This window comes from Paenibacillus sp. J45TS6, assembly GCF_018403285.1.
In the GTDB taxonomy this organism is placed as follows: Bacteria; Bacillota; Bacilli; order Paenibacillales; family Paenibacillaceae; genus Paenibacillus.
This window is the reverse complement of sequence record NZ_BOSJ01000005.1, coordinates 115,343-173,013: the sequence shown is the minus strand read 5'-3', so window position 1 is coordinate 173,013 and position 57,671 is coordinate 115,343. Positions and strand designations below refer to the sequence as shown.

At 40.0% G+C, this 57,671-nt stretch carries 51 protein-coding genes and 1 other annotated feature (2 of these 52 running past the window's edge); of the genes, 7 read left to right on the top strand and 44 right to left on the bottom strand.

The genetic code is table 11. The annotated features are described in order from the left end of the window. The 10 genes from KJS58_RS10005 to glpX all read right to left on the bottom strand — a co-directional run. Window positions 1-246 carry the 5' end (the start) of a MerR family transcriptional regulator gene (locus KJS58_RS10005; RefSeq protein ID WP_213532389.1) on the bottom strand. The gene continues 534 nt to the left of window position 1, outside the view, so 246 of the gene's 780 nt are visible here — the first part of the coding sequence; the start codon lies at window positions 244-246; its stop codon lies off the left edge, out of view. A 24-nt stretch (window positions 247-270) separates the two neighbouring features. Continuing rightward, entirely contained in the window at window positions 271-411 is a 141-nt protein-coding gene (locus KJS58_RS10000; RefSeq protein WP_191801494.1) for a hypothetical protein, read from the bottom strand. Between the two features lie 267 nt (window positions 412-678). Beyond that, window positions 679-2,652, bottom strand: coding sequence for an FUSC family protein (locus KJS58_RS09995; protein ID WP_213532388.1), 1,974 nt, complete (start codon window positions 2,650-2,652; stop codon window positions 679-681). A gap of 21 nt (window positions 2,653-2,673) precedes the next feature. Beyond that, entirely contained in the window at window positions 2,674-3,114 is a 441-nt protein-coding gene (locus KJS58_RS09990) for a MarR family winged helix-turn-helix transcriptional regulator (protein ID WP_213532387.1), read from the bottom strand. 224 nt (window positions 3,115-3,338) lie between these two features. Beyond that, window positions 3,339-4,565: a staphylopine family metallophore export MFS transporter CntE gene (gene cntE / locus KJS58_RS09985; RefSeq protein WP_249717132.1), complete on the bottom strand. Its 1,227-nt coding sequence runs from the start codon at window positions 4,563-4,565 to the stop codon at window positions 3,339-3,341. A gap of 309 nt (window positions 4,566-4,874) precedes the next feature. Beyond that, window positions 4,875-7,691: a glycoside hydrolase family 2 TIM barrel-domain containing protein gene (locus KJS58_RS09980; protein ID WP_213532386.1), complete on the bottom strand. Its 2,817-nt coding sequence runs from the start codon at window positions 7,689-7,691 to the stop codon at window positions 4,875-4,877. A gap of 277 nt (window positions 7,692-7,968) precedes the next feature. After that, entirely contained in the window at window positions 7,969-9,369 is a 1,401-nt protein-coding gene (locus KJS58_RS09975; RefSeq protein ID WP_213532385.1) for an outer membrane protein assembly factor BamB, read from the bottom strand. Between the two features lie 276 nt (window positions 9,370-9,645). Continuing rightward, window positions 9,646-9,879 carry a hypothetical protein gene (locus KJS58_RS09970; protein WP_213532384.1) on the bottom strand — a complete coding sequence of 78 codons (234 nt, stop codon included), beginning with the start codon at window positions 9,877-9,879 and terminating at the stop codon, window positions 9,646-9,648. Between the two features lie 36 nt (window positions 9,880-9,915). Continuing rightward, window positions 9,916-10,443, bottom strand: coding sequence for a hypothetical protein (locus KJS58_RS09965; RefSeq protein ID WP_213532383.1), 528 nt, complete (start codon window positions 10,441-10,443; stop codon window positions 9,916-9,918). A 184-nt stretch (window positions 10,444-10,627) separates the two neighbouring features. After that, entirely contained in the window at window positions 10,628-11,734 is a 1,107-nt protein-coding gene (glpX, locus tag KJS58_RS09960; protein ID WP_249717130.1) for a class II fructose-bisphosphatase, read from the bottom strand. Window positions 11,735-11,997: 263 nt separating this feature from the next. Here glpX and KJS58_RS09955 point away from each other — a divergent pair, with 263 nt between their 5' ends. Together KJS58_RS09955 and KJS58_RS09950 are read left to right on the top strand one after the other, a co-directional pair. Then, window positions 11,998-12,783 carry a glucose-1-dehydrogenase gene (locus KJS58_RS09955; protein ID WP_213532382.1) on the top strand — a complete coding sequence of 262 codons (786 nt, stop codon included), beginning with the start codon at window positions 11,998-12,000 and terminating at the stop codon, window positions 12,781-12,783. Window positions 12,784-13,261: 478 nt separating this feature from the next. Next, window positions 13,262-13,801 (top strand): hypothetical protein, encoded by a 540-nt coding sequence (locus tag KJS58_RS09950; protein ID WP_213532381.1) that lies wholly within the window; start codon window positions 13,262-13,264, stop codon window positions 13,799-13,801. Between the two features lie 120 nt (window positions 13,802-13,921). On the opposite strand, the gene KJS58_RS09945 is transcribed toward KJS58_RS09950, so the two are convergent. Continuing rightward, window positions 13,922-14,710, bottom strand: coding sequence for an AAC(3) family N-acetyltransferase (locus KJS58_RS09945; RefSeq protein WP_213532380.1), 789 nt, complete (start codon window positions 14,708-14,710; stop codon window positions 13,922-13,924). 55 nt (window positions 14,711-14,765) lie between these two features. Next, window positions 14,766-16,046 carry an SGNH/GDSL hydrolase family protein gene (locus KJS58_RS09940; RefSeq protein ID WP_213532379.1) on the bottom strand — a complete coding sequence of 427 codons (1,281 nt, stop codon included), beginning with the start codon at window positions 16,044-16,046 and terminating at the stop codon, window positions 14,766-14,768. A 389-nt stretch (window positions 16,047-16,435) separates the two neighbouring features. On the opposite strand from KJS58_RS09940, the gene KJS58_RS09935 reads away from it, so the two are divergent. Continuing rightward, the gene (locus KJS58_RS09935; protein WP_249717128.1) at window positions 16,436-18,124 is read left to right on the top strand and encodes an RICIN domain-containing protein; all 1,689 of its coding nucleotides are present in this window, start codon (window positions 16,436-16,438) and stop codon (window positions 18,122-18,124) included. A 151-nt stretch (window positions 18,125-18,275) separates the two neighbouring features. Here the strand turns inward: KJS58_RS09935 and KJS58_RS09930 are convergent, their stop codons facing one another. From KJS58_RS09930 to KJS58_RS09890, 9 genes are all read right to left on the bottom strand, one after another. Next, the gene (locus KJS58_RS09930) at window positions 18,276-20,339 is read right to left on the bottom strand and encodes a beta-galactosidase (protein WP_213532377.1); all 2,064 of its coding nucleotides are present in this window, start codon (window positions 20,337-20,339) and stop codon (window positions 18,276-18,278) included. Window positions 20,340-20,441: 102 nt separating this feature from the next. Beyond that, on the bottom strand, window positions 20,442-24,089 hold the full coding sequence (locus tag KJS58_RS09925) for a glycosyl hydrolase 115 family protein (protein ID WP_213532376.1): 3,648 nt from the start codon (window positions 24,087-24,089) through the stop codon (window positions 20,442-20,444). A gap of 304 nt (window positions 24,090-24,393) precedes the next feature. Beyond that, complete coding sequence (locus KJS58_RS09920) at window positions 24,394-25,374, bottom strand: linear amide C-N hydrolase (protein ID WP_213532375.1); 981 nt, start codon at window positions 25,372-25,374, stop codon at window positions 24,394-24,396. A 9-nt stretch (window positions 25,375-25,383) separates the two neighbouring features. Next, the gene (locus KJS58_RS09915) at window positions 25,384-25,875 is read right to left on the bottom strand and encodes a helix-turn-helix domain-containing protein (RefSeq protein WP_249717126.1); all 492 of its coding nucleotides are present in this window, start codon (window positions 25,873-25,875) and stop codon (window positions 25,384-25,386) included. A 253-nt stretch (window positions 25,876-26,128) separates the two neighbouring features. After that, window positions 26,129-26,554 (bottom strand): hypothetical protein, encoded by a 426-nt coding sequence (locus KJS58_RS09910; protein WP_213532374.1) that lies wholly within the window; start codon window positions 26,552-26,554, stop codon window positions 26,129-26,131. A gap of 43 nt (window positions 26,555-26,597) precedes the next feature. Beyond that, window positions 26,598-26,906 carry a hypothetical protein gene (locus KJS58_RS09905; protein ID WP_213532373.1) on the bottom strand — a complete coding sequence of 103 codons (309 nt, stop codon included), beginning with the start codon at window positions 26,904-26,906 and terminating at the stop codon, window positions 26,598-26,600. A 13-nt stretch (window positions 26,907-26,919) separates the two neighbouring features. Continuing rightward, window positions 26,920-27,336: a hypothetical protein gene (locus KJS58_RS09900; RefSeq protein ID WP_213532372.1), complete on the bottom strand. Its 417-nt coding sequence runs from the start codon at window positions 27,334-27,336 to the stop codon at window positions 26,920-26,922. A gap of 52 nt (window positions 27,337-27,388) precedes the next feature. Next, window positions 27,389-28,825: a stalk domain-containing protein gene (locus KJS58_RS09895; protein WP_213532371.1), complete on the bottom strand. Its 1,437-nt coding sequence runs from the start codon at window positions 28,823-28,825 to the stop codon at window positions 27,389-27,391. Between the two features lie 432 nt (window positions 28,826-29,257). Then, window positions 29,258-29,839, bottom strand: a complete 582-nt coding sequence (locus KJS58_RS09890) for an LOG family protein (RefSeq protein ID WP_213532370.1) — start codon at window positions 29,837-29,839, stop codon at window positions 29,258-29,260. 85 nt (window positions 29,840-29,924) lie between these two features. On the opposite strand from KJS58_RS09890, the gene KJS58_RS09885 reads away from it, so the two are divergent. Beyond that, window positions 29,925-30,242 carry a MazG nucleotide pyrophosphohydrolase domain-containing protein gene (locus tag KJS58_RS09885; protein ID WP_213532369.1) on the top strand — a complete coding sequence of 106 codons (318 nt, stop codon included), beginning with the start codon at window positions 29,925-29,927 and terminating at the stop codon, window positions 30,240-30,242. Window positions 30,243-30,339: 97 nt separating this feature from the next. Here KJS58_RS09885 and KJS58_RS25435 read toward each other — a convergent pair whose 3' ends face one another. The 18 genes from KJS58_RS25435 to KJS58_RS09795 all read right to left on the bottom strand — a co-directional run bounded on the left by KJS58_RS25435 (window position 30,340) and on the right by KJS58_RS09795 (window position 49,757). After that, complete coding sequence (locus KJS58_RS25435) at window positions 30,340-30,768, bottom strand: hypothetical protein (RefSeq protein WP_249717117.1); 429 nt, start codon at window positions 30,766-30,768, stop codon at window positions 30,340-30,342. Between the two features lie 259 nt (window positions 30,769-31,027). Beyond that, window positions 31,028-31,834, bottom strand: coding sequence for a polysaccharide deacetylase family protein (locus KJS58_RS09875; RefSeq protein WP_213532368.1), 807 nt, complete (start codon window positions 31,832-31,834; stop codon window positions 31,028-31,030). 54 nt (window positions 31,835-31,888) lie between these two features. Next, entirely contained in the window at window positions 31,889-32,407 is a 519-nt protein-coding gene (locus KJS58_RS09870; RefSeq protein WP_213532367.1) for a hypothetical protein, read from the bottom strand. A gap of 35 nt (window positions 32,408-32,442) precedes the next feature. Then, window positions 32,443-32,658 carry a hypothetical protein gene (locus tag KJS58_RS09865; RefSeq protein WP_213532366.1) on the bottom strand — a complete coding sequence of 72 codons (216 nt, stop codon included), beginning with the start codon at window positions 32,656-32,658 and terminating at the stop codon, window positions 32,443-32,445. A gap of 177 nt (window positions 32,659-32,835) precedes the next feature. Beyond that, window positions 32,836-33,009: a hypothetical protein gene (locus KJS58_RS09860; RefSeq protein WP_213532365.1), complete on the bottom strand. Its 174-nt coding sequence runs from the start codon at window positions 33,007-33,009 to the stop codon at window positions 32,836-32,838. 299 nt (window positions 33,010-33,308) lie between these two features. Next, window positions 33,309-33,540, bottom strand: a binding site (T-box leader). Between the two features lie 141 nt (window positions 33,541-33,681). After that, on the bottom strand, window positions 33,682-33,969 hold the full coding sequence (locus KJS58_RS09855; protein WP_213532364.1) for a hypothetical protein: 288 nt from the start codon (window positions 33,967-33,969) through the stop codon (window positions 33,682-33,684). Between the two features lie 74 nt (window positions 33,970-34,043). Beyond that, the gene (locus tag KJS58_RS09850; protein WP_213532363.1) at window positions 34,044-36,152 is read right to left on the bottom strand and encodes a GDSL-type esterase/lipase family protein; all 2,109 of its coding nucleotides are present in this window, start codon (window positions 36,150-36,152) and stop codon (window positions 34,044-34,046) included. A gap of 317 nt (window positions 36,153-36,469) precedes the next feature. Further along, window positions 36,470-38,245, bottom strand: coding sequence for a thiol reductant ABC exporter subunit CydC (gene cydC / locus KJS58_RS09845; RefSeq protein ID WP_213532362.1), 1,776 nt, complete (start codon window positions 38,243-38,245; stop codon window positions 36,470-36,472). A 1-nt stretch (window position 38,246) separates the two neighbouring features. Continuing rightward, window positions 38,247-40,016 carry a thiol reductant ABC exporter subunit CydD gene (gene cydD / locus KJS58_RS09840; RefSeq protein WP_213532361.1) on the bottom strand — a complete coding sequence of 590 codons (1,770 nt, stop codon included), beginning with the start codon at window positions 40,014-40,016 and terminating at the stop codon, window positions 38,247-38,249. Further along, window positions 40,016-41,029 (bottom strand): cytochrome d ubiquinol oxidase subunit II, encoded by a 1,014-nt coding sequence (gene cydB, locus KJS58_RS09835; RefSeq protein ID WP_213532360.1) that lies wholly within the window; start codon window positions 41,027-41,029, stop codon window positions 40,016-40,018. The genes cydD and cydB overlap by 1 nt, the downstream gene beginning before the upstream one ends. Further along, window positions 41,016-42,425: a cytochrome ubiquinol oxidase subunit I gene (locus tag KJS58_RS09830; RefSeq protein WP_213532359.1), complete on the bottom strand. Its 1,410-nt coding sequence runs from the start codon at window positions 42,423-42,425 to the stop codon at window positions 41,016-41,018. The genes cydB and KJS58_RS09830 overlap by 14 nt, the downstream gene beginning before the upstream one ends. A gap of 232 nt (window positions 42,426-42,657) precedes the next feature. Continuing rightward, window positions 42,658-43,299: a response regulator gene (locus KJS58_RS09825; protein WP_213532358.1), complete on the bottom strand. Its 642-nt coding sequence runs from the start codon at window positions 43,297-43,299 to the stop codon at window positions 42,658-42,660. Between the two features lie 160 nt (window positions 43,300-43,459). Beyond that, window positions 43,460-43,804, bottom strand: a complete 345-nt coding sequence (locus tag KJS58_RS09820) for a type II toxin-antitoxin system PemK/MazF family toxin (RefSeq protein WP_213532357.1) — start codon at window positions 43,802-43,804, stop codon at window positions 43,460-43,462. 208 nt (window positions 43,805-44,012) lie between these two features. After that, window positions 44,013-44,849, bottom strand: coding sequence for a formylglycine-generating enzyme family protein (locus KJS58_RS09815; protein ID WP_213532356.1), 837 nt, complete (start codon window positions 44,847-44,849; stop codon window positions 44,013-44,015). A 132-nt stretch (window positions 44,850-44,981) separates the two neighbouring features. Then, window positions 44,982-45,617, bottom strand: a complete 636-nt coding sequence (locus KJS58_RS09810; protein ID WP_213532355.1) for a glycoside hydrolase family 11 protein — start codon at window positions 45,615-45,617, stop codon at window positions 44,982-44,984. Between the two features lie 326 nt (window positions 45,618-45,943). Next, on the bottom strand, window positions 45,944-47,368 hold the full coding sequence (gene araA / locus KJS58_RS09805; RefSeq protein ID WP_213532354.1) for an L-arabinose isomerase: 1,425 nt from the start codon (window positions 47,366-47,368) through the stop codon (window positions 45,944-45,946). Between the two features lie 75 nt (window positions 47,369-47,443). Beyond that, window positions 47,444-48,139: an L-ribulose-5-phosphate 4-epimerase gene (locus KJS58_RS09800; protein WP_213532353.1), complete on the bottom strand. Its 696-nt coding sequence runs from the start codon at window positions 48,137-48,139 to the stop codon at window positions 47,444-47,446. A 16-nt stretch (window positions 48,140-48,155) separates the two neighbouring features. After that, window positions 48,156-49,757: a xylulokinase gene (locus KJS58_RS09795; RefSeq protein ID WP_213532352.1), complete on the bottom strand. Its 1,602-nt coding sequence runs from the start codon at window positions 49,755-49,757 to the stop codon at window positions 48,156-48,158. Window positions 49,758-50,100: 343 nt separating this feature from the next. Between KJS58_RS09795 and KJS58_RS09790 the strand changes: the two genes are divergently transcribed. Beyond that, on the top strand, window positions 50,101-51,183 hold the full coding sequence (locus tag KJS58_RS09790) for a GntR family transcriptional regulator (protein WP_213532351.1): 1,083 nt from the start codon (window positions 50,101-50,103) through the stop codon (window positions 51,181-51,183). A 74-nt stretch (window positions 51,184-51,257) separates the two neighbouring features. On the opposite strand, the gene KJS58_RS09785 is transcribed toward KJS58_RS09790, so the two are convergent. Then, complete coding sequence (locus KJS58_RS09785; RefSeq protein WP_213532350.1) at window positions 51,258-52,154, bottom strand: LysR family transcriptional regulator; 897 nt, start codon at window positions 52,152-52,154, stop codon at window positions 51,258-51,260. A 135-nt stretch (window positions 52,155-52,289) separates the two neighbouring features. Between KJS58_RS09785 and KJS58_RS09780 the strand changes: the two genes are divergently transcribed. Then, on the top strand, window positions 52,290-53,480 hold the full coding sequence (locus KJS58_RS09780) for a coenzyme F420-0:L-glutamate ligase (RefSeq protein WP_213532349.1): 1,191 nt from the start codon (window positions 52,290-52,292) through the stop codon (window positions 53,478-53,480). 175 nt (window positions 53,481-53,655) lie between these two features. On the opposite strand, the gene KJS58_RS09775 is transcribed toward KJS58_RS09780, so the two are convergent. The 3 genes from KJS58_RS09775 to KJS58_RS09765 all read right to left on the bottom strand — a co-directional run bounded on the left by KJS58_RS09775 (window position 53,656) and on the right by KJS58_RS09765 (window position 55,878). Beyond that, window positions 53,656-54,891: an erythromycin esterase family protein gene (locus KJS58_RS09775; RefSeq protein WP_213532348.1), complete on the bottom strand. Its 1,236-nt coding sequence runs from the start codon at window positions 54,889-54,891 to the stop codon at window positions 53,656-53,658. A 72-nt stretch (window positions 54,892-54,963) separates the two neighbouring features. After that, window positions 54,964-55,533, bottom strand: coding sequence for a hypothetical protein (locus tag KJS58_RS09770; RefSeq protein WP_213532347.1), 570 nt, complete (start codon window positions 55,531-55,533; stop codon window positions 54,964-54,966). Window positions 55,534-55,584: 51 nt separating this feature from the next. Continuing rightward, window positions 55,585-55,878: a putative periplasmic lipoprotein gene (locus KJS58_RS09765; protein ID WP_213532346.1), complete on the bottom strand. Its 294-nt coding sequence runs from the start codon at window positions 55,876-55,878 to the stop codon at window positions 55,585-55,587. Between the two features lie 267 nt (window positions 55,879-56,145). Between KJS58_RS09765 and pelA the strand changes: the two genes are divergently transcribed. After that, a complete protein-coding gene (pelA, locus tag KJS58_RS09760; protein WP_306433076.1) occupies window positions 56,146-57,117 on the top strand; it encodes a pectate lyase in 972 nt (323 codons plus the stop codon). 137 nt (window positions 57,118-57,254) lie between these two features. Here the strand turns inward: pelA and KJS58_RS09755 are convergent, their stop codons facing one another. Beyond that, window positions 57,255-57,671, bottom strand: the 3' end of a protein-coding gene (locus KJS58_RS09755) for a CHAP domain-containing protein (protein ID WP_249717116.1). It continues 672 nt past the right edge of the window; the window shows 417 of its 1,089 coding nt (coding positions 673-1,089); the start codon falls outside the window, past its right edge — the gene reads right to left on this strand; the stop codon is at window positions 57,255-57,257.

The window sequence follows — 57,671 nt, the reverse complement described above, 5'->3', positions numbered from 1 at the left end:
CTGATTGGCTAACCCATCACTCCAATTCCACTCAGGATCAGTTAACATCTCTTTAATATCTGAAAGTCGATACCCCATGTTTTTATAAAATTGAATTTGCTGAAGCTTTTGTAAATCTCCCTCTGTATATAGCCGATGTCCTCCTTCTGTTTTGGAGGAAGATACCAAAAGTCCAATTTGTTCATAGTAACGCAGCGTTCTCACTGTAATATTTGTTTGCTCTGCTAAGTTTTTTATATGTATCATTTTCTCATGCCTCCAAACTTCTGATTACTTCCTACTCATCATGAAATTGATTAGATAGCCTGCTCCAAGACCGATACATACCGCTGGCAGCGGGTGATCAATAAAAAGACCAATTCCTGCACCGATAATTACGCATCCATATATAATCATGTCTTCTTTCTTCATGTGCCCATCCCCTTTTATTAAGCGGTTTCTATTCAAAGATTATCAATAGTGCCATTATAATGAATGACGTTACGTAACTTTCAAGCCTTTATTTCGAATATAGTCGAAAGATAACCTATGAAAGAAAATGTTTTAACAATTAAGCCGTCGTTTGACTATTCCGGATAATTGGTTAAAATCTTTCGTCACATAAATAAAAAAAGCGCCTCAGGATTGATTTCCTGCGACGCTTCATATTCGGTATTCTTTTATATCATATGAGGAGAATTAAAATCTCGTGAAATTGAGTGAAGAGTCAAGGACTCGAAGTGAACGCTTAAGCTGCATAATGTCTTCATATATCGAAGGGAATTCAGGCAACTCAGGCATGTCCATAACTGGTTTTTTGTTATTTTCAATTGATTCCGCAAGCACTGCAAAACCATGTTGATACTTCTCAATTCGATCACTTGAAACATGACTAATATTGTTATCATTACGAGACGCAGCTAATAACATGTAGCCAAGATGTAAACTATCACCTACAGCAGGCCATAAAATGGTGGTACGTGCATTTCTTCTCATCGATTCAGCAAAAGCATTATCATACACGAGTCTCAGCTGAATGAGCGCATTTTGAAGCTTTTCTTCGATTGATTTTTTAACCTCAATACTTTCACAGTTTAAAATGGCAGCTAAAAGCTCACCTTCTCTTTCTACCGCCTCTTTAAAAACAGAAGGTAATCTTTTCGAAGCCGTTTTCCTCCATAACCAGGTAATGCCGACCATAGCTACCGCACTTCCTATGATAATATCAACGATCCGCGCAGAAATGAAATATTCGCTTGTCAATTCGGGCTGTAAAGTCGAACCGATTAACAAAGTGCTCGGTGTAATAAAGATAACAGCTATTGAATAATTCCGACCATAGATTAGCTCGACAACGAACTGCAGACTGGCTAGTATTAACGGAACCGCTACGTATTGAGGGTGCAGCCATAATAAGATGGCACCTACAATAATTCCGATGATGGTACCCAAAGAGCGCTGTATACCTCTATGAAGACTCGCCACATACGTTGCTCCGCCCATTACCGATGCGCTTGATAAAGGTACCCAGTAAGACCGGTCGAAATGAAATCCATATGCAATCGCAGCTGAAATAACAAGTATGATTCCGTATCGAAGCGCGATAAAAGGAGCATTTGACCCAGATGTAAAGACATTTTTCAATAGCACGCGAAATCCTGCTTTCGTTTTGTAGTCCTTAGGATCTGTTTTAGAATCAATTGCATTTTTTGAGTTTATCTCAACAGCCATGTTAATGTTAAGATACAGGTTTTTTATTGAATGATTTAATTCCTCTTCAAAGGTGGGCACTGCAAATCCTGATTCGTTTTCTTTTCCAAGTAACTGATCACCTATGATTTGTAAAGCATTGCTGAGTTGTTCTTCTACTTCATGTTTTGGCATTAGGGAGATATCAAGTATGGAAAGGAAAATCTCTCTTGCCTGTGTATTAAGAGCTCTTAATTTCTCTGTGTATGGTTTATCTTTCCGTCCGAACCACTTCGAATTCATCAAAGTACGATCCGCCTGTTGCATGAGAGAGGCCGTTTGGTGCTGCAGATCCGTAAACTGTGCAGTCCCCACGGCAGATAGTAGATTTGCCAGACTATAATATACAGCAGAACTTGCTTTACTCTCCGTACGGTGAGGATTCATAATAACCCCAGCCATACCTACCATCCAAGCAAACAATCCGCCAAGAAATAGAATGAGAGTATCTTGCAGAATGACATTTAGATTCGCTGTCATCGAAGTACCTACTGCATACGCAAGAACAAAGAACATTCCACTCGGTCCCGTGATCTGAAAAAGAGTAAACATAAGGGTAGATAATCCCCCTACGATACCGAACATAAGCACCGTTAACATTGTATTGTAAGAGCATAATGCTCCTAGCGCAAAGGAAAATGCCAATCCAAGAGCAACCCAAAATAATCGAACAGCACGCTGTGCATAGGTCTCATTAGACACATATAAAAAAGTGAATCCTCCTATAGAAGCCAAGATTCCTAAGGCAGGATTCCCCATTAATACGCCCAACAGGGCTGGTGTACCTACACTAATTGCAGAGCCTACTCCTCTAAACCAGTTCAAAGGAATAGGCTTAATTTGAAAAGCTTCTTTGTACATGGGTTTCTTTGGGAACGTGTGTTTAGCACGCCGCCGAGAGCTATAAGAAATATGATTATTCATCTTGTCTACCTCAATTCAAAACTAAATATCCGTATCGTTCATTGCATTTTTCTCAATCTGTTGAAGCACTTTAGTAAAGACCGTTAGTTCTTCATTTGATATTCCTTCTAGAACTTGTTCGAATAGGTGTTCCAATTGTCCAAAAACTTCATTTCTTAGATCTGTTCCTTTTTCAGTAATAAATATGAAGTAGGAGCGCCGATCTGTGTGATTCGTTTTGCGAATAATGAACTCGCCTCGTTCCAATATATCTAGGATCTTCGCCAACGTGGCGGGGTCTTTGTCTGCGATGGAGGCGAGTTCTCTTTGTTTAATACCATCATTTTCATAGACTCTTTTTAGTACGGTCCATTGCTCCGGTGTAATGGAATACCTTTTCAGATGAGCTGATAAAAAACGAAGTAAAGCTCTACTGGTTTTCGTTATGGAATACCCGTACATTTCTTCTGTGCTAAGATTCATGGGCAACCTCCCTTTCTAATTCGTATGTATACAAATAATATGTATGCTAATTAATTATAGTTAAAATATTAATAAAATTCAATCCTTCTGCCAACTTCTCCCCCCTTACTTAAGTCGTAACAAAAACATCCTTGCTCAAAAAAAACAAATTTAGCCCCCTTGAGCCTTCAAGGGAGCTAATCATTGTAAATATGAGTAATCAACTTTCATTACATAAGTTTTATTCAGTTTGACGCTGCTGATTGGGCCCTATTCCCTGCTTCCATCTGCTCTCTGAAAACCACTACCAAGATCAAGGCAATGACGGAAAGAAGCGTGCAGATCGTAAACATCGTGGAATACGAGCTGCTCTGTACAACCAAGCCCATTACGAGTCCGCCCAGAGAGAAGCCCAAATCATACGAGGACATAAAAATACCCATAAGCACATATCTGGATTCAGAGGGGAGTACAAAAGACAAATAAGTAGTTAATGTCGGGTATAGAAATGCCACGGCAAAACCGCTGAGTACCGCGGACAGGTAAACCAGTCCTCCTATCGTCTCCATCAGCGCAAGCAGCTCGGTTCCCAGAGCAGCACATAACAGCAGACCCGCCATTAGCCAGGTATTCCAGCTGCCGTCTGAGGGAATTTTTTTACGCAGAATGAATCTGCATAGAATTACAATGAGCCCCTGAATCGTTAGAAACACTCCGGCACTCGCTTCCCCGGTCGATACCATGTACAGCGGAAGAAAGGTCGCGGTTGCCCCAAATACACACGAGGCAAACAACATGACACTACTACTAATTAACAGTGGCGTGCTATGCCAGATACTACCGAATGAACGCACCATATCCCACAGCGTATATGATTTGTTTTGGACCGTACTCTGCGGTAAATCTACCTTGTGTCCAATGATAAGCGGGAAAATTGCGAGTCCAATCATCAGCACAGTAAACCAGATGTTGTTTGCATTTTCCCAAATTTGAATCGCAAGTATAGGGATGACCAAAGAAGGAACCATCGTAAACAAGGTGTACATCGACAGCCCCTGTGCCCGGTCTTTATCCTCCAGCTTTTCTACAATCCCTGCCTGCATCGTCATGGAGAAAAATGCCGTAGCCACACCCTGCAGTGCCCGCAGCGAAAGATACATTTCCACCCCAGAGACGATAAACAATAGCAGCGTTGAAGCATGTAAGAATAGCAGCCATTTCATCACACGAAGCGGCCCATACTTCCCTAGAAGCCCCGCCGCAAACGGTCTTAGGAGCATACATGTAAACATGTACGCCCCCATCATCAGACCAATTTCAGCCTGGTTTAATCCAGCAGCCTCACTCCGCAGGGGAAGAATAATAGTCAGCGCCGAATTCGCAGCGAAAAACAAAAAAGCTAACATATAAAACCGGATAAAAGAAAAAGATACCGGATTTAATTTTCCATTGGTAGTTACAGAAGAATTCAAAACATTGTCCCCACTTTCTTTATCTAGCAGTTAATCCACAGACATAACTGTGACTGGTTTTCACCGTTCATGGCAAACCAATCATCACTTCTGCTAGGATAGCATAATTTAACTACTTAAATGAATTGGAGGAAAATCCAGCGAACGTCCCATAATTATAAAATATACATTTTAGGATACTACCAGAAATTCGTCTTCGATTGTAAAAGCAAAAAATCCGCTGATCATTATAGCGAGATCAGCGGATTAATAATTCGAATATATTACATTATTCTTTCAGTTGTATTCCGTTGTAAGAGGATCATCGTTTCAGCTAAATAAACGCCGAAGCTCTCCTACTTCAAGACGGGTCACGGGCTGATAAGCTGGACTTTTCACATATTGAAGGAAGCTGTATAGCAGCTGTCTACCCTCTACTGTAGTCATCAGGTGCTCATGATGAAGTGCACCCATAAGAACTCTTCCATTCAAAACACGGCATTCCATCAGCAGACCAAGTTTATGGTTTCGTTCAAAATTATCAATGGTTTGAACCAGAGGATTCAAGTCTTTTTCTAAGTGATCTAGAATGATGGACGATGACTGGGAGACAATACTCCACCACGGATAAGTCGAATATTCGTCTGTGGCAAAGTGCTCAAATATAGGATGGTCTTTTTGAATTAGTAATCCCATCGTTCCAACGGGAACCTCTTTGTTCATACTCTCTGAGATGGAGCGAAACATCGGATAGCACCAAAAATCAGTACAATAGAACCCTTGAACCGCATTCTGTATGTGATCAGGTGACGGGAAAAGCATGATATCTTCTCCTTGCTCAAGCAGCTCCAAGGCTTTCTCTGAAATCTCGGTAAACAGGTGCACCCCTTGCCAGTCTACTTCCAGCTCATTCGGATAAATCCAAAGTTCATAGGTCTTATAGATATCGGTATCTGGAATAGACAGCCGCAGGATCACTTTTGTCATGACCGAGACACTTGGCATATGAATGCGAACATCCGTAATCGTGATATATTGCTGACCATTTAATGAAGGTATTTTTGAAATCCCCTCCGCTAGACTATTACCTTCGCATAGCAGCTCCCATTTAAGGTCACATCCATCTAAAGTCTTTTTCCTAAAGTAGCTCAGCTCTATCCGCGCCTCGAAGAGTTCCCCAGCTTCATAGTTATATTTAGAGAACCTCGCTAGAAGCACAGCGTCGGAACAAAATGTTCTCCACTCCTCAGGTGTAATCATTCCCTTTGAATCCATGAACGCATCTAGTATGCCTACTAACGCAGTTCCCTGGCCACTGAAATCCTGTAGATCAAGTAACTGGAACCCGGCGAGGTGTTTAGAACGAAAAGCTGCTTCCAGTTCTTCTTTGTAACAAACTGCAGCCAGTTTACCGGAAGCTGTAAAATACTTTGCAGCAAGATGTCCCAAACCCTTAGCTTCTAAACGCTCGCGGAATAACTCAAAGTTCTTCGCTTTTATAGAACCTGTGTACTTCTTAATCTCCTCAAAATTAGGGAACGTAGCATACTGACCTATTTCATGTGAAATGACAGGTACACGAGAAATAAGCTGCTCACTTCCAGCATCCGCGGTAACTGTTTTGGAACCTGTGCCATATTGAATCTGAATTTCTTGCCCTTCCATTTTACCGGAATTGTCCGAAGTGCTGTCTTGCTCTGGAAAAATATTTGAGTCATAGTCTTTCAAAGTGTTTGGTAAATCTGTTTGCACATGCCCAAGAGGGGCATCACACATCGCATACGAGCCTCTGAACAAGCGGTCTTTGGAAAATCGCACGCCGCAAAAAAATTCACTTTCCGTTAGAATGTCTGGAGCAAACTGAAAGTTATTGGATCCTTCTGTATATAAATGACGGCTGTCATACTCTTTATAAGCTTTTAATATCGAATTCAGTTTATCTTTACTTCCCCACAGTTCATTCCCCATAGACATCATTACAAACGAAGGATGGTTGCCAAAAGCCTGCAGCATTGCATATCCCTCACTAATCAAGTAGTCCTGCTCAGCTTTATTATGTGAATCAGAGGATTCATCAGTGATCGTTCCCCAAAACGGAAGCTCCGGTTCCATATAAATTCCGAGAAGGTCCGCAGCGATAAATGCAGCTTCGGGAGGACAACAGGTATGAAAACGGTAATGATTAATCCCATAGGATTTAGAGATGCCAAGAATACGAATCCATTCATCGACGTCTGTTGGTGCATAACCGGTAAGCGGAAAGATCAATCCATCATGCTTACCGCGAAGGAATGTTTTATGACCATTGATTGAAAACTTGTCACCTTCCGCTTTAAATTCTCGTAACCCTGTTATAACTTCTTCCGAATCGAGAGTCTTCCCACTCGAATCTTGTAAACAAATATGGAGTTTGTACACATTAGGTTCATCGTCACTCCATAACAGTGCGTCTTCACCCAGCTGATATGTAACATGCAGATCATTGGAATTGGCAAGGAATATCTGCTCTTTTGGCGTATGAACGTGACTCGTATTTAGGGTTTGAGACGAGACGACGACACGGATATCCTGACAGTCACCCACAAGTTCTGCCTTGATATCAAATGAGCGGTGAGCAAGATTAGGATATACTTGGACATTTTTTAGAAAAACACGTTCAAAAAATTGAAGTTCCATTTTCCCAGTAATCCCGTTCCAGTTGGTCTGTGTATCTTCTGATGTAAGGTGTCCACCCTTTGTTGGATAATTGGTATTGTCTACCCGAATCGTAATCCTGTGTGTTCCTGCGGTTAGTCCTGATGCAATTTCGTAACGATGAGGCGTATTCAAGCTGTTTTGTGTCCCCCATAGTGCTCCATCGATCCAGAGGGTTGTTACTCTTGTTCTTTCCAGATGAAGATAACAACGTTTACCAGCCAAGTGATCCGGAATAACAATTTCTCTTGAAAACCAAGCGTAACCCTCAAATAAATACTCGTCAGTTAAGGATCCGACTAAAACCGTTTCATTTTTTCGGCCTTTTTTTGCATGAGATGTTGTATTAGGCAAGGAAATGGTATCTGTGTATGTGGTTAAGAGCCCGTTATCGGACTTTTTTTCATCCAGATGTAAATTCCAGTTTCCCTCTAGATTCATTTTAGTTAGCATAATGCTGTCTCCTTTAAAGTTTATAGTTTATCTATGTAATCGCTTTCTAATTTAGGTAGCAATTTATACAACTCCTTCTATATTATAAACTTATCTCTCTTATAAAGCTTACTTTATTTGGGGGTTCACCGTGATTACACAAGTTGGGATCCGCCCAATCATCCCTCATTAAGAGTTCTATAGAATTGATTAAACTTTTATGTCAACAGAAATACCCTCTTAAGAATTCTTAAGAGGATACTCCATTTTAGAAAACTCTGATTTAGAGGAAACCTACTTATAAGCTGGCAGGTATCTTCACCCCGATAAGTTTGCCCTCAGCTTGGATAATGATCATCCCATCTGTCTTTAATGTTGCTTCGTGCAAATCTCCCCCCGTTTTCACTCTAAAAACGGGCCTAGTTGTCGTCAGGTTAATGCTGAGTAGTGTACCGTTCCGCTGTGCCCGGTATATCCCGTTTCCATAAACATCAATCTGTGCAACGGGTGCATCCCCGTTCCAGCCAATCTGCTGTCCATTGGTCATTTTGACACCTGTAATTTCACCAGTCGTTGTGTTTTTATAGACCAACCGCTCCTGAAGAATCTCTGCGAGCTCCCAGTTCTCACCATAAGGACGTTTGAAAGTCCGTAAAGGTTGTTGATCCGCCTTATAAGTATCAAAATTGTATTCCGCTACTTTATCGGCTTGTTCAATGTAAAGCTTGCTTTCTTTCAAAAGAATCTTTTTTTTGTCATACTCATATGGTGGCTCCCCCGGTACTTTCCATTTGTATTCCCGGCTACCCTTCAATTCTCCCGTCTTAAGGTTAAAGGCATTTACTATAAATTTGCGCTCAGGTAACGACTGAAAGTCAGACATTAAATCAGAATAATAATCTACTGAATATACAAGACCGTCTTTAATTTGAAGAGCTTCCCCCTGGCCAAAATCGCTCCATAGCTTTTTGCCCGTCTTTTTGTCAAAAGCACTCAGCTGGATGGAAGTGAGAGCCCCTTGTACATAAAATGTACGGAGGATGACCCCATCCGCCTCTTCAAGATAATCTGTGCCACTGCCTTCAGCCATCGGTTCGTTCGTCTTCCAGCGTAAATTCCCCGTTGTCTTATCAAATGCGAAGGTTGTGCTTCCATTAATTGCATAGAGTGTATCTTTCTCCGCTTTCAGTGCTTTCATATAATCCCGCGTATCAACAAATAAGGATGTGCTTGACTTCCATTTTAATTTTCCTGTTTTAGCGTTTAGTGCGTAAGGTTTCTGATCCTCTGACAGACCGTAAATGATGCCGTTGTCATAAACTATATAGGGATTTAAATGATTACCGTAACTCCATATCCGCTTTCCTGTTTTCGCATTCATGGCTACTAGCTTTTTTCCAGCAAACGTAAAGACTTTGCCCTCTTCCGCAATCGTCCGTACACCTGAATAGGTCACATCTTTATCAAAATAGCTGTCTGCCTGTGCTGTCCAGGTAGGTTTTAGTTCAGGAACAGAAATAACCGAAGAATTATACCAGTTTTGAATCGAAATATCTGCTGGTTCAGCAACTGCCAGGGATGGAAGAACACCGATTGCTCCCTGAACCGTAATGATTCCAGCTGTGATACTTATGAAGATGCGGCGTAATGCTAAACTGTTAATACGTTTACTAACTTGTTTATCTTTTGATGTGAACATGAATTAGCCCTTCCTTTCGTATCCTTTTTCTTATAGACGCACACTCTAGATGAAAAGTTTGAAAGGAAAGCTCTGTTTTAAAACAAGAAATCATTAAAGTTATAAGTAAAAAAGCCGCCATCAGCGACTTTATTATTGTATGTATTAAGAAATACAAGATTCTAAAACAATTATATAAATTTAAAAGAAGTATCATTTATCATTTCATATCTATTTTCATTGTTCTCCTCGATTATTTCCATTCCCTCTTCTTTTGGGTGTAAACATCAGGCATTTTCACCTGGTGTATCTTTCAACATCATCAGTATATGTGTTCCTCTTATATTGATCCATCCCGGAATTGACACTGTTCTTCACTTGTACGATCGCCCCCCAGCCCGAGATAACTAACAGAAGAACTCCCATTAGTGCATATGCGAGAGTGAAATAGTTCAAATAAAAATTCAATACAATACCGCCGATGACAAGGATAAAGCTGCTCCACATAATCCACTTCATGCTTTTCTTCATTACATTTCCTCCTATAAACACGATCTAATTCCGCATCTAATCACGCATTATTTCTACATTTATCACTGTGTCTTTATCGTCAAAATCAAACACAAGCCACTCACTATCAATAGAAATGAATCCACGCTCGTTGCCAAGATAATACACCGACCGATTAGGTGCTTGGAAATAGGCAGTTTCCGTTTCTTTGCCAAGTATAGATTCTAACGATAATGCATCCATACCAACAAAGTCGTATTCAGCTAACAGGTCGTCTACCATCCATACACGGTTTTCCGGCTCAGCTACCCAATTATCCATCGTAAAATGAGATTTTTGCTCATGCACCCATAATTGATACACAGCACCCGCAAAAATAGTTACACATATTACTAGTGCTACATGGGTGCCCCAACTAGCTACTTTCCGATTAACCATATATAACGCAATCAATAAGATAAAAGGCAGTACTATACCGGTAATACTAAACAGATTAAAACTGCTATGCATCAATTGAATCCAGCAATAATAACCCGCGAATAAGACAATGAATAAAAACACATATACTCTCCACATCATTTTCACAGTGAAGTCCACCTTTTTAATTTCAGATCTTCAAGCCAGGAAAAGTAGAAGCAGAGTGATCATACCATCGGGATGTTCTTATTTCCAAAATAGCGCTTATGGTCTTCTTATATAGAATGAAGGAATTCTAATGTTCGAAGACCACAAACGCATATTCTGCTCAATGCTCAAACAGATATGAACATCAGCCTTTTTTCAGTGATTCTTTCACCTGCTCTTGTACTGGTTCTTTCAATGACTCAGCGAGATTCTCCTCTTTTTGCACTTTCGCCTGCTGCTTAAGTCCACTCGCTTCCTCCGATTCCTCTGCCGCTTGTGCTTTTCTAACCTTATGAAGTACTTCCTTTCCTGGAAGGAAATGCTGTGTTCGTATGTAGCGGATTGTTTTGGTTTTGACTCTCATGACAATCGAATGTGTCTCCGCTCTGTCGTCAGCAAGGTATCTTACCCCACCAAGAATTTCACCTGGCGTGACTCCTGTAGCCGCAAAAATGACATCCTCTTTACCGATCATGTCCTCCATCGTAAGTACTCGATAAGGATCTGATATTCCCATCTTTAAACAGCGTTGAAACTCATCTGCATTAGCAGGCATGAGTCTTCCTTGGATTTCTCCACCAAGGCAAGATAACGCAGCTGCCGCAAGTACCCCCTCGGGTGCTCCTCCTGAACCTACGTAGATATCAATGCCTGCTTCGGGAAATGCGGGTGCCATGGCTCCTGCTACATCACCGTCACTCAAAAATTTAATTCGCACGCCCACCTTCCGCAATGTCTTAATAATACTTTCGTGACGATCCCGATCCAAGATCATCACGGTCAGGTCAGAAATATTCTTGTTTAACTCGGCAGCGGCTTTGCGAATGGTCACATCTATGGGATCCTCAATACTCACTTTTCCTACGAGTGCATGACCAACAGCGAGCTTTTCCATGTACATATCGGGCGCATGAAGCAGATTTCCTTTATTCGCAACTGCGATAACGGAGAGTGCGTTGTTAAGCCCCTTCGCTACAATTTCCGTTCCTTCCAGAGGATCGACTGCAACGTCCACTTCAGGTCCCTCATTGTTCCCAACCTCTTCGCCAATGTAAAGCATGGGCGCTTCGTCCATTTCACCTTCTCCAATGACTACGGTTCCCTTAATAGATACAGAATCGAACATGGCGCGCATCGCCAAAGTCGCTGCCTCATCCGCACTGTTCTTATCACCTCTGCCCATCCAAGGAGCAGAAGCCAATGCTGCAAGTTCTGTTACCCTAACGATCTCAAGCGCCAATTCACGTTCCACTTATCTACACACCCTTTCTCCCGTTTGAGACTTATGATAATAGAAGTAGAATTATAAATCTACCAATTGATTCCTTATTTTGTATTTAAATGGATGAATATTGGATGAATATTTCTTCATACTTATTTAACTACTTATCTATTTTTTAAAAGTTACGATACACCTTGACCATTAAAATCCAATTCCTAAACTGCTTACTTTTATGTAAATAGTTTAATAATAATATTAGATAGCTAAACTTATTAATTTTTCAGGAGGTTACTATGTATAAAGAATTGGAAGGCAAAACAGTCATCATTACAGGTGCATCTACAGGTTTAGGAAAAGCAATGGCACTAAGATTCGGCCGAGAGAAAGCAAATGTAGTCATTAATTATCACAGCAAAGAAGAAAACGTGAAAGAGATCATTCAAGAAATTGTCCAAAATGGAGGCCGTGCGATCAGTCAGAAAGGCGACGTCTCTAAAGAAGAGGATATAAAAGCACTAATTCAAAACGCACATGAAAGCTTTGGGTCAGTTGATATTTGGGTTAATAATGCGGGAATTGAGAACGAAGTTCCATCTGAAGAAATGACACTCGAGAATTGGAAAGAAGTAATTGATGTAAATCTGACGGGTACATTCTTAGGATGCCGTGAAGCGATAAGTTACATGCTGGATCATCAAATTAAAGGGAAAATCATTAATATATCCAGTGTTCACGAGCAGATACCATGGCCTCATTTTGTCCATTACGCAACTAGCAAAGGCGGCGTGAAATTAATGACTGAAACGCTGGCGCTAGAATTTGCACCTAAAGGCATCCGAATCAATAATATCGCGCCAGGTGCTATAGAAACCCCCATCAATGCGGTGAAGTTTGCAGATCCAAAATCGAGAGCCGCTGTTCAGGATCTGATACCGATCGGTTATATTGGGAAGCCAGAAGAAATTGCATCCGTGGCAGCTTGGTTAGCTTCAGATGAATCTAGTTATGTGACCGGTACTACCATTTTTGCTGACGGAGGAATGACAAAATATCCTTCCTTCCAAGGCGGTAACGGTTAAGTTAACGTAGATGGATTCCATCTTAGCGCACATAATTCACATGAAAAGCTCTACTGAATAGATAACATATAACTAGATCTTCCTTCGAGTAGTATTTTTATAGAAGTGAGATTTGCCCATAACAGTTGGAAAGTAAAAGAGGGGTGCGAATAATAACGATTAGTTGTTATTCGTACCCCTCTTTTACTCTATCTTTATCGATCAGTTCCTCGTCAATTATTTTTTGCTTCTCTTTCTATACTATCAAATCTTTGTAAGACACCATTAACCCCGTTAACATCTATTCCCGTAAAACAAGTTCCTAGGTAGCTTTGTTTTCTTTTTTGCTCATTACTAATCCTCCAACAAAATTCCATCTTCATAGAACACCTACTTGCAACCTTTGTAATTATAAGTATTCAATAGATAACAAAGACCATTAGGGGCTTCTATATAACTTAAAATGTGTGGTATGATCGTTGAATAAGGAGAGGATTTTATGCGTAAAAAGAAAACTTGGATCATCCTTCTAGCTTGTTTGGTTGTGCTTTTCTTCGGAGGAAAGTGGGCATATAATACCGTAATTCATACGGCTGCAAATCAAATATCAGCCGAACTGGCTAAGCCGGAAGTAGAACAAGCAATTAATCAATTAAAAGAACAATATTTAACAGGTGACTCCAAAAATATAACAAACGATTTAAAAGATATAGCAAATGAAGCCAAAGATATAAATAAAGATGATATTAAAGATATAACAAACAATACTAACAACGATACAACAAAAAATAGTACGAAAGAAAACACTGTAGAGAGCTCGCCTAAAAAAGATAAAGAGGACAAAGAGGATACGGTGTTTAAAAATCAAGATGAGGCTTTAAAATTCGTTGTCAGCCGAGTATCCGTATCCGATATAAAACATGTCAAGGAAATCGCAACTGAAGGGCTGACCGAAGAAAACAAACAGAAACTACAGAAAATGGCGCTTGAAAATTTCACAGTTGAAGAAATTGAGGCTGTACTCGAAGCGTTACAATAAAAATTCATACGACGCGATACCAAGTCAAGAATTAAATGAGCAGATAAAAAGCAACCACACCTTACTAAAGTGGTTGCTTTTTACGTTTTCTTTTATAGCTTTATTATAAGGTGTTTCATGTTACCGAATGGAGTTCATTAATATATACTCACGATCCAAGGGGTTATTATCTGAGAATAAATCCGGATTTGCTTCGAGCATTTCAGTGATGATGTCGGCAACCTTAGCTGCATCGCAAACCCTGACAACAGCATCTCCAAGCTGTCCTTTAACCATCGCACCGTTATTTTCAAGAACCTCATCTACTTTCCAAAAATGCTCTGACCACGATAACCCGCAATGTCTGCGGGACGGTACAGAAATTTCGGTTCCATCGGGTAAAACGGTGTAAAGCATCTCATGGGCATCCGTTAATCTGCCTGGTATGTCCACCCACTCTTCCACTCCATGAATAAAGGTATTGCGTTTTAAATCGACCCCAACTAATAATATGGTCGCTTTTCGGTCGAGTAATTTCCCCCAGGCAGAACCTCTCGCACAGGGAGTATCAAAACGATGATCGTCCTTAGTAAATTCAATAGCATCCTGACCTAATGCGGCCACCGAATGAGTGGGATGTAAGGAACGCACCACATCTTGCCGTTTACGGAAAAGCTCAGGCAGGATTCCAACGCAGGAAGGTGACTGTTCAACGTTAAATCTAGGGTTATCTCCATTTATGTAAGACCATGTGTGGGTAGGCAGCACCAATAGACCGTCTTTCATATACTCTGTAAACGCATCCAAAACTGTGTCCGCACCGCCCTCGACCGGCCCGATACTTTTCATCGAAGAATGGATCAACACCGTACCTTTCCTATCAATATTCAGCTGTTCTAATTGTTTCATTAAACTTTCTACCGTGTACATGTTTATCCCCCTCTCTGTGGGCTATTATATCAAACTTGCAGGCGGTAATCTTTACTTAGGATACATAACCGAAACCTAAAATGGTAAATCGCTTATTTTCCTGGTTATCTTCCATTCTAATCTCAACCGTATGCTCATCCGTTTCCTGTTCATCGTATAATAAAATCGCATTACAGTGAGTCCAATTTACCTTATGCGGATCTGCTGTCCTCACCTGTCTACCATTGACCCATATACTTGCAGTTCCAAAATCCTCATTTCCCGAGTCTTTAAAAACCATGATGAGCCGTTTGCTTCGCAAGGTCATTTTAAAATAGTGTTTGTCTGATGTGCCTGTATGCATCCAATTATTAGGAAATAATGGGGTGCCATGCGAATGATCATCCATCTCTGCCTGTTGCAGATCAGTATCTACCTCCTCAAAACCACCCTCATCAATTACAGCAATACGGTCGCCATTCAGGCGATCGAGCAGTTTTATGTCTACAAAATCATTTCCGATCAGTGGCGGCTTCCCATTCGCATCATCTTCTTTGTCAAAGGAAGATCGGTCGACCTCTTCAAATAACTTTCCAAGACAATCGCTCATGATCTGATGTCCAGCATTCGTTGGGTGATAAATATCGTAGAAAAATTGCTTTTTAGAAATGACGTTTCCTTGTTCCTTGGTCCATTGAAACTGATCTACTACGGCATCCTTCACACTGACCATAGGCAGATGATAATGCCAGCCGACAGGAGCGAGCCGATCTTGAAGATTCCAATCGCTCTCAAACACGCTGAACAATAAGATGACCGCCGGCTTGTTCTCTTCACCAAGTGCTTTGAGCACAAGACTCTCGTAACAATTCCCTTTTGTCTCATCGTCAGCATCGTTAACAGCAAACTCTATGATTACGATATCCGGATGGACCGAACCATCTCGGAGAACATCACGTTCATAACGTACGATCCCCAGCTCTGAGGGTGTACCACCCACTCCTGCTTTGATCAAGCGAATGGAACTCCCATCTTCTCCAGCGAACATACGCTTAAATAGATCATATGACCGGTAAGCATAACAATTTAGATGAAGCGGTTCTGCCCCCGCTCCGTGAGTAATTGAACCCCCAATAAAAGCTACCGTGACAGGCTCACCACGTTTCGCTTTATCAATCGCCTTTTTCAATCTGTAAGTATTGCCTTTGGATAAAAGCGACTTATCTATCATATTACGATAGGCTTGTGATTCGAAATCAATCGCAGGCTCATTCAAAGATGGAGGAACTTGATGCGGATCGCGCGGTGCTGTCGGACCCTGAGCTTCATTCATCGATCCCGGTGCAGGGTTAAACATGAATCATCATCCTTTCGTGTGCCTCTTTATTAGGGAGCTTCGCTTCTAAGTAATCATAAAGGTTTTTTAGTGTGCCCGGTTTATACGTTCATCGCATCATTGTAGCTCTTATGTTCAGTTACATCTACCTGTCAATAATGGTTTGAATGATGAAATGAATCTACCACACATCAATAATTAGACAGGTTGTTGTCTCCTCTTGCATGATTGTACACTCCTTTTGTAAACGCATACAACATTTGATTATCTAGTTGCTTTGTATCCCAAAATGTCCTCACTGGATAATCACAGAATGGAGGTGATCTTACTCATACTAAGCAGCCAAAGTCACACTTACTGAGGATCGCAAAAATCATGAAGGAGTTGACTGATTAATGCAGAGGAGAAGAATGATCTGGACAGTAAAATGCCTGCTCGTGGTAACCCTTATGATCCCGTTATTGCTGAACGGACAAGCGGCAAATGCATGGGAAGGTGTGTCTGCACCAAAGCTTCATGTTAGTGGAAACCAGCTGGTAAACAGCAGTGGCCAAGCGGTTTTATTAAATGGATGGCATCAACCAGGGGGCTCATACTGGACTTACCAGGCTAGTAATTACTATTTAGATCGTAACGGCGGTAACCGCCATGCGGCGATTTTGGACTATTTAAAGGATATTACGAATACGTTTACCGACACTTCTCCGAAATATGGGAACAGCCATGGATGGTATATGAATCAGGTTCGCCTATTTATCGACAGAGAAGATATGGGCGATGTTGCAGCAGGCACATACAATTTTGCTGGTGCACAAGCATTTACGCAAAATGTCCTTATTCCTTATATCGAATATGCCAAGACTAGAGGCGTTTATGTAACGATTGGACTCGATTTCACACTGAAAGACAATCAAGCAACCACGCAAGCAAATCTCGATAAATTCAATCAAATCTGGGGCTACCTCGCCTCTGAGCCGAAGATTAAGAGCGCAGATAACGTGATGTTTGAACTCGTTAATGAACCCGTTCTGTCTTATGCTAACGGAAAATGGGGAGGTCATCCCAGCCAATCTGATTTTGTAGCACACTGGGGCGCACTTAATGACTTTCAAAATTCTATGATCTCGACAATTCGAAGCAAAGGTGCAGATAATGTGATATGGGCGGCAGGATTAGGCTGGGATCAGTACTATCAGCTGTGTGCATCTCACCCGCTAACGGATCCGCTGAACAACATCGGCTATTCTGTCCATTGGTATCCAGGCTACGGTGCCAAAGATGACTATACAACCTTACAGCAGCAATGGGATACCAATATCAAGCCTTGTGCTGATAAATATCCTATTAACATTACAGAGACAACGTGGTTCAAAACACTTCCTGGAGACTCTTCCTATTGGGAGCTATTTAATGGTTCAAATGAAGGTTTTGGCAAAAATACAAAAGCGATCTTCACGACTGCAGGAAATGTGAGTATTGCGGTTCATATGAACGGATTTTTGCTTGGCACAGGCCCAAGAAGTACTTTTGCGGACCCAACGGCCGGTTTATTGTATGACGGAAATCCTTCTCGGGATGGCATGGCCCGCTTCATTTTCGAATGGTATTATGAGCGTGCGCAGATGAACCCTTGGAATGGGATCTGGAACGGAATTACATCCGGAAACACTTATAAACTAGTGAATCGAGCTTCCGGTAAAGCCATTGACGTGCCAGGAGGTCAGAATACAAATGGACTACAGCTTCAGCAGTGGCCTGATAATAATGCAACAGCTCAGCGCTGGGTGGTTCAGGACCTGGGCACTTACAATAACTATTACAAACTCGGAAGTGTAAGTTCATCCGATAATAAAGTCATGGATGTACGAAATGGAACGAAAAACAACGGGGAAGCGATTCAGTTATGGGAGGACTTGGGCAATACCGCGCAACAGTTCAGATTAATTAAGCTAAGCAGCGGTTATTGGAGCATCCTTAATATGAATAGCAATAAAGCTGTAGAGGTAGTTGGGTCCTCAACGGCTGACGGAGCAAAGTTACAGCAAAATCTTTATCGCGGCAATCTTAATCAACAATGGCAATTAATCAAAATAGATTAAGAGGAAAGGATTGAATTGTAAAGTTCACACAATGGAAAACGGAAATAAATATAAAGAAAATAACCAGAACTGAACTCAGTTCCGGTTATTTTTCTATTTTACCTAATAGGCTTTACGCACCCATTTGAGAAATAAACGAACACTGTAGCTTTCACTTCTCTTTTTTTAGTATCCAAACTCCATACGGTTCCATTTGCAAGGCACCCGTCAGCTTGGAACCAGAGAGTAGTTCCTCCGCCTCAGCGCTCAGTATAATCTCAGCCGGTTCTCCACTGTAATTGAGAAGGAATACCAATTCTTCCTCTCCATCTGCACGAACAGCAACTTCTACAGTAGAGGGAGCTTGGCACCATCCAGCTAATGGAGATTTCACAGGCAATCGCCCTAGAAGTTCACTTGCTAATGCTAAATCAAACGCTGCACCCCAATAGTAGACAAGTCCCTTACCTATACGATTGACGGTCAAAGCCGGTTTCCCATCATAATAGCTTGATGAATAGTGTGCTAATACCTCTACCGTATCGGATTGAACACGTAAGATATCGTTGAAGCTTGGAGCTGTAAAATCAATATCTTGATCTGTAAACTTCACTGATACGGGTGATGCGGTTCCATTTACCATAGTGAAATCCTCAACATGTATGCCACACATTTCGGCTGCTGGGCCTGGAAGCGGCTGCATGCGGCAGTGTCCGAATTCATTCTTATACCCTGTTCGGCAGCCGAATATAACAATCCCGCCACCCTCTACATATTTCTGTAACATCGCAGCTGTGCTGTCCCGTAGAATTGCTGGATGTGGGTAGATCAGTACTTTGTATTTTGACAACTCCGATTGTTGCTCTGACTCCATACCTGGGCGGATCATAAATATATCAGCGGGAATATGTCCGTATTGTAGTGCTTTATACCAACTAAGCTCACTCTGCTTGGTCAAAGGACCATGCCACTGATCCAGCTCCCCATCCCACTCATTATCATAATCACGAACTAAAGCGACTTCTGCCACATGTTGTTTACCTACAATTCGTTCTCCAACCTTTTGCAGCTCTTGTCCAATATGACTTGCTTCCGCTACCCGGCGATTCGGCTGATTGTGATAATCATTGATCCCATGCCAGTAAATTTCCGTACCGAACGTTGCCGTTCTCCAGCGGAAATACAAAATCATGTCCGCTCCATGAGCGATGCTTTGGTAAGTCCATAATCGCATTTGTCCCGGTAATGGAGATGGCATCTCCATTTTGTTCACCCATCCCCCAGGTCCAGATTGTTGCTCCATCACGCAAAAGTTCGGTGACATGGATCTGACGTTGCTTAAAGACAAGCTCCACTTACGGTCCAGTAATGGCTTATCTCCAAGGTCTGGATAAATGGTACTGAACTGAGGATAGGAATCATAAGAAAAGAAATCAAGCAGGTCATCCGTCATAAGGTGGCTGTCCAAATGTCCAAACACACCGTTTGTTGTCACCCAATGATTAGGTGCTTCTGTTCGGAGAATATCTGCCTGCAGTTTTGCAAATGAGATCGTATTATCGGAAATAAACCGTTTTTCATCCAAAGCTTGATGCGGATTCGGTGATCCAGATACCGTCGGTCGAGTAAGATACACCTGGTCCCAACTGGTATACGTCTGGTTCCAAAATACAGTACCCCATACGGAGTTGAGCTGCTCTAGCGTATCATATTTTTTCTGCAGCCACTGACGAAATGCAAGATGATCTGCTTCCGAATAGAAAACATTAATCTCGCAGTTGAACTCGTTATCGATCTGCCAGCCTATAATGGCCGGGTGATCTTTATAGTGTTGTGCCATCTTTCTAGTAATTCGTTCACAAAGCTCTAAATACACCGGACTGCTGTAGTTATAGTGTCTTCTCTGTCCATGTTGATATGTAACCCCTTCCATCGATACGTTCAGCACCTCAGGATACTTATGAGTAAGCCATGCGGGCGGTGTTGCGGTAGGGGTTCCCATAATTACTTCTATACCGCTTATAGCTGCCTGTTCTAGAAAATCGTCAAACATTGTAAATTCAAACTTACCTTCCTCTGGTTCAAAGATGGACCAAGCAAATTCGCCAATTCGAATGATACTAAAGCCCATCTCTTTCATTCTTCTCAGGTCGTCTGACCAAAGTGATTTGTCCCATTGTTCTGGATAATAACAAGCACCTAAGTGAAAGCGTTTTAACGATAAAGTTTTGGTCATGCTACATTTCTCCCTCGCTAGAAGTCGTGATGCTAATCTCTGTTTTTCATCTGTTCTTTGCAATACATAGATTACCATATCTAAAATTTATTGATTTGACTATTAATCTTTTCTTATTGAGTCTTTCCACATGAGATCTGCAGGAGGCAGTTCTTCACCCATCGACATATAGATACGGTCAATCCTGAGTTCGGACTTTCTCGCAAGGATTGAAAATAAATGGTCCCCCATCGTCAGTTCCAAATCAGAGATGTAACACCAGTAGTATAATTGAGCCGTGTTATAAGTATGAAGCTTTCCTTGACCTAACTGCTCAGATAAGGGTCTCACAACGCCATCCAGCGACAAATAACAAGAATCCGATTGGTTATTATAATGTCGAAGAAGCAGCCAAATATGATATGTTCCAGGAGTATGAATCCTCATTTGATAATGCATAGCCGGCGCAAGGTTTGGATCTTCCCATAGGATGCCAGGTTTAGAAACATGCATGGCAAGCCCTGTTCTGCCATTGGTTTCGGCCTGTAAGTGACTCCAAGAAAGAGCAGTCCCGTCCACACTTGACGTGAGATAAGCATTTTCCGAATTTTCCAACACATACTCCGCCTCGATCGCAACAACGCCATTTGTTTCTAGAAATTTCCCTGCACCAAATTCTTTAATTATATCTTTTCTAGCATCTGGATGAACATGATTAGCATAGCGCTTCTTACCAAGTGATGTCTGCGGTATATTTACACCTTTCAAGAAAACATTGTGAACCGTTTTGTAAAAATCTCTTGTAGCACATAGTACATTCGGGAGCGGTACTTCACTCTCTTTTGTCTTATACAACTCATTACATAAGCGCTCAACTTCATTCCACTCTACGTCAGGACCTTCGGATCCTTGTTCAGAAACCGGTATGTGATTATGCCAACTGGTAATCGGACCTACATTGGATACGATATTCGGCACGTCTGTATAGAGTATCATCTTGCTGATTGTTACATAATGATCAACCATATACAGTTTTAAAACATGCTTACCTGCAGACAAGTAAGGGAGTTTAATCACCATTTTTTCCCCATTATTAAAGACGGATTCCTTCCAGTTCCCCATCCATTCATCACGGGTTTCTGATTCAACTATAATAGGCTCGGCATCATCTATTCCAATTCCAAACCGAATTCTTCCCGTAGAGTTTAATGTGAGAAAGCGATGTATCTCCAGTGTAAATTGTCCGCTCTCTTTTATTAAGATTTCGTATCCTAAAAATGGATGTTTCTTCACCTCTCCATCAAGTGGTTGTAAGCTTGAGTTCCAAGCCATCACCGCTGCGCCTTCATATCTTCCGATCCCCGGCATGGTCACCCAGCCGCACTTTAGCTCGGTATCAGTCTCACAACTATGATGATGGTATGAAGCTGCGGGAATAGCAATATAACCATCCGCTTCTATATATCCGCTGAACCCTTGCGGAACTTCTACATGTTCTTCTATTAGAACACGTACCGAATGAACAGTTCCCTCCTTAAGATTTTGGACGGTAATGAGTCCAGTCTTGCCCGCATGCTTCACGGGATCACTCACCGACACCAAGATCCTCTTCTCCGTTTGAATTGATCCTTCTTTTTCGGAAATTGAAATAAAGTCGGCCCCTTCGGTTACCTCGATTCGATAAGAAATCTTTCCTTCTCCTAAATTACCTATCTCAAGCCATTTTTGTCTTCGTCCATAGATAGAGAAATGCAGCACATCCTCTTCATTCCATAGATGGATGCTCATGCCGCTTCCCGATATTTGTAATGCAGGTTTTCTCGCAGGATACATGGCTGTAGGCGGAGGAGGAAAGCTCTCGGGAGTGAGAATGCCCTCCCATTTACCATCGCTCATTTTTTTGTTATAAAAATGAAGCATGCTTCGCTTGTAATCCATCATTTTTTTGGAAAGGTCGACATAGTGATCTGCCGCCTGCATGTTTCCACGATCATACGAAAGGACACTCCGATCCGCATAATAGAATTCATGATTGGTATAATAGGAAGCGTGGATTTTCATAAGAAATAATTGAAAAAATGCGTCTCGCTCCCCCTGAGGAAGACGATATAGAATGTTGTTTCCCCGTCTAAAGATATTCTCAAGCTTCATTAATCTACGGCCTGCTTCATCACCAAGTACGGTTTGTGAAAAGACATTAGATTTCATATGTTCAATTTTTCGTACATTCGTTACCTGTGCAAAAATCTCATATAATTCGGCTGCTTCCGCACCGAGATTTCCGGAAAAATTAGCGTTAATCCAGTGTTCAGTAAACTGTAATGCATTTTTCGTTAATGCTTTATCTTTGCCTGCCTCCCAGCCATATCGCAAGAAAAACTCCATATCCTGTTCAAGAGGCTTCAGTCCCCCTACATTTAGAATCCATAGTTTCCGTATTCCAGACTCATATGACTTTTTCAGCTCGTTCCCCGTGTGAGCCAAAGGAATTGAATTAATAAACAGATAGCTCATTGCGGTTCCTGGAGCAGCCCAGTACGAATTATGGTAATATAACCCGTTTCCGCCCAGTCGTTTGCGCTCCGTTTCATTCGGATACCTGCGTACATGACCAAAGTTATCATTTGCCCATATTAGGGTCACGTTATCAGGTAACTCAAGTCCGTGATCATAAAGATTCAATACTTCTTTGTAAGGAATAAAGGTTTGTAACGAATGTTGTTCCCTTTCCTGACCAATGACGTCTTTAATGATTTCCCTTTGATTTTGTATGACTTCCCCTAGCAAAGAAACTCTTGCTTCTGTCTTCTCATCCTCATTCATTGATAGATCTTCATCGATTGCCTGAGTATGAAAACCAGAATCATGGATTCCGCGCATGCCAACGGTATAACACACTTCATAATTTTTGTTATTTTCGACGCTTTCCCGCCAGTACTCTTCCAGAATCTCACGATTTTGTCCCTCGATAGAATAATCGTATACAGCGTCCGTATAGCCTTTTGCCTCAAGCCAAGGTTCCCATTCGTTCTGATTACTGCGAAGCAGCATATCGCAATGTGATGTCCCTACCACAATCCCCATTCGATCCGCGAGTGCTGCATTTTCGGGATTTTCATTAAAATAATTTACATGCATGGCTGGCCAGATAAAATTTGCTTTTAAACGGAGTAGCAGTTCAAAAATAGGTTGGTAGGTAGCTGGACCGATCGTACCATCCGGAGTATGAAGCTTAGCCCATTCATCCAGCTCTTCCTCATCATTTAAGAAGATTCCCCTGTACTTCACAGAAGGCCAATCCGCTTTTGAAAAATCAAGTGGCAGATGGAATACATCTTTTGTTTTTACGGGAACATCTGCAAAGTAATACCATGGGGATACACCGATCGCCTCACATAGATCATAGATTCCAAAAACGGTACCTCGCCTATCCGTTCCTATGATATAGAATACGCCGTTAACTACTTCTTGAAGAAAAGCTTCCCAGTGATATGAACCATCTTCCTGCTTCAGCTTATCAAGTGAAACCCCTTTTTCTAGTAGATGAGCTAGCAAGGACTGATTATTTACAAGAGTACCAATCACGATACTGCCCTGTTCTATTTCTTTCGTAATGACGGCTTTACAGCCGCAAACCCTGTCTATATCTCGGGTTACATTTTTTACAGCAAGATGCACTGCACTATTTTCCGTATCAGAAACATAAACCATTACGGATTGATTTCTTTTCAATAATTCAAATGGATTGATCATCCCTTGGTTTGACTTCAAGATTATGCCCCTCCTCCTATTCCATCGTTGGTAGCTAAACTATACCTGAATACCAAGTAATTATCTTTTAGTATTTTGCCATATTAAGGATTTGTTATATTATATTGCTACATAGAACGGAGGCTGAGCGATGAGTGCAGATTTGTTTCAAACGCATCCGCTATTTTCAATTGAACATGTAGTTCATGACAAGAGCCACGTGATGTCTAATGATTATTAAACTTTTAAAATTTGTACCTCTACCAACAAAAAAATCCGCGCTCGGCACGGATCCTCTAGAGATACACATGGTATGGGGGTGACATTATATCAACTTAAAAGACTCAGGATAACCCGCCATGTATGTAATCATTTCTTCGTTGATTTCCCATTTAAACGCTGCACTCAAAACGGGATCATGAAAAAAAGATTCTACTATCGTACGGTTTAAGTCGGTGTTATAGATGACATGACTGATCTCATTATTCTGCTGTAAGTTTATCATTATTTCCGTGGTTGCAAAGTTAATCTGTTGAAAACAGATTTCTTTTCGGCCAGGAAATCTATTGGATGTAAAATAGATTTTCAATTGATCTATGTCGTAAACTAAGCTGAAAGCTGTATCCTCTCTTTTAATAGACTGAAGTACGTCATAAACAAATGAGACATTCGCTCTTGAATTTTCCAGTAATTCTGCCGCACGAGTAAATCGTTTCATTGAATTTAATTCGTAATCGCTCCGTTCCTTTTCCCGCTTTTGCTCTGGATCTTTAAACTTCTTAAAGGCTTCTAAATATGGAGTATTAGCCATCACTTTTACAGGGAGACTTTCTTCAAAATATATAGATAACTCTCCATATATAGATTCGAATATTGCGCATTTTCCCGTTCTATCACAGATCATATAGTGGAGACGAGACAGCGGATTTACGATCTGAATACATGTCGCTTTATTCTTTGCTTCTTCAACGGTTGCACAGGTATCAAGCATCAATTGAATCCATTGCAACTCACCGATGACAGGGAGATCTTTTGGTTCAGGATAACTTGATTTCCAGAGTGTTGTCTGTTCCACCACAAGACCCGCTTCATTCATACCACCGTTTGGAAATTCTTTGCTTACTTGTGAAACCGTCACGCTGCCGTACTTGGAGACCCACTGCATCGGACGATCTGGCGGCATGATCATAGCCGTTTTGTGAACCCCTCTCTTATTTGTGAAAAAGAAAGCTCCATCATAAGGAACATCCTGGTTTTTGCCGAGCAATTTCACTTCATCTTGGTTTACAAAGACAGCGGTACTCATAAGCTCACCTTACTTCCTAAGTTTATTAAACAACTCATCCATACTTCCTGACTCTAATTCCTCAATAACCATATCGAATATATTTCCTGCTCTTTCATCACCTTTTTCCAATATGGCTGCCATTCTAGTAAGGCGAAGTTGATCCCTGTACTCTTGTTCGAGTTGCTTCTTTTTCTCCAAGTAAGGCCTGATGTCTTCTTCGCTTACTTCTTCTGTCTTAAGCTCTGTAAGCTTCCGATCCAGCAATAACTTGTGCAGCTCGATTCTAGCGATGGGTGTAAGCGGCTTTACGAAATACTGATGATCTATAAGTATTGTTTCTTCCACCCCAAAATAATTGCTGAGAAGTCGGACTCTTTCCTGTGGAATTGGTCTTCTTTTTTTGATCCAATCCGAGAATTGCTGTGGTGTAATGTTTAGTTCGCGGCCAATGCCAGAATAGGATTGATCGTTAATCATCACTAAATATTCCAAAACGGTTTTAGTAAATAAATTTTTCAAAGGAGCCTCCTTGACATAAATTATGTCAATAATATATACGATGACGTAATTTATGTCAATATTTAGCATTTAAATAAAGTGGATGGTAAATAAAATATTATAAGAGCGTATGAAAAAAAACAGTAGCCGGATACTCGACTACTGTTACATTATTTTATTTATTGAGTTAGCATCTCTGAGTTCATATATTGGCTCAATCGAGTGAACTTAAATCCCAAGTTAGCTTTATTTCTTATTCTCTTTATCCTAGATTTTAGAAGCTACTAATTATTACGTTCCTGTATAAATGACCTTCCGGGAGATACAGAGGGGAATCAGGCTCATCCTGAAAGGCACCATGTATTTTATTCTCGCCTTCATTAGCTACAACAACAGATATGCTTTCATCTTCTCTATTTTTAATCCAATCCCCCACCTTTAAAATGGACAAATTCGGGTCGGTGATAGCTACATTTATATTCTCCTCTGTCCAAGTTACACCTTGGTCTCTGCTAATCGTACACAGTTCGAAACGCGGCTTGTGTCGATGTTCATTTAGAAAAGAAAATAAAGCTTCCCCAAAGATCCTCCCGACTTCATTGTCGTTCAGTTCGTTAACAAGACTACTATTTCGTAACTTTGCAGCAGCCCTGCGTTTTATTCTCCGTGCTTTTCGTTTATCTACTTTATGTATACTCATTGTTGGCTAAGCTCCTCTAAAAAATTGAAATAATCAACACCTATTAAAAACGTATTGTTGCTTCTGGCACGATATCATCTGTATTTTTGACCCTAATCGCAACTTTATCACTATATTTGTCAACATTAAGCCAGCCAATAAAGTCATCTGGACCATAGACATTTACATAATCAGCAAATGATATCTCTCCATCTCTTTCCACAAATTCTGTATATATTCTAAATGGGTGATTTCCTTCGATCATACTCATCCAGCTATCAAACTCTTGCTGTAATTTCTCTAAATTAGTACCAACCTCATCGATTACATTATAGTAAAATGGATCCTCATGTATCATAATTGCAATCATCATAACAGTAAACACCTCAAGTCAGTTTTAGGATTTTCTTTCCTTCTATTAATCCGGGAGCTAGGGTTACTACCGATAGAAAGTATTCTATTAACTCTTCATACGTAAGCAGCGCGATATACCTACTATGCTTATTTAGCAGCTCTTCCTCATTCTCTTTAATTTCGATCTCAATAATTTCTATCGTGTTATTATAAAAATGATGTCTTTCCCCTCTTTCATGAATTCCAATGGAAGCTACCGCATAAATAGTTTTCAAATCTTGAAGATCACAATTCGAAAGAACTTGTTCGAGCTTCGATTTTATGGTTGTAATATTTATCTTCTGTTGAAGAGTAGAACTTTGCTCTGGTGAAAACAAGACTTCTGATTGTCTGTAAATATCAATGAGCTGATTAACAATTCCAACATTTTTTTGTGCGATCAGATACATTATCTTTTTTCATCTCCTTGTAGAAAGTTTATTCTCGTCTTGTTTCTGATCTTCACTTTGGTAGATTAATATAAATGGTATTCTTATCTGACTGCCACTTGACCTCGGCTCCTAACGTTTCTGAAAGGAAGCGAAGAGGAACCATTGTCACGTAATTCACACTTATGGGTTTCAACTCGCCCGTTAAAGTCTTTCCGTTCAGTTTCATTCCTTCAGAAGAAGTATTAATCTCAATCGTAATATCATCTTTTTTCACCACACCTGTGAAGTTACCTTGGTTCCATTCAATAGTAGCGCCTAGCGGTTCGAATACTCCTCGTAGCGGTACATAGCTAACATTGTTGATAATGATCGGTGGAATGACTAAACTTAGTGTTTCTCCTTTCATGACCACTTTTATAGGAGCATTAACAGGTTTCGGTTCAGATGACTCTCCAAGTTCCATGGTCCATTTCATAACTGTCCCGTTTTCGAGAAGTGCGTAATGACCACTAAACTGGCTGCTTGCCAGATCCACTGCATCATTGATTCCCTTAACTTGTAAAGCTTTGTAAGAAGGCCCATCCCAGTAACTGTCCCATGTCCATACTGTACCGTCTTTTTTAATGATGCTAAAAGAAGAACTGCTACCGCCGACAATCTGACGCGCATTTTCTGTCCTCTGGACTTTTACCGGAATCAGCAGTTCCCCCGGAGTAGGAAACTGTTTTGAGTTGTTCCATGTCCATACGGTTCCATCTGTTTGTATAGCAGCTCCTCTCTGCCGAGATGTAGCAATTGCCGTATATTCCTTTGTTCCACTTATTTCTGTTGGATTTCTTAATTTGTCTGGGTTCGTGTCGAACAGCCTCGTCCCCCATACATGTACTTTCCCTCGATCATCCAGCATCATCGCCGATCCATTACCAGCCGAAATATCCAAACCAGAAAAAAGCCCTTCAACCTTAACAGGTTTATTAGAAGGGGGATTTACTCGATCTGTCTTTCCCCATTGCCACACTGTACCGTCCTCAAGTAGTGCCAGGCTCTGATTACTTTCAGCCGCAATCGCCTTCACATTTACTAACTCTTTTATCTGTACAGGTTCTAATGCTTTGTCATAAGATGTAATCCCAATACCAAGCTGTCCATCTTCATTTGATCCCGTTGCCCAGACTGTGCCATCCTTTTTCAAGATCAGTGTAAGTCTAGATCCGCTTGCAATATCTTTCGCGTTGTCGATCTTCATCTGAACAGGAGACGTAGATGGAACCGTGTATCCGTTTCCGAGTAACCCGCTATCTCGAAAACCACCCCATGCCCAGACCGTACCATCTTTTTTGATCGCATAAACTGCCCTCTCTCCTCCAGAGATGGCTACGACATCAGACAATATCTTCTCGTTGTTACCTGATAGATCTGAAGCATAGAGGTTCGCGGGCATTAACAAAGTAACCACCGCTATCAGTCCGCTCAATATTGCTGTTTTAAAAGATCTACGTCTCATCATACCCATTCCCCTTCCTATAACTTTAAGTTACCTGTCAGCCAAAACCTAATAAACCAATAACTAACCACCAGTACTTTGGATAACGTAACTGCATATATACATGCTCAGCAACTTCTCTATAAAAGTTAACGGACCAGAATAAGAGAATGTTTCAAATAATATACAACTGGATCAATTTCATAACTCATTAAACCGATAAATTTGTAACTATAGGTACTATGAAATTGATTCAACTAATAAAAAAAGAGCATCCCACTATGATGGGTTACGGATGAGATGAAAACCTCAATCCCCATCTGGAGAATGCCCTAATATGAAGTTTATGTGTTTTATGAATAAAGCTTATGTTCTTTGATTAAAGATTAATTATAAATATATAAAGGGTACAATGACATCTCCCCATAAATTATTTTGAATTCATAGTTGCCTAACTTAGGTCTGTTGCTCTGTAATATATGTTTTGATTGCAGGAGGTTCGTAAGTATGGAATAGTTGAAGAAGTTCACCTATATCCTCCGTAGATATCGCCATTCCTCGGTATTTATCCTGTAGAAAGCCCTCTTTCACCATATGATCAAATAGCGTTAAGAGCGGATCATAATATCGATTTACATTGAGAAAACCAAAGGGTTTTTGATGTAGTCCTAATTGTGCCCACGTGAAAATTTCAAAGAACTCTTCTAAAGTGCCCGGACCCCCTGGTAACATGATAAATCCATCTGCTAGTTCAGCCATTTTCGCTTTTCTTTCATGCATGGATTCCACTACAATGAGTTCTGTTAAACTTTTGTGTGATATCTCTCTTTCTTCTAGAAATCTAGGCATAATACCAGTAACATGACCCCCGTTTTCTAAGACTGCATCCGCTACGGCTCCCATGACCCCAACACTAGCTCCACCATATACAAGGCCAATATTACGTCTCGCTAATTCTTGTCCTAATCTCTTAGCCCCCTCCTTATACTCAACACTTGTTCCATCGCTCGATCCACAAAATACAGCTATTTTTCTCATTTAACTCTCCCCCTCATACCATATATTGTATCAAACAAATTGTTATATGTTAAACTAAATAGAGTAATAGAAAGGATGAATACATATGGATATAAGAGAATTTCAAAAGTGGGTTCAGCTATACTATGAACAAAGAGGATGGTCTGAGTTAGATATTTTCATTCGAATTGGGTTTTTAGCAGAAGAAACGGGTGAGGTGGCTCGCGCAATAAGAGATTTGGAAATCGGCAGAGATCGTCCCGATGAAATATCCGGTTCCTATCTGGATAAGAAACAAGAGTTAACAGAGGAATTAGGCGATGTTCTAGGCAATCTCACTGTTATAGCAAATAAATATAATATTTCTCTTGAAGATATTTTTCTATCTCATAAAAATAAGCTTTCTAAGCGATACTCAGAATAGAAAGTATAAAATAGGGTCACCCCCTGCTTCTTAAGCAAGAGGTGACCCTAATTTATTTCACCACTAGTATTCATTTTATGACCTTGCTCTCTTTATATCATTCAATTAATACGGACCAATCAAGATCATCACTGTATCGTTTATTCACGACTTCCCTAACCAAGGTAATCTCCTCTGGAATTTGATCTAACCCCAAAATCTGGAATTCAAAAGGTTGTTGCATGTTGCGATCCCCCAAGCCAATGAATCCATTTCTCCAACTATCAGCTAGAGTATTTATTAATGCGTATGATCCCCTCATACTAATATCATAAGACTGTCTTGTAGAATCATGTGCTTTCCATTGTTCAAAACCTATCTCATTTTCCATTTCGCCATATAATGAGACGGCCACTTCATACGAACTATCGTCGATTTGCGATTTCTCGAGCGAAGTCCCGACAAGCTCAACTGTATCATTCAGAATTTTATATGTTTCAGGTTTCGTTAGTTCAGAAGGCTTAAAAGAAATCCTGCTGCCATCCATTTCCGCGACCGAGTATCCATCCAGGACAAAACGGTACGGTTCGTTCTCAGGAAAAATAAAATTAATAATTACAAAATACGAACTCCTTAAGGCTTGGTATACTATAACTATAATAACTTTCAGTTTAGGTCCTATTTAGACTTATGATGTTAAACTTAACGTAAAAAGCTACCCAGGATGTAGGTAGCTTTGTTTTATTCCTAATTACACTATCGTTTCTCGATTATTCAATTAATTTTAGTGAACGAATTTATACAGATTAGAATAACGTTAGTGTGCGTCCCCCAGGAATTTCAACAGGCTGTTCATCGAGCAGCACCCATACACTCTGAGCAGAAGGGTTAAAGACCAAATGTTGATCTGCTGAAAACCTTAGATTCTTGTATGCCTTTACATAATCAACAATCTCAATATTCGTGGCGTACCAAATATCGTCTCGCCCACCAATATACTCGCAAAACTGTTCTATAACATCCCAATTGTCTTTATCATCAAATTCGTAACTATGACCCCATACATACATCAGGTTAATATTCTTTCGAGGCAGTGATACAAACGTTTCTGCATGCTGCATCAGATTCTGATTGTGGTGACAGGTGGCTTTCCACTCCAAAAAGTTTTCTGGAAGCTGGTATCCGCCCGTTGTCTGTACAACCCTTGCATATTCGATTCCGAAAATAGGAAGCATTTCGATGATCTCCTGGCTGTACGAACCATTAGGATAAGACATTCCTCTAACGGGATACCCAAATAGCCGCTCCAGATTCTTTCGATCGTCCATGATTTCATAAAGGACCTGCTCCTTAGGACAGCGAGCAATTGAAGGATGGGTAACTGTATGTACGGATATTTCATGACCTTGATATACTTCAAGGGACTCTTCTTCCGTCAGCCTGGCTCGATACCTCGTATCTCCAAACATCCCCGAGTTGATATGAAAGGTTCCCTTGATTCCATTCTCGTTAAAGATGGATGCAAGTCTCTTGTCAGATAAGACACCATCGTCATAGCTCATCGTGAGTGCTTTCAGTTTACCTTCCGGATAACAGCTAAGAATCTTTGGCATACAAAATACAGCTCCTTTTCATATAATAATCACCTGCAAAAACATATGATCATATCATCTCTCAGAACCACATTCAAAGCAATCAATGGAATTCACAGATACTTTGTAGCTATTATTTGAACCGTCTATACTAATCATAGATATTGAGTAGATGCCACTCCTAAGAACAAAAGCATCCTCAGCATTTGGAATGATTTCAAGCTGGGAGTCATCAGGAGAGACCCTTCCAGATCTAATTTTACGCCCATCTTTATCGACTAAAGTCCAATCATAAGCTACACCTTCTATATTTTCGAGGTAAAGTCTTAAATCATACCCTTGCGTATAAGAGAATGAAATCTTATATTCACCACTAGTGAACTTTCCGGTTTGATCTAGTAATAAGGTTTGTTGTTTATCTGTAACATCAGCATCATATAGACTCATATTTTGAGTTTGTTGGAACTTTTTATCTTCTTCATTTTCAAATTGAATTATAGCTGCTTTAGGTTTGGGTTCATTCTTTATTGTCTCGTTGTTGCATGCAGTACAAAGCAATACAATTATGGAAACTGATAATAAGAAAAGTTTCATTTAATACTGCTCCTCTAATAAGGAAAGTGTGTCTCTCATAAGAGAGGTAATATCTTTGCTATTACACCGATCAAGATAAACACTACACCCGTACTTACACCCATTGCAAAGCTGGAGCTGGTTTGTTTTATGTCTACATTCTTATCGCCGCCAGGGACACGCTTTAAGGTTCGCATCAATTTCGAGTCAGGTTTTTTGAAATCATACAACGTAAGGGAAATTACTATGACTCCCAAAATAATCATGATCATCTTAACCATCTCCTTAAGATACACCGAACTCTCCACTTAAAAAAAGATAGGATTCGTTATATGGTGTTCTCTATTTAACACGATGAATATACCATATATTTACATTCAAATCCAAATACAATATCTATTGAATACCGTCCCTATATCGTTCTGCAAAAATCTTTTAAACCGATGACTCTAGAAAATAACGCCTATCAGCATCAAAATAAGCGGTCCAACAAATGAAAATCCAAATACGATCGCCATAATTGCTAATGGTGTCGACAGACCTTTCCTGCTATTTAGATGATCTAGTTTCTCGTTTATTCTTTTCAGTTCCTCAAGTATTTCCTTATTCACTTCGTCTGACATGATAATCCTCCATAATATAATGATTTCATAACGTTCAGAATCCGGTACTACATTTGATTTGATTGATGTGTTCAGCTATGACTAATTTTAGCAAACTTTCTTTTTCCTCACTGAATAATGTCTCCATTGTTAATTTCGACCTGCTCATAAGGATCTAGAATCTTGATTCCATTTATCTTAACCGCCCCTAGAACCACACTTCGCTTTGTCTCGCTATTTGATGATACTAAGTTGCCGTTCAACCTCTCGCTGTTGTTCCTCCTTATAATTAGAAAACAAAAAGACAATCTTCTATCCCATAAAGGGACGAGAAGATTGTCTCGCGGTACCACCCTAATTAAAGAAGTATACGTAACTTCTTTCGCTTCATTTTCTTAACGGCACGATCAAGCCGGGAAAAGTTACTTAGCATTCGCTCATTTTTCACTTTTCCAACTCTGAAAGTGTAATTCGGAAAGATGTCTGCACCAGTTCACACCAACCACCGGCTCTCTGTAGGCATTTGTTCATCTTTCTTACTTTGGTGATAATAAACCGTTTCATCACTGTTTGTATGGTTTCCAATTTTTACCATTTAATCACATAAAAATAACAGTGTCAACTTTGAATATGAGCACTCAAAATTACGATGAAGAAGACTTAGTAATCGTAATTCATTATTCGTCATTTATATTAGTTTGCTTTCTTATATCCCTGACTAATTCCCACGATTAATAAAATTAACCCTAGTAAAACAAAGCCGCCTACGAATATATTATCAAAAACACCCGGCATAGTAGGCTCATTTGGATAAGACCCAGAACCATTTATTTTTACTGGAGCTGCTTCACCAATATATTCAAAAACAGCAATAAATCTTTCCGCAGTGAATAAAATACCGCTTAATGCAATCAATGCTATACCTGATATAAAACTATACTTCCACATTTCTTGTTTACCTCCAAGTGAATCTAATTTCATATATTCAACAGTAACATACATCCTATTACAACTATATATATTTTTACACAGAGTAAAAGAAAATCATGACCCCACTATTTTAGAGAAGCAACATCATTTTCTACATTCACTTCATTCGTAAGCACCCACATAAAATAAAGTGCCTTCGCCGCCTTTTCTCGAGTAACAGCAGCTTTCGGTTCTAATTCATTTCCGTTCATCATCTTGCCTCTGGCAATTCCTTTTTCCGATCGAATAAGCCCAAGTTCATAAGCATCCTTCACTTTTGAAATCCACTCGGGGTTAACTTCTGAAGTATCTGCAAGCTGCTCCCACGATACTAAAGGATAGTACATGGCTCCTCTAAGCGTTGGATCTAGATTTGGATCATAATTAGGATCTCCGGGTATTACGCTCGCTCCGTTATAATCCGTCATATATTTCGGCTTCACCGGGAATTTCCTATGATATGCATCACCTAACATGGAGGCCATCATTTCTCGTGACAAATCTCCATCTTTGTATTCTGAAAATTCCTTTTTCTTCATTCCCATCAGTTTGGAAAGGCTTTCAACAAATTCATCTACTGTTATCGTCGATTCTGGATTAAAGTTACCACGACGGTCTTTACTCATCACACCGAGTTGAATTAATTTTTCAATCTGATTGCGGTAATATGCCCCTTTACCTGTCGTTGTGTCATTCGTTATCTCAGGAAAAATCTTAGTCCAGTCCCCTGATATAGCCGCGCGCCTTACATTGCCTTGCAGATAAGACACAAGGACAGCAGCAGTCGCATCCCCTTCTTGTTCCCTATTCAAAAGCTCTGTAACGATCATTCTTGCATATTGTTTTGACATCGCTTCTTTGAAGTGAGTTCCGTCATTTTTTTTCGATGGATGTCCGTTTGCATAACTTCCGTCACTCGTTTTACCCGGTGTTTCTCCTGCTTCAATCGACATGAACATCGCTGTTGTCGCTTCTACACCAATCTCGTTGTAATAAGCAACACTTGCAGAATTAAGGTCAATCAGTGTGATCTCCTTATCTTCTGCAATTCGTTTCAGAATATCGGGAAATTGCCGAGTCTTGAAAGAGTTCGTGTATACATATCCAGGACTCGCATCCCCTTTAATTCGGGACATTGGTGTTACGAGAACAGGGATCATACCCTGGGCACGAATGGCGGGCAGGTAAACCTCTTCAAGATACGATTGATACATGGCTTCCGTTGATCCTCTGCCATAACGTCTGAACTCATCTGTGCTTTCATCATTATGACCGAACTGGATAAACACATAATCTCCGGTTTTTCCACTTAGTAAAATATCATTAAAACGTCCTTCTGTATACGCATTCTTAAACGAACGACCACCCATAGAGTAGTTTATGATATTAACTTTATTTAAGTGGAACATAGAGTCAATGACTTGGCCCCATCCACTCATCGGAGCTTCTTCGAAGGTATATGATTTAACAGTGGAGTCCCCGAGTAGAAATATCGTTGGACGATCTCCAGGTTCACGTTTTTGAGGTGATATGGGTTTCAATACAATTTCTTCAATGCCTACCGGAGTATTCAATTTATTCGGTTCGATTTCTATATCTAAAAAATCTCGTCCGTTAACATACGTATAAGTCCACTCTTTCCCTTTTGCTTCAGCTGTATATTTGATAGGCACCAGCTTCGCTGCATCCCAATAACCACCTTTCAGCAAGCGGCTGGTCTGCATACCAGATACCGATACGGTTGTGTCGGCCGCATCAGATGTTGTTTTTACATATACACGATACGCGCCGGGAGGAGCCTGAATACGAAAAGCCATACCGTAATGATTGTAATTGTCCTTTTCATACTTCGGTTCAGCATAAAAACTAGGTTCTGTGATGAAAAAACCATTACCATCGGATGTAATCGAATCGGTATGCACTTCCCGTGCTGGCATCGCACTGGTCTGCTCGATAAAGCCATAACCCACGGAAGAGTCATACAAAGGCACACCATGTTCTTCATCATACACAACGGCCTTGTATCCAGGCATATCTTGATTAGTAAAATTAAACTTATACTCATTTTCAAGTGATATTGGAGTCTCTCCCCCTACTAAACTCGTTACAGGACTTGCGTTCGCTACACTCGAGATCGGAACAAAAAAAGTGGTAAGTAAAATGGTGGACAGTGTCCAAATCTTAAACTTTTTCAATCAATACACTTCCTTCCTGAATTCTCGAATCTTAACCTTGACTTTGTCTCTCCCTAATTTCTGTAATTCACCACCTTAGAATACTATTTTCGACTTTGATTTAATTCTATATTTTTGAATAATTACCTTTTATCAATAATATTAGATGGGTAGAATCAACATGTCTGCTTTCTGAGGAATAGAGAACATTCAACATCCATTTCTATGATTAGTGTCACAATAAAAAAGAGAGCGTAATGATAACTATCATTCGCCCTCTCATATCTGCAGATCTATATGATCATCATGCCACATCTAATAATCGTACAAAGCTTTTATCACAATAAATAAGAAAAATGATCCAGTGCGTATAGATTACGATATCGTTCATTTGCCATCAGTGTTTGATGGTTTCCTCTCATTTTTACGAAACCATCCTCCATAAAAATAATCTCATCCATTTGCTCCAGTCCTGTTAGGTGATGAGTAACCCATATAAGTGTACGATCCTTCAGTAAGTCAAGTATGGTATCAATCAATTTTTTCTCTGTGATCGGATCTAGTCCAACGGTAGGTTCATCTAATAACACAATTGGACGATCTTGGAGCAATACACGCGCCAGAGCAATACGCTGCCTTTCTCCACCTGAGAAACGGCTTCCTGCCTCCTGCATTGATGTATGAATTCCTTGTGGAAGACTATCGATAAGACGATCAAGCCCTACCATCTGAATCACTTGGTGTATTTGCTTATCATCAGCGTCTGGACATGCCAAACGTATATTATTGGCAACAGAAGTATCAAATAGATAAGGAGACTGGTTCAAAAATGAGAATAACCTATTCTGGTTCGCCCTAGCAGCATCGCCATTTATGAGTACGCTGCCTTCAGATGATAAAATCGAACCCTGGATCAGCTGAAGAAGTGTTGACTTGCCTGAACCGCTTCTACCCAGAATCGCGACCTTTTTTCCTTGAGGTATCTGTAAGTTTACCTTACGAACCGCCCATTCTCTGGTCTCTGGATATCGGAAGCCAACCTCCTGCAATTCAAGCATAACAGACGCCATGTTATCAAAAGGGTTTACTTCATCTGCTGTGACTTGATATTTCATTTCCTGAGCAACCATATTTGCATCTTGTTCCATCTGCTTGATTCGCTCGATAGACCTGCGATATTCCGGAAGTTCCATAATGGCATTACTCGTACGAAGCAGGGTATCCATTAACGGAAAGGCAACTAAGCCAAACGCAGCAATCCATACAACGTCAAGCTTTTCTGCTTCAGCAAAAGTACCAGCCCATAAAGTCATACAAATGATAACTAGACCAGACAGGCTATAAACAAACCAGTTCAGTCGCCAGTCATATCTTCTTAAATATTGATTGATACGCGCAGATACTTGCTGTGTTCTCTTGAACTTTTCAATAAATAAGCGGGACTGCCCGCTCATAACCCAATCAGTCAATCCTAATACGGCATCGGTAAGTTCCTGATAAGAACGGCTGCGCCGATCTTTCCATTCCTGTCTTCGTTTCATTGTACGGAAAAGTGCAATACATGGAATGATAAATGCGAGAAAACCTACAAAACATCCTAATAATAATGCGAACTTCACATCATACATTCCAAGCGCAACAATACCAACGCCAAAAATTAAAATGGAAGAACACAAAGGTAGAAGTGCTCTTAAATATAAATTTTGGAGCCGCTCGATATCCTCTGCTAACAGCCCTAACACTCTACCCGTACTAATACTGCGCCGAACCGTCAGCACATGGGGTTCAATTGTTTGATACATTCTTACACGCATTCGCCCAAGCACCTTTAAAATGGTACTATGGCTCAGCAACCGTTCTGCGTACTGGATAACCCCTTTACCAAATCCAAAGGTTCGGACAAGTATAATGGGAACATAGATCATAAGTATATTTTCCGGACGCAGTGCAGCTTTTGATATAAGTGCGCCTGCTGTATACATCATGGCAGCGGCACAGCCTGCGGATAAAAAGGACAGAATAATGATAAGCAAAAACAACCCCGCATATTCCTTATCATAAGGAGTAACCCACGATGGATGCTCTTTCCTTTTCTTTTGTTTGATGTTCTGCATTTTATGTGCTCACTACCCCTTCTTCCAATCCAGCGCTCCATTTTGTCTTGGTTACCCAGGCATTAGAAGTTCCGCAATCTGTAAGCTCACCGTTGTTCATAAGCCATACATTTTCCATCTCTTTCATCCAATGAAGGCGATGTGTAGCAAGCAGCAGATGTTTGCCTGCAAGCAGTTTTAGTATCGTTTGCTTTAGTTCCCACTCGGTCTCAATATCAAGGTGAGAGGTCGGTTCATCCAAAATAAGAATAGGTCGCTTGCTGAGCAAAGCCCGTCCTAGAGCAATCCGCTGTGCTTGTCCCCCGCTAATACTTCTGCCGCCTTCCCCAATTGGTTCATGAATACCTGAAGGCAGTGCATCAATAAGCGAACGAAGGCCTACCACATCAATTATTTCTTCCGCTTGCTCGGTAGTAGCATCTGGACAATAAAATCGCAAATTATCCAGAACCGATTGGCTAAAAATATGAGGATGCTGCGGAATAAGAGCGACTTGCTGCTGCCACAGAAGCCGTACATCTCCTTCAATTTTGATTCCATTTACCTGAAACGCTCCCTCTGCTGGTTCGATTAATCCTGCCAGTAAGTGCAGCAAAGTCGTTTTTCCAGCACCGCTCATGCCGATCAAGCCTAATTTAGCTGTCTGTGCTGAAAAACTCGCCGAAATTCTATTTAATACAGGATGCTCATTCTCCCCCGTAACAACTATATCTGACAATGAAATCGAAAAACCGGAGGACAAATGAAATGGATCTGAATCAAGCGGCTGAACTCTCTCCCTATGAATAGTTTCAACCTCTGATTTCACTTTCTTATCTTTTCTATTCGAATCTAGCGTATTTAGCATATTTCTAATAGCTTGCCATGCTTCACGTCCATCAAGCGAAGCATGGTAGTCCGAACCAAGCATTCTCACAGGTAAAAATACCTCAGGAGTCAGTAAGAGAACCGTGAGTGCTGCTGTAAAACCCATAGATCCGTCAATAAGTCTGATCCCTAAGCTTACTGCAACCATGGCAATAGATAACATGCTAAAGAAATCAAGAGCAAAAGATGATAAAAAAGCAACTCGCAATGTTTTCATCGTCGCTTTTCGATAATTGTCACTGACTAAGCCAATCGTTTTCCCGTGATCTTTACTTCGTCCTAAATACTTTAAGGTCTTCAGACCACGAAGTGCATCGGTATAGTGATGGGACAACATCCGGTAAGATGTCCATTGTCGCTCAGCCTGTGTTTTTGCTGCAAGGCCAAGCAGGATAAAGAATGTAACAAGAAGAGGTAAGGTAACCGTTAGAATGCCACCCGATATAAGATCAAGCTTCATGGTCCATCCCCAGAGTACGAGTGTCAAAACCATCATATCTACGAACCTAGGAATTGCGAGCTCCAGATAAGTGCGAACCTTATCTACCCCTTCCATGACCAGCGTAATCTTCTCCGCACTGCTGCCAGAAGTGTGCCATACCTCATGTTGTCCAAATATGCCCTCAATCAGCTGTTCCCTCATTCTTTCTGTTGCTTCCTCTGCAAACCGCCCAGCTACTTTTCGCTGCATCCAGACGATCGTGTATCTAGCAAAGAGACAAATGAAAAATAGAATGAATGGCTTATAAGCCATATCTAGTGGATGTTTCTGAAATAACATGCTGATTCCTTGGGCGAGAAACAGAGCTTGACCTATAATCGCTGCACCAAGGAGCAGAGAGATCAGTCCGAGAACAATCAGATGAATTTTAATCCCTCGTAAAGTGAACCATGATTTGTCCATTAGTGCTCCGCAAGCTCCTTCTCAGATACTCTTTTACGGAATACATAATAGCTCCAGCACTGATAACCGAGTACGAATGGAAGGAAAATAGCGGCCACTATCGTCATCGATTTCAAAGTATACGGACCAGATACCGCGTTGTAGATGGTAAGATCGAAGGCACTGTCTAAAGAGCTAACCATTACACGTGGAAACAGTCCAATAAACAAAGTAGCAAAAGTGAGTACAACAAGAAGGCTTGTCGCGATAAAGCTTTGTTTCTCTAGTTTTTTTCGTAAAAATAATGCAGCCAGTACAAAAATTACAACGCCTAGAATAATTGCTGCGATGAGCCAGCCGCCGCGTTTTGTATACAGATCCGTGGAGCTAGAAGCAAGAAGTGCCAACACAGCAAGAAATACTGCTGTGATCGGCAGCGTAATTAATGCATATTTACGTGAACGTTCTCTGAGTTCCCCTTCTGTACGCAGGGAAATGAAGACAAGTCCGTGAAGCAGACATAACATAACCACTGCAAGACCAGCCCATACGGTAAAGAGATTTACCAGATTTCTTCCTTCGATTGCAATATTCATATCACTACCAATGGGTACACCTTGAACAATGCCGGCAAGAATCATACCCATTAGGAATGGTGTTGCTAAGCTTCCGATCATGATACTAATATCCCATGTTTTTTTCCATCCATTACTTGACATCTTGTGACGAAATTCAAAAGCTACTCCGCGCAAAATAAGTCCAAGAAGAATGAATGTAAAAAATAAATAATAACCGCTGAGCAGAGTAGAGTACCAATGTGGAAATGCAGCAAACATGGCTCCGACGGCGGTAATTAACCATACTTCATTTGCATCCCAGAATGGGCCAATCGTACCAATCAGCATTCTTTTTTCCGTATCATTTCGAGGCAAGAAACCAAGAGACATGCCCACACCAAAATCAAATCCTTCGAGAAAGAAAAAACCTACAAAAAGAACAGAAATCAGTAAAAACCATAAATCATTCAGTGACATGACGATCTCTCCCTTGATGTGTATATGGATCCTCTATCGTCGGTATTGCATTGTCATCCTGATAAGGACTCTTACGAGCTTCACGCACGAACAGGAATGCTAAAACACCTAGTAAGATTAGGTACAGACTCGTAAAGGAAATGACAGAGAACAGAACCTGATTACTAGTGACAGAAGTGGATACAGAGTCTTCAATTGTTAACAGACCAAAAACGGTCCAAGGTTGGCGACCAATTTCTGTCATAATCCATCCAGCAGTGTTACCGATAAATGGCAGTGCAATCGACCAAAGCATTAATTTCAGGTACCAAGGACGTGCTTGATCGAGACGTTTGCGCATCGCAAGATAAATACCGTAAAATGAAAGCAGAATCATCGCAGTTCCGCTGGCAACCATAATTCTGAAACTCCAGAATGTTGTTCGAACAGGCGGTATGTAATCACCTGGTCCATAAGTTTCTTCATATTGTGCCTGCAGTTCATTCATTCCTTGTACGGAGCCGGAAAATTTATTGTAAGACAAGAAGCTCAGCATATAAGGAATGTTAAGTTCAAATTTATTTTCTTGATTTTCTGTATCGATCAGAGCGAATACAGTCCAAGGAGCAGGATCATCACTCGTTTCCCAAAGTGCTTCACTTGCTGCCATTTTCATAGGCTGTGTTTCAACAAGATATTGAGCTTGTCCATGACCGAACATCGCTACACACATCGAGGAAATCCCAGCGATGATAACTGCTGTAGTAAATGAAGATTTAAAAAACTCCACGTCTTTTTTGCGAAGAAGTTTCCAAGCACTAATACCTGCAACCAAGAATCCACTAGTTGCAAACGCAGCAAAAATAGTATGAGGGAACTCCCACAATACTTGTCCGTTCGTAATTACTGCCCAGAAATCTGTCATTTGTGCTCTTCCGTCAATTACTTCATATCCAACGGGATGCTGCATGAAAGAATTCGCCGTCAAGATCCAGAATCCAGAGAGCATTGTACCGATGGCTACGAGCCACATACACATCAAATGCAGTTTCTTAGGAAGTTTATTCCATCCAAATACCCAGAGTCCGATAAATGTGGATTCCAGAAAAAAAGCAAGCAAAGCTTCAATCGCAAGCGGTGTACCAAATACATCGCCAACAAATCGTGAGAATTCCGACCAGTTCATTCCAAATTGAAATTCTTGTAAAATACCGGTTACCACTCCGAGTGCGAAGTTGATCAGAAGAAAATGTCCCCAGAATTTAGCCATTTTTTTGTACATTTCTTTTTTGCGCACGACGTACATGGTTTCCATAATGGCTATCATCAAAGATAATCCAATGGATATCGGCACAAATACAAAGTGCAGAATTGTAGTTGTAGCAAACTGAATCCTTGCTAAATCAAGCACATCCATGATGTACTACTCCCTTCTAGTGTGAATAACTACAACATTATACCTAGGAGTGAAGAATCACACATGGCTCGATAGGGGGATAAGAATTGACAAATAGCTGACAATGAAATGACAACTTTGTGAAATAAATTACTTACTTTGACAGGTAGTGACCTTCATCATATCTTTTTATAGAACATGACCAAATTAACATGCCGCTTTACTAAAATAAATCAAAAATCATAGCATTGCCTTAGATAAGTCCTTGCTCCACAGCATACCGGGTGAGTTGGACTCTATTTTGAACTTGAAGCTTTTGCAGTATATTCTTAAGATGATTTTTTACCGTATATTCCGAAATTTCATATCTTAAAGCAATCTCTTTATTCGTTAAACCTCTAGCCACTTCATATAAAATATCCCGCTCTCTTGAGGTAAGGTGAGTTATCGTTTCCTTTCTTTCTGTAATATGCACTTCTTTCAAAATTTCGTATGCTAGTTCTCTACTTAGAGGTGCTGCTTCATTCATTACGCAGTCTAAATATTCGAGCGAAGTGGATTGATTGAGGTTCTTAAGCAGATAACCTTGAGCCCCGTATTTAAGTGCTTCAAGCAGATTCAACATATCAACAGATACCGTAACCAAAACGATCTTAATAAAGGGATAACGCGCTTTAATATGTCTTGTGGCTTCAAACCCATTCAGTTCGGGCATTTCAATATCCATAAGAATAAGATCTGGAAGCTTCCGTTCCACAAATTCGATAGCTTGTAAACCGCTGGTGGCTACACCAATGACTTCAAATCTCTCCACTGATCCTAACATCTCACATATTGCGTTCCTTGCCTGTGCGTGGTCATCAACCACCAGAACTTGGGTTTTCGTGGTGTCCATTAATGGGTCCCTCTTTTTCTCTTCTATATTATTAAAAATCCAGGTGACTTCATCAAACTCGCTTAAAAGGCTGCCGTGTTCCGGCAGCCTTTTACCATTGTGCTAAGTATGAACCTATTCGTCAAGAAGAAAAAGCCGCCAACAGCGACTTTTCAACATACTATTTTTTAAGCTCACGACTGAAATCAAACATAACATTGACGATGGTTGATAAAACTTTCTTCAGGTCCTCAGGAGACAAACATCCGATCTTTTCCTTTAGATTAGATATGGGTATCGTATTCATTGTATTTAACATAACGACAGCACGATCCGCACCTATTGCTTGACCATCCACTTCTACTTCGAGAATATGATTAGATTTTCCACGCAAAAATTGAACTGTTACGATCTCCGGTCCTTCCTCATCTTCCGTTTCCTCACGTGTCACAATTAACTGAGTTACTACGTAATCACGTGTGTGCGAAAGTCCTGACCAAATTTCTCCCCGTTTCATCTTTGACATATTGATCCCTCTCTATGATGACTTTTACTTACTCATTAATTTACGTAAGAGGGAAGCATTTGTACAGTAAATTAATACCGACATTTCAATACTCTTTTGACTTCGAGCAGATCAATATTGTTTAATTCCTGTTAAAAGAAGCACTTTGATTTTCTCACCTTAATATTCCAGGTTCATTTTAATTGCATAGACTTCGTGTAGCAGCGTCTTACTCGCCCCGAACAACACGAAATCCTTGATCAGCCCCAAATCCATTTGGATCAAATTTACCTTGGAAAGATATCTCATTACTGCTAATATCCCCGATCCAACCGCCGCCTTTCACGACACGGAAAGAGTTGCTATTGTCCTGGTCCTCATACCAGTCCCAACACCATTCTCTTACATTACCTGACATATCATAAACTCCTAACTCGTTAGGCTCCTTAAGCCCTACTTCTTTTGTCTTTGTTCCGTTATTTTCGATCGCAGGCCAATTCCAATCACCTGATAAATATTTATCTCCTGCGTTTCTCCAGTACCATGATACTTCATCTGCTTGATCACTGCCGCTGTATGTGTATCCCTTACTCATTTGTCCTCCGCCTGCCGCGTAATCCCATTCTGCTTCTGTCGGCAGTCTGTATCCGTTAGCTCCCTCATTCATCGTAACGTCCCATTTTATAGGATCATTTTCATTCTTATTGTTTGGATCTTTTTTGTTCTTTTCTATATTATAAAATGGTTTCAAACCCTCTTTTTCACTTCTTGCGTTACAATACTCTATCGCGTCATACCAGCTAACCATTTCTACTGGTAATTGTTCCCCTCTAAAATTAGAAGGATTGCTTTCCATTACTTCCACCCACTCTTTTTGAGTCACTTCATATTTACTCATATAGAAGTTTGGGACGGTTACTTTCTCGCCATAATAATTGGAGTTTTTATTTAGAAATGACCCGCCTTCGACGAGTACAAAATGTTCTTCTTTTGCTGACTTTTCTTGCGAACAAGCACTAATTAGAACGAATAATAATGATAAAAAGAAAATCGATCGCTTTTTCATTCGCTTATCTCCTTTTTTCCGTATAGAAAAAAGTTATAGGCCGCATGGACCTATAACTTTCCTCCTGCAAAGCCGAAAGACTTCCTCTTTTTTCGTTATATAAACTGTAATGTTATTCTTTCGGTTAAAGTGTTACCATACGGTTACATTCGAACTGCCGCTGCTTTGGTAACCCTCTGTTGCTAATACCTGATATGACCAACTGCTTCCTAAATTCATCCCTACGTTCTTCCATGCGTTAACGTGGTTGCCAAACGTGATCGCTGAGTTAACTCCAGTTGGTCTTTTAGATTGACGAACACTCCAGTACTGTGTAAATGTTTGTGTTCCGTCTATGGAAGGTGCATTGTACCTTGTTGTCGTGTAAATATCGTAAGTACCTCCATCGCTAGTCACGGTCCCTTTAAAGGTTCCCGTCGGTCTATATGTGCCCCAGCTATCAACGACATAGTACTCAATCAATGAGTTCCTAGTCCATCCATAGAGGGTTAAGTATCCGTTACCTGAAGGAGCAAAGACACCCGCATTATAATTTACAGTACGGGTCGGTGATCCCGTGGTCCAGCCTTTACCGACAACAAAATTGCCAGTATTACTCCAGTTGACACTGTAATTCCCGCCAGAGCCATTGACCGCATTCACGGTTCCGCCGCCATCTGTCCAATTTTGCCAATAATCGGTTGCTGCACTCGAGGTTGCTGCAAATATTCCTAAACTCATGGACACTGCAAGGATTACCGCTCCAACTTTCTTTTTCATTTTAAACATAAACTACCTCCTGACCTATTTTTGTTTCATTCTTGCTTTACAACATACAGCAGTTTCTTGGTTGTTTTTTTGTTTCCATAGCAACATACCTATTCTGCCTGTGTCATAATTCCTGAACCTATTTCTCGAATCGGTTGAATCACCTCCTTGTCGGATAGATTATAATTTGAAAGCGCATACAAAACTATTATGAAATTAAAGGTTTTACTTCACTTTTCACATGTAAATCGACTCCCACAGAAAAAAGCCGCCCTTTTATAGGACGGCTGCAAATATATGACACTTTTTTTGTTACCTATCTAGATTTCTATGATAATAATAAATGATTACTTAATGACTACATAATCCAGGTTTACGAGTTTAGCGTAAGTTACAATTTGATCTGTAGTTAAGTTTAGAGATACAACGGTATGGTGACCGCCGCCATTTTCGATCCAAGCTTTAACCCCATCTTGGAAGTTAGGTTTCACGTTCCAGAGCACGCGAGCTACAGGAAGTTTTGGAGCTGGTGTTGTTGGTTCAAAAGCAGTAACTTCGTTAATCAAAAGTTTGTAGTGTGTACCGAAGTCAGCCATAGATACGACAACCCCGTCTCCTTGTTTTCCGTCGAATACCAAACGAGCTGGATCTTCTTTATCGCCAATACCGAGTGGAGATACGACTACTTTAGGTTTGCTACTAGCGAGTGTTGGATCTACTTCAAGCATGTGAGATTGAAGGATGGACTCTTGTCCAGCTGTAAGTTCATAAGTGTAATCTTCCATAAAGCCTGTAGACTTATTGTGGCTCATGACTTTGAGCAAACGATCCAGTGCTGCTGTCTTCCAGTCGCCCTCTCCAGCAAAACCATATCCTTGTGCCATCAATCGTTGAACTGCAAGTCCAGGAAGCTGTTTCATTCCATGTAAATCTTCAAAGTTTGTTGTGAAAGCATTGTAGCCGCCTTGATCCAAGAAACGTTTGATCGCGATCTCATAGCTGATTTGTACTTTTACACTTGCTTCCCAATCTTCTTTACTGTAAGTACCGTATTCAAAATCATACAATTCTGTATATTCAGCAAACAGATCATTAATTTCTTCTTCTGTAACTTCATTGATCACCTCAACAAGATCACCGATACCAAAGTAATCAACCGTCCAGCCAAATTGAATCTGTGCTTCGACCTTATCTCCTTCAGTAACCCCTACATTACGCATGTTGTCGCCAAAACGAGCAACTTTGATATGGAAGCTTTCATTGTAAGCAACCGCTACGTCCATCCATTCTGCAATTTGTTTTTGCACTTCAGGACGTTCCCAGTAACCTACAACAATTTTGTTTTGTTTGTTCAAGCGAGCATTAATAAATCCGTACTCTCTGTCTCCATGAGCAGCTTGGTTGAGGTTCATGAAATCCATATCGATGGTTGCCCAAGGAATGCTTTCATTATATTGAGTTGCTAGATGAAGTAAAGGTTTTTGTAACAGTTTTGTTCCGCGAATCCACATTTTTGCTGGTGAGAAGGTATGCATCCAAGTAATGACACCGGCAACTTCATCACGATAGTTAACTTCTTTCATAATGTCTGTAATCTTATCTGCACTTACGGCCAGATCTTGCAATACCAGCGGGTAAGGAAGAACACCGCTATTATTTAATGCATCCGTCATTTCTTGTGCATGAGCTTTTACTTCAGCTAATGCTTCTTCTCCATATAGATGCTGTGAACCAACAACAAACCAAAATTGTTTTGTGCTAACTGTTGTCATATAAATCCTCTTTTCTAATTATTTATAGTGAAATCAATTTCAAGTTAGTAAAACGATATCCTTGATTCAGTTAACTTACTTTTGTCCGTAATAAGCGTTTTTTCCGTGTTTACGCAAATAATGTTTATCTAGAATGCGCTGCGGTAATTCCTCAGCAAAATGATTTAAGTTTCTAGCAAATAAGTTCATTTTCGAAACTTCTTCCAGTACAACACTATTCATTACTGCTGTTTTTGCATCTTTTCCCCAAGTAAATGGTCCGTGACCCTTAAGCAAGACACCTGGTACTGCCATAATATCGATACCCCGATTTTCAAAAGTCTCGATGATGACATGTCCTGTTTCCGCTTCATAACCGCGGTCAACTTCCTCTTGTGTCAAGAATCGTGCGCAGGGAATGGAACCATAGAATGTATCTGCATGTGTAGTACCCATGACCGGAACATCAAGACCCGCTTGAGCCCAGATGGTTGCCCATGGAGAGTGCGTATGAACAATGCCGCCGATTTCTGGATAATGTTTATATAGTACTGCGTGAGTTGGAGTATCCGAAGATGGTCTATACTCACCTTCCACGACGTTGCCATCTAAATCAACAACGACCATATCACTAGCTTTCATCGTTTCGTAGTCAACACCGCTGGGCTTAATTACAAACAAACCGCTTTCACGATCGACCGCACTTACATTGCCCCATGTATATTTAATAAGTCCTTGTTTAGGCAGTTCGAGATTTGCTTGAAACACTTCTTCTTTTAGTTGTTCTAACACCGGATTCCCTCCCCTTTTATGCTAAGTTGTCTACAGCAGCCTGCTCAATCGCCAGACCTTTTTTGTATCGTTCAATAAATATTTCAAAACCTTTGACATCAACTTCATCCGGGTGAACTTCCTCGGCCACAACATCTTTAAAGACTTTTTGGTCCAGGAAATCTTCTAAGCTTTCATCTGTATCTTTATTAATCATGTAAGATGCAAGAATGGCCATTCCCCATGCGCCGCCCTCTCCAGCTGTGCTTGTCACAGACACAGGAACATTCAGTGCTGCTGCAACCATCTTCTGTCCAACGAGAGGAGTTTTAAATAAACCGCCATGTGCTAAGATGCTGTCGATTTCTACATTTTCTTTCTTCGTCAGAATGTCCATTCCGATCTTAAGAGCTCCAAATGCAGTGAAAAGATGGGTTCTCATAAAATTAGCTAAATTAAAATTACTTTCAGGGGTGCGGACAAAGAGTGGTCGTCCCTGCTCTAATCCTGTAATATTTTCGCCGGAAAAATAACCGTAGCTTAGCAGTCCGCCGCCGTCTGGGTCCGCTTCTAGTGCCTTATTAAACATGACACTGAATAGTTTTTCTGTATCCACTTTATAACCCATCGCTTGAGAAAATTCGCGGAACAGCCCCATCCAAGCATTAATATCACTAGAACAGTTATTGGCATGTACCATTCCAACAGGACTGCCATTTGGAGTGGTTACCATATCAATTTCCGGATGTAATTCGGAAAGATCATTTTCTAATACAATCATCGCAAACACGGAAGTTCCTACGGAGACGTTCCCCGTGCGTTTTCTGACACTATTGGTAGCAACCATTCCTGTACCCGCATCGCCTTCAGCAGGACAAAGTGGAATACCTGGTTGTAAATGTTCTGATTTATCAAGGATTTTGGCTCCAGCTGCCGTTAATTTACCAGCTTCTTCACCCGAGACATATACCTCAGGCAGAATATCTTGCAACTTCCAAGGGTATCCTTTGGCTGAAGTAAGATGATCAAATTGTCTAATCATCGATTCGTTGTAATCTTTTGTTGATTCATCAATTGGGAAAATACCAGAGGCATCACCGATGCCGATTGTTTTATGATCTGTAAGTAAAAAGTGAATGAATCCTGCCAACGTAGTGATAAAACGAATATGAGGCACATGTTCCTCTTCATTAAGAATAGCTTGATATAAATGAGCAATACTCCAACGTTCTGGAATGTTGAATTGGAACAGATCTGTTAACTCTTTTGCTGCAGCACCGGTTGTCGCATTGCGCCATGTCCGAAACGGAACAAGCAGCTGATTATTTTCATCAAATGCCATATAACCGTGCATCATTGCGGAAAATCCAATAGAACCAATCGTTTGTAGTGTAACTTCATATTTTTTCTCTACTTCTTGCTTCATTTCGCTATAGGCTGCTTGTAGCCCACTGATGATATCCTCTAAGTTGTACGTCCAAAACCCATCGACTAACTTGTTCTCCCACTCGTAGCTCCCCGAAGCAATCGTTTCAAAGTTATTCGCAATGAGGACTGCTTTGATTCGTGTGGATCCAAATTCGATACCAAGTGAAGTTTCTCCCTTAGTAATTGCTTGTTTGATATTTAGCTGGCTCATTCTTACGGTTGTCCCCTCTCAGATAGCACTTTTAAAAACCTTTTAATCGAAAGAAGGCGCTTTCCTTTTGACAGATTCAGTATATTTTTTGTTCGTACATTTGTCAACAACATTTAAAAGATATACATACAAATTAATTACGTTAGTTCCTCTTTATTGGAATTTATGTATACATAAAGATATTATGTGACATAAAGCTGCTTAGATAATATAATTGTTTTGAACTTTGTACATAAATAAGATAAAATAATTGTTTTGATTAGAGATGAATGAAATTTGTACTTACAACTATTTTATATAAATTTGATGTATTAACTAACAACGATGAAAGAAGTGAACTTTAGTGAAACCAAAATATCAATTTATCATTGACGATATAAAAAGTAATATTCTTTCAGGCGTTTATAACGTCGGGGAACAAATTCCTACAGAGTCTGCATTACAAGAGCAATACCAAGTTAGCCGGCAGACCGTACGAAAAGCGATTTTAGAACTGTCTAACGAGGGTTTTCTTAGAAGTGAAAAAGGATCTGGTACTTATGTCAGTAACCAGTACCGATCTAAATCGAATGGAAATTCCAATAATAAAATCATTGGCGTCATCACGACTTATATTTCCGATTACATTTTCCCCTCCATTATCCGTGGTATTGAAGGAAGGCTTAATGAGGATAATTACTCGCTACTACTAGCAAGTACAAATAATGATGTCGCACAAGAGAAAAAAGCATTAGAAATGATGCTCTCTTATGGAGTAGACGGTTTAATTGTTGAACCTACGAAAAGTAATCTATACAATCCCAATATTGCTTATTACCTAACATTCAAAGAACAAGATGTTCCCTTCATTATGATCAATGCTTATTATGAAGAACTCGAAGTTCCTTTCTTTTGTCTTGATGACGTACAATCCAGCTATCTAGCTACAAAAGAATTAATATCTAAAGGACATAAAAAAATTGGAATTATCTCAAAAATGGATGACTTACAAGGTAAATATCGAATGAAGGGGTATATTAAAGCGCTCGGTGAAGCTAAGTTACGGTTTCAACCTGAGCAAGTGCTCTCATTTGATACAGAGTCAAAGCAGAATTTATCTGTTAACATAAAGAATTTCTTAATTGAAAATAGAGATGTGCTGACAGCAATTGTTTGTTATAACGATGAGGTAGGGCTCGAAGTCGTAAACGTGTGCAGACAGCTGGATATTTCGATACCGGATGAATTATCTATTATCGGTCAAGATAATTCCTATATCGCAAAAAATGCAAACATTAAACTAACTACGCTGACACACCCGCAAGAAAAAATGGGACGAGATGCAGCAGATTGGGTTATCAAGAAATTACAAGGTAAAAAAGATCTTCCTACGAGCACTTATTATCAGCCGGTATTAATTGAAGGTGAGACTGTGGTTGAGAAATAATATTCCAGAAAATTAGTTAACTGAAGAATAAGTGTAAATTGAATTGGATTGAATTTAATAACAAAGAGCTCAGTCTAAATAGACTGGGCTCTTTGGTTTATATTTTCCACAAACTTCTGCCCTGCACGTGATAATGGAACATTTTTTAGATAGCATATGCCAATATTTCTTTTTGGGATTTCCTCTTCTAGTATGATCTCGTGTAAGTCTCCTCTTTCTAAATAGTCCATTGAAAACTCTTTAATGACACAGGAAATGCCCAAATTTATTTTTGTGAACTCTAATACTAAATCATGCGATCCAAGTTCAAAGACGGGAGAAAGATGATGCCCTCTTTTTTTCAAAAAATCTTCTACATACATTCTTGAATTCGACTTTTTCTCTAGAAAGATAAGGGGCATGTCCATCAAATATTCTAAGCTAACCGGTTTTGAAATCAGTTCTTTGTATTTCTCTCCACACACAAAAATATCTTGAATTTCCTTACAAGGAATGACCTCTAGATGATCCCCTTGAATGGGCAAGTTACAGATTCCAAGATCCGCTTTTCCTGTTTTTATAAACTCGCAGATTTCCATTGTCGTTCCATTTATAATATTTAATTTGATGCCCGGGAATTCTTTGTGAAACTTCTCTAGGTAAGGCAGTAAATAATAACGAGAGATGGTATCCCCTACTCCGATTCGCAGCTGTCCTGTTTTTAATGACTTGAACTCCAGCATTTTATCTTCTGCGGCATGAATAATCCCTAGTGCAGAATTAATATGTTCATTTAATAATTTACCTTCTGTTGTTAGAACTACGCCTTTTGACGTTCGATAGAAAAGTGGTATTTCTAACTCCTTCTCAAGTTTTGTAATTGCCTGGCTCACTGCAGATTGGGTCAAAAACAGTTCTTCTGCCGCTTTAGAAAAGCTTTTGTGCTGGCTGACGACATTAAATACACGATATAAATCTAATTTTCCGATCATATTAATTCTCCTTATATCAAACATTACAAATATTAATTTTACTTATAACACTTTTCAGAGGTATAGTAAAATCATAGTGTTTAAACATTTCGTTACTAAGATACATAACGTGAACTCGGTAAAGGGGAGATTATTATGTCAAGAGCAGTAGGAACCGTTGTACGTGGACTTCGTGGTCCGATCATTAACCAAGGTGATTCTATTGAAGAAATCGTAGTGGATACGCTATTAAATGCAGCAAAAAGCGAAGGATTTTCGATTGAGGATCGTGACATTGTTACCATAACGGAATCCATTGTTGCTCGTGCGCAAGGGAACTATGCGACAATCGACCATATTGCGACGGATATAAATGAAAAATTCGGTAACGAAACGATTGGTGTTATTTTCCCAATTCTTAGCCGTAACCGATTTGCTAACTGCTTGAGAGGGATTGCAAAAGGCGCGAAGAAAGTCATCTTAATGCTAAGCTACCCTGCGGATGAAGTTGGTAATCACCTGGTAGACATCGACGAACTGGATGTAAAAGGTATTAATCCTTGGACGGATGTATTGTCAGAAGATCAGTTCCGCGAACATTTTGGTTATAAAAAACATCCATTTACAGGTGTGGACTACATTGAATACTACAAATCTCTTATTGAAGCAGAAGGTACAACTTGCGAGGTCATCTTCTCTAATAACCCTAAAACCATTTTAGAGTATACAAAATATGTTCTGACTTGTGATATTCACTCCCGTTTCAGAACCAAACGCATTTTAACAAACAATGGTGCCGAAAAAGTATTTGGTCTTGATGATATTTTATCCAAATCCATTAATGGCAGCGGCTTTAACGAAGCATATGGTCTGCTTGGGTCTAATAAAGCAACGGAAGAAAGCGTGAAATTATTCCCGAATAATTGTCAACCGATCGTTGATCGTATTCAAGAGAAATTGAAAGAATTAACTGGTAAAACGGTTGAGGTCATGGTTTATGGGGATGGAGCTTTCAAAGATCCAGTCGGTAAAATTTGGGAACTGGCAGATCCTGTTGTCTCCCCTGCTTACACTGAGGGACTGAGTGGTACTCCAAATGAAGTAAAACTGAAGTACTTGGCAGATAACAATTTCTCTCATCTTCGTGGTGAAGAGTTACAACAAGCAATCACTGCATTCATCCAGAACAAGAACGACGATCTCGTTGGTGAAATGGAAGCTCAAGGAACAACGCCTCGTAGACTAACCGATCTCATTGGCTCATTGTCTGATTTAACATCAGGCAGCGGCGACAAAGGAACACCAATGATCTACATCCAAGGTTACTTCGATAACTATACAAAATAAGATGAACACAAATGTCTTTATTCTGTAACATGGAAGACAAATCATTGGACATGATTTCTTACATCATAATCCGGTTATCATGTTTCACTTATTCTAAAATTCACCTTACTAAATTCAGTTTTAGTAAGGTGCATTTTTTACTTTGGTTAACGTCTCTACTTGGATGTACAGACGATTATAGGTAGCGAGGTGGTGAAACCTTTTTTACAAAAAACACTCCACTTAATTGCTCAGCTGGAATAATAAATTTCCTTACCGTTCCATGCTCCAGGATCAGTGTTTTCTCAAATATCCACTTATTGTATGGTTGTGCCGTGACATTAGAGAAATCAAGAAACGAAACAGGGGAATCGGTATGATTCATATAATTCTCAAGACTCTTTTTTGGAGGAGGGCCAATTCTATAGACTGTTCTATTCAATAAATGTGCCTCTCCTTCATACATAAAGAGCCCCATATAATAGGAGTCATCCATTAACTCTTTACTTATTAATGAACCCATTGGTCTGTAATGATTTGATGCTTGGTAATTTTTATAAATATGAGCATTGTGAGCCCAAATCATTATCTTTTCATTCGGATATAATTCACTACAAATCCATTCTAAGTTAGCTGCCATGACCTGATCCCGATATTTCATATAATCTTGAAAGTTATCTGTTAAATGATTTAGGAAAAGACGTCTATTTTCGAGTTCTTTATGAATGAATGTAAAGGGTAAGTCTAAACCAAGACTAATAAAATCCTTTTTCTTCTCCATTAGAAGATCAAGTAATTGATCTATAATCTCATTTAGTTCACTTTGAATAAGTTTATATTCTTGCAATGTCTCTTTGGGTACCCTCTTCCTTCTTCTTGTATAATTGCTAATTCGGCCAAACCAATGGGCTATGTTTTCTTCTACTTTTTGTATGTTCTGTATAAATTCTAATGGAAAATCAATATTGATTTTATTTAAAAACGCTATCAACAGACTCTGTTTGCTGGAGGGCTGAAAATCAAAACCGATCAGATTAAAGTCCTCGTTAGCTTTTAATGATTGGAATAATGAATAGGTTTCTTCTGTTTTCCAAAACGGAAAGACAGAATGGTCTATGAATTCATCAAGTGAAAGTTCATCTTTTAGGAAGTTCGAGGTATAACATTCCATAAGCCCGCTCTCGAATGCTATCACTTTAAATCCCATTTTATGATAAAGAAAATCGATCAATTGGGTCTTAAGAAGATTATGCTCAGCAATACCGTGACCATTTTCACCTAGCCATACAATTCGTTTATCCTTTAGAATGTTCTCTAAAAAGTTGAAATGATCCGATTTAGTTTCGGACAAGGTATCCACAAGATGAGCATGTTCCTTTATCCACTCTACTGACCTGTTATATGTTGTCTTTCTTGACTGAAAGATTGCCACTCTTATCCTCCTTCCGATTAATGAATCCTGTAAAATATACCAAGTTAGATAATGAATGTAAAATAAGCTAGCTTATTTTTTTCTTACTCTTCTACCTACCAAGAAAGCCACAAGAACAATCAATACGATTCCAAGCGCTGTCATCCATATTTTTGAGCTTATATTATTCAATTCCCCTGAAAGATCCACTTGTTCTGTAGGTGCTTTACCTTCACCTAAAATAGTTAAATCTTCTTCTGCTTGAGCTAATACACTCGTCCGATCACAAATAATAGTTACAAGCTCTTCTCTGTCAACATACATAGAAGATGATTTCGCATAGACTAAATAATCCTCTCCTTCTTTAAATTGAATCCCACAATCACCTCCACCGCCACCGGTACGAATGATGATTTGAGATTCTGAACCACCCTTCCAGATCTCACTGGTTTCAAATAATACAGCATTCGATAGAAATCTATTTGTTCTCTCTTCCTTTACTTCAATTACGCGTCCCGAAAAAACGGCTTCTGATCGACTAAATTCATCTTGAACACTTATAGGCTCTACACAAGAACAAGCATATGCATTTGAAGGTATAGAAATTGTCATGATGCTCACTAATAAACAAATTAGTAAAATCACATTTATTTTCCTTTTCATTATCATTCTCCTTATTCATATTCCGCCACCAATGTAACACCATCCAAGAATCTAATTATTATCTTTAACGATCTTAACTTCATTTTTAGTCACGTAATAGGTGTAATCCGAACGCATCTGAGGTCCCTCTCCGTCTTTTGGTTCACAGTCTTGCTGAATGGTGATAACAAATCCATCTTCCTTTTCTTGGCTTTCATTAACCTTGTTAAAGGTTTCTAGGTGATTTCCACAGCCAGGAACCTTATCTAGTGCCCTGCTTGTAGCAGTTTCTAAGGTAAGGTCTTGTTCAGAAGCACATCCAGATAATAATACGGCTAGTAAAAATATAGAAAGTAAATTACGCATGACTTCCCTCCTTATCCTTCTACTTGTATAAACGCACCAACTAATCATTTGTTCCAACTAAACTTATCTAGCGATTGAAATTACTATCTAATCATTGCAAAAAATAGACATATTTTGTTTCTGTTTTATTATAATAAGGTATATTATATGGAAGCGTTTACAACATTCTATTTCTAAGCCTGTTTAACCACTCTTTTTCCCAGTGGATTATGATTGGTTTGGTACATTGTATTCGCTTCACATGTAAAACCAAAATGAACAAAGGAGCTGGTTTACCTGCGTATAACAAGAATCATACGAATTCCCTTTCTACTCGCTTTAACACTGTTCTTCTCCACTTTAAGTATCCTGTTTCTATCTCCTTCTGCCGTAAATGCCGGTTCTGGGGAAACCGCAAGCATCTCCGACATTCTAAAATACCAGCAATCCGATGGCGGTTGGAAAAAGGATTATACGACAACCAGCGGAGAGTGGGCCAAGTCTACGATTGATAACAAGGCCACTTATACCGAGATTAGAAGACTAGCAGCAGAATATCAAAAAACGAAAGACAGCAAGTATTCTGCTGCAGCGATCAAAGGAATCAATTTCTTGTTGAACATGCAATATGCAAATGGCGGCTGGCCGCAAGTGTATAACAGCTCCGGTTATCATAAACACATTACCTTTAATGACAATGCCATGATTAACGTAATGATACTGCTAGATGATGTTGCTAACAAAAAAGGAGACTTTTCCTTTATCGATAGCACTTTAGCGGGAAAATGTAATACGGCAGTTACAAAAGGTGTAAGCCTTATTTTGCAAATGCAGGTTGTTGTCAATGGAAAGCTAACGGTTTGGGGACAACAGCATGATTCAGTAACATTAAAGCCCGCTGGGGCACGAGCATACGAAGTTCCTTCTCTCTCCGGCCAAGAAAGTGTGGGGATTGTTAAATTCCTCAAGACGAGATCTTCTACAACTCAAATTGCCAATTCAATTAAAGCTGCAGAAGATTGGTTCAAAGCTGTGAAAATTACTGGAATCAAAGTTGTAAAAACGAGCGATGATGTCATCGTGACGAGTGATCCGACTGCTCCAGCAATTTGGGCACGTTTTTATGAGATAAATACAAATAAACCGATCTTTGTCGGTCGTGACGGGATTGTTAAATACAAACTCAGTGATATTGAGCAAGAAAGACGAGTAAATTACTCATGGTACGGGAATTGGCCAAATGGTCTTGGAATCTATTAAGCAGCATCGGTAACAATGCGGAGTAATAAATAAAACAACCAGTCTCAGACTAAGAGGCTGGTTGTTTCTATCTTTACATATCGTTTGCTTAAGCAATTATTGTTAAGCAGTTGTACACACCTTTTCTCCGCCTGAAATTATGGAATGGGGATGTACTCTCCATAGAATTGATACTGGTAGCTGTCCCCTATTCGAATATACCCAAGTATACAATGACTTCTATCCCTATATAGAACGCCGGAAACATTCTTATTATTTACATTACCTTCTGCAACCTTAATTTGATGATCATCACAAGCTAACACAATTCCGATATGATCATGAGATTGATCAGATAGTAGTTTCTCAAAAATAACAATATCACCACGAGCCGGATTAAACTCTTCTTGATTAACGTCATAAAAAAATCCAGTTTCGGGCAGCTTTGCCCAATCTAGCAGCGCTCCAACCCCGGCAAGCCGATACATATGGTTCGGATAACGAATCGGCAGTAGTATACCCACCTGCATACAGCAGTGATATACAAATGCAGCACACCAGTTACTCTCCAGCAC

Excerpts from the sequence above, each read along its gene's own strand:
- KJS58_RS09855 (WP_213532364.1), bottom strand. The coding sequence starts at position 33,969 with ATGAAATTAGATTCACTTGGAGGTAAACAAGAAATGTGGAAGTATAGT.
- KJS58_RS09865 (WP_213532366.1), bottom strand. The coding sequence starts at position 32,658 with ATGATCATGATTATTTTGGGAGTCATAGTAATTTCCCTTACGTTGTAT.
- KJS58_RS09785 (WP_213532350.1), bottom strand. The coding sequence starts at position 52,154 with ATGATCGGAAAATTAGATTTATATCGTGTATTTAATGTCGTCAGCCAG.
- KJS58_RS09900 (WP_213532372.1), bottom strand. The coding sequence starts at position 27,336 with ATGTATCTGATCGCACAAAAAAATGTTGGAATTGTTAATCAGCTCATT.
- KJS58_RS09875 (WP_213532368.1), bottom strand. The coding sequence starts at position 31,834 with ATGCCAAAGATTCTTAGCTGTTATCCGGAAGGTAAACTGAAAGCACTC.
- KJS58_RS10000 (WP_191801494.1), bottom strand. The coding sequence starts at position 411 with ATGAAGAAAGAAGACATGATTATATATGGATGCGTAATTATCGGTGCA.
- KJS58_RS25435 (WP_249717117.1), bottom strand. The coding sequence starts at position 30,768 with ATGGATGGCAGCAGGATTTCTTTTAAGCCTTCTGAACTAACGAAACCT.
- KJS58_RS09920 (WP_213532375.1), bottom strand. The coding sequence starts at position 25,374 with ATGAGTACCGCTGTCTTTGTAAACCAAGATGAAGTGAAATTGCTCGGC.
- KJS58_RS09765 (WP_213532346.1), bottom strand. The coding sequence starts at position 55,878 with ATGCGTAATTTACTTTCTATATTTTTACTAGCCGTATTATTATCTGGA.
- KJS58_RS09990 (WP_213532387.1), bottom strand. The coding sequence starts at position 3,114 with ATGAATCTTAGCACAGAAGAAATGTACGGGTATTCCATAACGAAAACC.
- araA (WP_213532354.1), bottom strand. The coding sequence starts at position 47,368 with ATGACAACAGTTAGCACAAAACAATTTTGGTTTGTTGTTGGTTCACAG.
- KJS58_RS09895 (WP_213532371.1), bottom strand. The coding sequence starts at position 28,825 with ATGATGAGACGTAGATCTTTTAAAACAGCAATATTGAGCGGACTGATA.
- KJS58_RS09905 (WP_213532373.1), bottom strand. The coding sequence starts at position 26,906 with ATGATGATTGCAATTATGATACATGAGGATCCATTTTACTATAATGTA.
- cydB (WP_213532360.1), bottom strand. The coding sequence starts at position 41,029 with ATGTCACTGAATGATTTATGGTTTTTACTGATTTCTGTTCTTTTTGTA.
- cydD (WP_213532361.1), bottom strand. The coding sequence starts at position 40,016 with ATGGACAAATCATGGTTCACTTTACGAGGGATTAAAATTCATCTGATT.
- KJS58_RS09870 (WP_213532367.1), bottom strand. The coding sequence starts at position 32,407 with ATGAAACTTTTCTTATTATCAGTTTCCATAATTGTATTGCTTTGTACT.
- KJS58_RS09910 (WP_213532374.1), bottom strand. The coding sequence starts at position 26,554 with ATGAGTATACATAAAGTAGATAAACGAAAAGCACGGAGAATAAAACGC.
- KJS58_RS09770 (WP_213532347.1), bottom strand. The coding sequence starts at position 55,533 with ATGAAAAGGAAAATAAATGTGATTTTACTAATTTGTTTATTAGTGAGC.
- KJS58_RS09940 (WP_213532379.1), bottom strand. The coding sequence starts at position 16,046 with ATGTTTAACCCTGCACCGGGATCGATGAATGAAGCTCAGGGTCCGACA.
- KJS58_RS09975 (WP_213532385.1), bottom strand. The coding sequence starts at position 9,369 with ATGTTCACATCAAAAGATAAACAAGTTAGTAAACGTATTAACAGTTTA.
- KJS58_RS09890 (WP_213532370.1), bottom strand. The coding sequence starts at position 29,839 with ATGAGAAAAATAGCTGTATTTTGTGGATCGAGCGATGGAACAAGTGTT.
- KJS58_RS09955 (WP_213532382.1), top strand. The coding sequence starts at position 11,998 with ATGTATAAAGAATTGGAAGGCAAAACAGTCATCATTACAGGTGCATCT.
- KJS58_RS09950 (WP_213532381.1), top strand. The coding sequence starts at position 13,262 with ATGCGTAAAAAGAAAACTTGGATCATCCTTCTAGCTTGTTTGGTTGTG.
- KJS58_RS09935 (WP_249717128.1), top strand. The coding sequence starts at position 16,436 with ATGATCTGGACAGTAAAATGCCTGCTCGTGGTAACCCTTATGATCCCG.
- KJS58_RS09830 (WP_213532359.1), bottom strand. The coding sequence starts at position 42,425 with ATGGATGTGCTTGATTTAGCAAGGATTCAGTTTGCTACAACTACAATT.
- KJS58_RS09815 (WP_213532356.1), bottom strand. The coding sequence starts at position 44,849 with ATGAAAAAGCGATCGATTTTCTTTTTATCATTATTATTCGTTCTAATT.
- KJS58_RS09945 (WP_213532380.1), bottom strand. The coding sequence starts at position 14,710 with ATGTACACGGTAGAAAGTTTAATGAAACAATTAGAACAGCTGAATATT.
- KJS58_RS09885 (WP_213532369.1), top strand. The coding sequence starts at position 29,925 with ATGGATATAAGAGAATTTCAAAAGTGGGTTCAGCTATACTATGAACAA.
- KJS58_RS09795 (WP_213532352.1), bottom strand. The coding sequence starts at position 49,757 with ATGAGCCAGCTAAATATCAAACAAGCAATTACTAAGGGAGAAACTTCA.
- KJS58_RS09995 (WP_213532388.1), bottom strand. The coding sequence starts at position 2,652 with ATGAATAATCATATTTCTTATAGCTCTCGGCGGCGTGCTAAACACACG.
- KJS58_RS09970 (WP_213532384.1), bottom strand. The coding sequence starts at position 9,879 with ATGAAGAAAAGCATGAAGTGGATTATGTGGAGCAGCTTTATCCTTGTC.
- KJS58_RS09930 (WP_213532377.1), bottom strand. The coding sequence starts at position 20,339 with ATGACCAAAACTTTATCGTTAAAACGCTTTCACTTAGGTGCTTGTTAT.
- KJS58_RS09820 (WP_213532357.1), bottom strand. The coding sequence starts at position 43,804 with ATGTCAAAGATGAAACGGGGAGAAATTTGGTCAGGACTTTCGCACACA.
- KJS58_RS09810 (WP_213532355.1), bottom strand. The coding sequence starts at position 45,617 with ATGTTTAAAATGAAAAAGAAAGTTGGAGCGGTAATCCTTGCAGTGTCC.
- KJS58_RS09860 (WP_213532365.1), bottom strand. The coding sequence starts at position 33,009 with ATGTCAGACGAAGTGAATAAGGAAATACTTGAGGAACTGAAAAGAATA.
- KJS58_RS09980 (WP_213532386.1), bottom strand. The coding sequence starts at position 7,691 with ATGCTAACTAAAATGAATCTAGAGGGAAACTGGAATTTACATCTGGAT.
- KJS58_RS09825 (WP_213532358.1), bottom strand. The coding sequence starts at position 43,299 with ATGGACACCACGAAAACCCAAGTTCTGGTGGTTGATGACCACGCACAG.
- cydC (WP_213532362.1), bottom strand. The coding sequence starts at position 38,245 with ATGCAGAACATCAAACAAAAGAAAAGGAAAGAGCATCCATCGTGGGTT.
- KJS58_RS09780 (WP_213532349.1), top strand. The coding sequence starts at position 52,290 with ATGTCAAGAGCAGTAGGAACCGTTGTACGTGGACTTCGTGGTCCGATC.